This window comes from Methylobacterium sp. J-092 (assembly GCF_022829325.1).
In the GTDB taxonomy this organism is placed as follows: domain Bacteria; phylum Pseudomonadota; class Alphaproteobacteria; order Rhizobiales; family Beijerinckiaceae; genus Methylobacterium.
The window spans coordinates 57296-109888 of the sequence record NZ_JAKSXU010000200.1; the positions used below are offsets into that span (position 1 = coordinate 57296).

The 52593-nt window shown below is 70.7% G+C and carries 63 protein-coding genes and 2 tRNA genes (2 of these 65 only partly in view); 26 read left to right on the forward strand and 39 right to left on the reverse strand.

Translation table 11 applies throughout. The annotated features are described in order from the left end of the window. The 15 genes from MKK60_RS24320 to MKK60_RS24390 all read right to left on the reverse strand — a co-directional run. Positions 1-458: the start of an NADH-quinone oxidoreductase subunit M gene (locus MKK60_RS24320; RefSeq protein ID WP_147842752.1), read on the reverse strand. Its footprint begins 1063 nt before the window's first position; 458 of the gene's 1521 nt are visible here — the first part of the coding sequence; its start codon is at positions 456-458; its stop codon lies beyond the left edge, outside the window. A 47-nt stretch (positions 459-505) separates the two neighbouring features. Continuing rightward, positions 506-2617 (reverse strand): NADH-quinone oxidoreductase subunit L, encoded by a 2112-nt coding sequence (gene nuoL / locus MKK60_RS24325; RefSeq protein WP_243988874.1) that lies wholly within the window; start codon positions 2615-2617, stop codon positions 506-508. A 62-nt stretch (positions 2618-2679) separates the two neighbouring features. Further along, complete coding sequence (nuoK, locus tag MKK60_RS24330) at positions 2680-2985, reverse strand: NADH-quinone oxidoreductase subunit NuoK (RefSeq protein WP_147726106.1); 306 nt, start codon at positions 2983-2985, stop codon at positions 2680-2682. A gap of 55 nt (positions 2986-3040) precedes the next feature. After that, a complete protein-coding gene (locus MKK60_RS24335) occupies positions 3041-3661 on the reverse strand; it encodes an NADH-quinone oxidoreductase subunit J (RefSeq protein ID WP_147726107.1) in 621 nt (206 codons plus the stop codon). 143 nt (positions 3662-3804) lie between these two features. Further along, on the reverse strand, positions 3805-4293 hold the full coding sequence (gene nuoI, locus MKK60_RS24340) for an NADH-quinone oxidoreductase subunit NuoI (protein ID WP_147726108.1): 489 nt from the start codon (positions 4291-4293) through the stop codon (positions 3805-3807). A gap of 44 nt (positions 4294-4337) precedes the next feature. After that, positions 4338-5360: an NADH-quinone oxidoreductase subunit NuoH gene (gene nuoH, locus MKK60_RS24345; protein ID WP_147726109.1), complete on the reverse strand. Its 1023-nt coding sequence runs from the start codon at positions 5358-5360 to the stop codon at positions 4338-4340. 9 nt (positions 5361-5369) lie between these two features. Next, the gene (nuoG, locus tag MKK60_RS24350) at positions 5370-7442 is read right to left on the reverse strand and encodes an NADH-quinone oxidoreductase subunit NuoG (protein WP_147842754.1); all 2073 of its coding nucleotides are present in this window, start codon (positions 7440-7442) and stop codon (positions 5370-5372) included. A 9-nt stretch (positions 7443-7451) separates the two neighbouring features. Beyond that, positions 7452-7661: a hypothetical protein gene (locus MKK60_RS24355; protein ID WP_243988875.1), complete on the reverse strand. Its 210-nt coding sequence runs from the start codon at positions 7659-7661 to the stop codon at positions 7452-7454. Between the two features lie 5 nt (positions 7662-7666). Next, the gene (nuoF, locus tag MKK60_RS24360) at positions 7667-8968 is read right to left on the reverse strand and encodes an NADH-quinone oxidoreductase subunit NuoF (protein WP_147726111.1); all 1302 of its coding nucleotides are present in this window, start codon (positions 8966-8968) and stop codon (positions 7667-7669) included. Between the two features lie 19 nt (positions 8969-8987). After that, positions 8988-10022 carry an NADH-quinone oxidoreductase subunit NuoE gene (nuoE, locus tag MKK60_RS24365; protein WP_243988876.1) on the reverse strand — a complete coding sequence of 345 codons (1035 nt, stop codon included), beginning with the start codon at positions 10020-10022 and terminating at the stop codon, positions 8988-8990. A 21-nt stretch (positions 10023-10043) separates the two neighbouring features. Then, complete coding sequence (locus MKK60_RS24370; protein ID WP_147728467.1) at positions 10044-11234, reverse strand: NADH-quinone oxidoreductase subunit D; 1191 nt, start codon at positions 11232-11234, stop codon at positions 10044-10046. A 78-nt stretch (positions 11235-11312) separates the two neighbouring features. Continuing rightward, positions 11313-11642 carry a four helix bundle protein gene (locus MKK60_RS24375; RefSeq protein WP_147858865.1) on the reverse strand — a complete coding sequence of 110 codons (330 nt, stop codon included), beginning with the start codon at positions 11640-11642 and terminating at the stop codon, positions 11313-11315. A gap of 95 nt (positions 11643-11737) precedes the next feature. Then, positions 11738-12385: an NADH-quinone oxidoreductase subunit C gene (locus MKK60_RS24380; RefSeq protein ID WP_243988877.1), complete on the reverse strand. Its 648-nt coding sequence runs from the start codon at positions 12383-12385 to the stop codon at positions 11738-11740. Between the two features lie 9 nt (positions 12386-12394). Beyond that, on the reverse strand, positions 12395-12982 hold the full coding sequence (locus MKK60_RS24385) for a NuoB/complex I 20 kDa subunit family protein (protein WP_147728470.1): 588 nt from the start codon (positions 12980-12982) through the stop codon (positions 12395-12397). Positions 12983-13021: 39 nt separating this feature from the next. Continuing rightward, positions 13022-13387: an NADH-quinone oxidoreductase subunit A gene (locus MKK60_RS24390; RefSeq protein ID WP_147728471.1), complete on the reverse strand. Its 366-nt coding sequence runs from the start codon at positions 13385-13387 to the stop codon at positions 13022-13024. Between the two features lie 359 nt (positions 13388-13746). On the opposite strand from MKK60_RS24390, the gene MKK60_RS24395 reads away from it, so the two are divergent. Then, positions 13747-13823 (forward strand) — tRNA-Asp (locus MKK60_RS24395). A gap of 71 nt (positions 13824-13894) precedes the next feature. On the opposite strand, the gene MKK60_RS24400 is transcribed toward MKK60_RS24395, so the two are convergent. Both MKK60_RS24400 and MKK60_RS24405 read right to left on the reverse strand, forming a co-directional pair. Then, a complete protein-coding gene (locus MKK60_RS24400) occupies positions 13895-15262 on the reverse strand; it encodes a sensor histidine kinase (RefSeq protein WP_243932616.1) in 1368 nt (455 codons plus the stop codon). Further along, positions 15262-15927 carry a response regulator transcription factor gene (locus MKK60_RS24405; RefSeq protein WP_243988878.1) on the reverse strand — a complete coding sequence of 222 codons (666 nt, stop codon included), beginning with the start codon at positions 15925-15927 and terminating at the stop codon, positions 15262-15264. Before MKK60_RS24405 ends, MKK60_RS24400 begins: the two co-directional genes overlap by 1 nt. A 148-nt stretch (positions 15928-16075) precedes the next feature. Between MKK60_RS24405 and MKK60_RS24410 the strand changes: the two genes are divergently transcribed. The 9 genes from MKK60_RS24410 (at position 16076) to MKK60_RS24450 (ending at position 26079) form a co-directional block, all read left to right on the forward strand. Then, positions 16076-16756 (forward strand): DNA-binding protein, encoded by a 681-nt coding sequence (locus MKK60_RS24410; RefSeq protein WP_243988879.1) that lies wholly within the window; start codon positions 16076-16078, stop codon positions 16754-16756. 177 nt (positions 16757-16933) lie between these two features. Continuing rightward, positions 16934-17206, forward strand: a complete 273-nt coding sequence (locus MKK60_RS24415) for a hypothetical protein (RefSeq protein WP_313898894.1) — start codon at positions 16934-16936, stop codon at positions 17204-17206. A 195-nt stretch (positions 17207-17401) separates the two neighbouring features. Next, complete coding sequence (locus MKK60_RS24420; protein WP_243988910.1) at positions 17402-19153, forward strand: ABC transporter ATP-binding protein; 1752 nt, start codon at positions 17402-17404, stop codon at positions 19151-19153. A 43-nt stretch (positions 19154-19196) separates the two neighbouring features. Next, positions 19197-20075 carry an aldose 1-epimerase family protein gene (locus MKK60_RS24425; protein WP_243988880.1) on the forward strand — a complete coding sequence of 293 codons (879 nt, stop codon included), beginning with the start codon at positions 19197-19199 and terminating at the stop codon, positions 20073-20075. Positions 20076-20079: 4 nt separating this feature from the next. Then, positions 20080-20787 carry a uroporphyrinogen-III synthase gene (locus tag MKK60_RS24430; protein WP_243988881.1) on the forward strand — a complete coding sequence of 236 codons (708 nt, stop codon included), beginning with the start codon at positions 20080-20082 and terminating at the stop codon, positions 20785-20787. A 157-nt stretch (positions 20788-20944) separates the two neighbouring features. Beyond that, complete coding sequence (locus tag MKK60_RS24435) at positions 20945-23305, forward strand: translation initiation factor 2 (RefSeq protein ID WP_243988882.1); 2361 nt, start codon at positions 20945-20947, stop codon at positions 23303-23305. Positions 23306-23422: 117 nt separating this feature from the next. Next, positions 23423-25048 carry a heme biosynthesis protein HemY gene (locus MKK60_RS24440; protein WP_243988883.1) on the forward strand — a complete coding sequence of 542 codons (1626 nt, stop codon included), beginning with the start codon at positions 23423-23425 and terminating at the stop codon, positions 25046-25048. Positions 25049-25427: 379 nt separating this feature from the next. After that, entirely contained in the window at positions 25428-25886 is a 459-nt protein-coding gene (locus MKK60_RS24445) for an NUDIX hydrolase (protein ID WP_147729062.1), read from the forward strand. 118 nt (positions 25887-26004) lie between these two features. Then, positions 26005-26079: transfer RNA gene (locus MKK60_RS24450), tRNA-Thr, on the forward strand. 362 nt (positions 26080-26441) lie between these two features. Here the strand turns inward: MKK60_RS24450 and MKK60_RS24455 are convergent. Next, a complete protein-coding gene (locus tag MKK60_RS24455; RefSeq protein ID WP_147729057.1) occupies positions 26442-26642 on the reverse strand; it encodes a hypothetical protein in 201 nt (66 codons plus the stop codon). Between the two features lie 320 nt (positions 26643-26962). Further along, positions 26963-27175, reverse strand: a complete 213-nt coding sequence (locus MKK60_RS24460; RefSeq protein WP_147729058.1) for a hypothetical protein — start codon at positions 27173-27175, stop codon at positions 26963-26965. Between the two features lie 123 nt (positions 27176-27298). On the opposite strand from MKK60_RS24460, the gene MKK60_RS24465 reads away from it, so the two are divergent. After that, complete coding sequence (locus MKK60_RS24465; protein WP_147729059.1) at positions 27299-27550, forward strand: DUF6894 family protein; 252 nt, start codon at positions 27299-27301, stop codon at positions 27548-27550. A gap of 140 nt (positions 27551-27690) precedes the next feature. Here MKK60_RS24465 and MKK60_RS24470 read toward each other — a convergent pair whose 3' ends face one another. After that, the gene (locus MKK60_RS24470) at positions 27691-27840 is read right to left on the reverse strand and encodes a hypothetical protein (protein ID WP_243988884.1); all 150 of its coding nucleotides are present in this window, start codon (positions 27838-27840) and stop codon (positions 27691-27693) included. 121 nt (positions 27841-27961) lie between these two features. Here MKK60_RS24470 and MKK60_RS24475 point away from each other — a divergent pair, with 121 nt between their 5' ends. Further along, complete coding sequence (locus MKK60_RS24475) at positions 27962-28309, forward strand: hypothetical protein (RefSeq protein ID WP_243988885.1); 348 nt, start codon at positions 27962-27964, stop codon at positions 28307-28309. A 220-nt stretch (positions 28310-28529) separates the two neighbouring features. After that, entirely contained in the window at positions 28530-28856 is a 327-nt protein-coding gene (locus MKK60_RS24480; protein WP_243932627.1) for a hypothetical protein, read from the forward strand. 64 nt (positions 28857-28920) lie between these two features. On the opposite strand, the gene MKK60_RS24485 is transcribed toward MKK60_RS24480, so the two are convergent. Further along, positions 28921-29517 carry a MucR family transcriptional regulator gene (locus tag MKK60_RS24485; RefSeq protein WP_243988886.1) on the reverse strand — a complete coding sequence of 199 codons (597 nt, stop codon included), beginning with the start codon at positions 29515-29517 and terminating at the stop codon, positions 28921-28923. A gap of 201 nt (positions 29518-29718) precedes the next feature. On the opposite strand from MKK60_RS24485, the gene MKK60_RS24490 reads away from it, so the two are divergent. After that, positions 29719-29943: a hypothetical protein gene (locus tag MKK60_RS24490; RefSeq protein ID WP_147728717.1), complete on the forward strand. Its 225-nt coding sequence runs from the start codon at positions 29719-29721 to the stop codon at positions 29941-29943. Between the two features lie 89 nt (positions 29944-30032). Here the strand turns inward: MKK60_RS24490 and MKK60_RS24495 are convergent, their stop codons facing one another. After that, entirely contained in the window at positions 30033-30254 is a 222-nt protein-coding gene (locus tag MKK60_RS24495) for a hypothetical protein (protein WP_243988887.1), read from the reverse strand. 123 nt (positions 30255-30377) lie between these two features. Between MKK60_RS24495 and MKK60_RS24500 the strand changes: the two genes are divergently transcribed. The 3 genes from MKK60_RS24500 to MKK60_RS24510 are packed head-to-tail and all read left to right on the forward strand — an operon-like array spanning position 30378 to position 31978. Then, complete coding sequence (locus MKK60_RS24500) at positions 30378-31172, forward strand: transporter substrate-binding domain-containing protein (protein WP_243988888.1); 795 nt, start codon at positions 30378-30380, stop codon at positions 31170-31172. A 15-nt stretch (positions 31173-31187) separates the two neighbouring features. Then, positions 31188-31607 (forward strand): cupin domain-containing protein, encoded by a 420-nt coding sequence (locus MKK60_RS24505; RefSeq protein WP_243988889.1) that lies wholly within the window; start codon positions 31188-31190, stop codon positions 31605-31607. Further along, entirely contained in the window at positions 31604-31978 is a 375-nt protein-coding gene (locus MKK60_RS24510; protein ID WP_243988890.1) for a hypothetical protein, read from the forward strand. Before MKK60_RS24505 ends, MKK60_RS24510 begins: the two co-directional genes overlap by 4 nt. A gap of 150 nt (positions 31979-32128) precedes the next feature. Here the strand turns inward: MKK60_RS24510 and MKK60_RS24515 are convergent, their stop codons facing one another. After that, positions 32129-32392: a hypothetical protein gene (locus tag MKK60_RS24515; RefSeq protein WP_243934143.1), complete on the reverse strand. Its 264-nt coding sequence runs from the start codon at positions 32390-32392 to the stop codon at positions 32129-32131. A gap of 148 nt (positions 32393-32540) precedes the next feature. Further along, on the reverse strand, positions 32541-32735 hold the full coding sequence (locus MKK60_RS24520; RefSeq protein ID WP_147728722.1) for a DUF3606 domain-containing protein: 195 nt from the start codon (positions 32733-32735) through the stop codon (positions 32541-32543). Between the two features lie 159 nt (positions 32736-32894). Between MKK60_RS24520 and MKK60_RS24525 the strand changes: the two genes are divergently transcribed. Both MKK60_RS24525 and MKK60_RS24530 read left to right on the forward strand, forming a co-directional pair. After that, a complete protein-coding gene (locus tag MKK60_RS24525) occupies positions 32895-33638 on the forward strand; it encodes a hemerythrin domain-containing protein (protein ID WP_147858966.1) in 744 nt (247 codons plus the stop codon). 92 nt (positions 33639-33730) lie between these two features. Further along, on the forward strand, positions 33731-34027 hold the full coding sequence (locus MKK60_RS24530; RefSeq protein ID WP_243950806.1) for a hypothetical protein: 297 nt from the start codon (positions 33731-33733) through the stop codon (positions 34025-34027). Between the two features lie 31 nt (positions 34028-34058). On the opposite strand, the gene MKK60_RS24535 is transcribed toward MKK60_RS24530, so the two are convergent. Next, positions 34059-34238 carry a hypothetical protein gene (locus MKK60_RS24535; protein ID WP_147729004.1) on the reverse strand — a complete coding sequence of 60 codons (180 nt, stop codon included), beginning with the start codon at positions 34236-34238 and terminating at the stop codon, positions 34059-34061. Positions 34239-34254: 16 nt separating this feature from the next. Continuing rightward, positions 34255-34473 (reverse strand): hypothetical protein, encoded by a 219-nt coding sequence (locus MKK60_RS24540; RefSeq protein ID WP_147729005.1) that lies wholly within the window; start codon positions 34471-34473, stop codon positions 34255-34257. A 224-nt stretch (positions 34474-34697) separates the two neighbouring features. Here MKK60_RS24540 and MKK60_RS24545 point away from each other — a divergent pair, with 224 nt between their 5' ends. Continuing rightward, positions 34698-35387, forward strand: a complete 690-nt coding sequence (locus tag MKK60_RS24545; protein WP_243932633.1) for an SDR family NAD(P)-dependent oxidoreductase — start codon at positions 34698-34700, stop codon at positions 35385-35387. Between the two features lie 211 nt (positions 35388-35598). Here the strand turns inward: MKK60_RS24545 and MKK60_RS24550 are convergent, their stop codons facing one another. From MKK60_RS24550 to MKK60_RS24575, 6 genes are all read right to left on the reverse strand, one after another. Further along, complete coding sequence (locus MKK60_RS24550) at positions 35599-35775, reverse strand: ribosome modulation factor (RefSeq protein WP_147729007.1); 177 nt, start codon at positions 35773-35775, stop codon at positions 35599-35601. Between the two features lie 43 nt (positions 35776-35818). After that, the gene (locus tag MKK60_RS24555) at positions 35819-36703 is read right to left on the reverse strand and encodes an NAD(P)H-hydrate dehydratase (protein WP_243988891.1); all 885 of its coding nucleotides are present in this window, start codon (positions 36701-36703) and stop codon (positions 35819-35821) included. Between the two features lie 40 nt (positions 36704-36743). Beyond that, complete coding sequence (locus MKK60_RS24560; RefSeq protein WP_243988892.1) at positions 36744-37499, reverse strand: histidine phosphatase family protein; 756 nt, start codon at positions 37497-37499, stop codon at positions 36744-36746. A gap of 194 nt (positions 37500-37693) precedes the next feature. Next, positions 37694-37999: a hypothetical protein gene (locus MKK60_RS24565; protein WP_243932636.1), complete on the reverse strand. Its 306-nt coding sequence runs from the start codon at positions 37997-37999 to the stop codon at positions 37694-37696. 142 nt (positions 38000-38141) lie between these two features. Beyond that, positions 38142-38390: a hypothetical protein gene (locus tag MKK60_RS24570; RefSeq protein WP_243950813.1), complete on the reverse strand. Its 249-nt coding sequence runs from the start codon at positions 38388-38390 to the stop codon at positions 38142-38144. Positions 38391-38498: 108 nt separating this feature from the next. Next, a complete protein-coding gene (locus MKK60_RS24575; protein ID WP_187274771.1) occupies positions 38499-38669 on the reverse strand; it encodes a hypothetical protein in 171 nt (56 codons plus the stop codon). Positions 38670-38856: 187 nt separating this feature from the next. Between MKK60_RS24575 and MKK60_RS24580 the strand changes: the two genes are divergently transcribed. The 3 genes from MKK60_RS24580 to MKK60_RS24590 all read left to right on the forward strand — a co-directional run bounded on the left by MKK60_RS24580 (position 38857) and on the right by MKK60_RS24590 (position 41108). After that, positions 38857-39180 (forward strand): hypothetical protein, encoded by a 324-nt coding sequence (locus MKK60_RS24580; protein ID WP_147729602.1) that lies wholly within the window; start codon positions 38857-38859, stop codon positions 39178-39180. A 238-nt stretch (positions 39181-39418) separates the two neighbouring features. After that, a complete protein-coding gene (locus tag MKK60_RS24585) occupies positions 39419-40819 on the forward strand; it encodes an MFS transporter (RefSeq protein ID WP_243950817.1) in 1401 nt (466 codons plus the stop codon). A gap of 82 nt (positions 40820-40901) precedes the next feature. Further along, positions 40902-41108, forward strand: coding sequence for a hypothetical protein (locus MKK60_RS24590; protein ID WP_147727098.1), 207 nt, complete (start codon positions 40902-40904; stop codon positions 41106-41108). 172 nt (positions 41109-41280) lie between these two features. Here the strand turns inward: MKK60_RS24590 and MKK60_RS24595 are convergent, their stop codons facing one another. Together MKK60_RS24595 and MKK60_RS24600 are read right to left on the reverse strand one after the other, a co-directional pair. After that, complete coding sequence (locus MKK60_RS24595) at positions 41281-41859, reverse strand: TetR/AcrR family transcriptional regulator (RefSeq protein WP_187275424.1); 579 nt, start codon at positions 41857-41859, stop codon at positions 41281-41283. Positions 41860-41914: 55 nt separating this feature from the next. Beyond that, the gene (locus MKK60_RS24600; RefSeq protein WP_243988893.1) at positions 41915-42406 is read right to left on the reverse strand and encodes a hypothetical protein; all 492 of its coding nucleotides are present in this window, start codon (positions 42404-42406) and stop codon (positions 41915-41917) included. A gap of 138 nt (positions 42407-42544) precedes the next feature. On the opposite strand from MKK60_RS24600, the gene MKK60_RS24605 reads away from it, so the two are divergent. The 3 genes from MKK60_RS24605 to MKK60_RS24615 are packed head-to-tail and all read left to right on the forward strand — an operon-like array spanning position 42545 to position 46756. Further along, a complete protein-coding gene (locus tag MKK60_RS24605) occupies positions 42545-43549 on the forward strand; it encodes an HlyD family secretion protein (RefSeq protein ID WP_243988894.1) in 1005 nt (334 codons plus the stop codon). After that, the gene (locus tag MKK60_RS24610; protein WP_243988895.1) at positions 43546-45111 is read left to right on the forward strand and encodes a DHA2 family efflux MFS transporter permease subunit; all 1566 of its coding nucleotides are present in this window, start codon (positions 43546-43548) and stop codon (positions 45109-45111) included. Before MKK60_RS24605 ends, MKK60_RS24610 begins: the two co-directional genes overlap by 4 nt. Position 45112: 1 nt before the next feature. After that, a complete protein-coding gene (locus tag MKK60_RS24615) occupies positions 45113-46756 on the forward strand; it encodes an efflux transporter outer membrane subunit (RefSeq protein ID WP_243988896.1) in 1644 nt (547 codons plus the stop codon). Between the two features lie 26 nt (positions 46757-46782). On the opposite strand, the gene MKK60_RS24620 is transcribed toward MKK60_RS24615, so the two are convergent. The 5 genes from MKK60_RS24620 to gcvA form a co-directional block, all read right to left on the reverse strand. Further along, positions 46783-47817: an HD-GYP domain-containing protein gene (locus tag MKK60_RS24620; protein ID WP_243988897.1), complete on the reverse strand. Its 1035-nt coding sequence runs from the start codon at positions 47815-47817 to the stop codon at positions 46783-46785. Positions 47818-47930: 113 nt separating this feature from the next. Then, positions 47931-49409, reverse strand: coding sequence for a PAS domain S-box protein (locus MKK60_RS24625; protein WP_147727094.1), 1479 nt, complete (start codon positions 49407-49409; stop codon positions 47931-47933). A gap of 292 nt (positions 49410-49701) precedes the next feature. Next, positions 49702-50703, reverse strand: coding sequence for an AraC family transcriptional regulator (locus MKK60_RS24630; RefSeq protein WP_147841906.1), 1002 nt, complete (start codon positions 50701-50703; stop codon positions 49702-49704). A gap of 831 nt (positions 50704-51534) precedes the next feature. Then, positions 51535-51864: a hypothetical protein gene (locus tag MKK60_RS24635; protein ID WP_147729600.1), complete on the reverse strand. Its 330-nt coding sequence runs from the start codon at positions 51862-51864 to the stop codon at positions 51535-51537. Positions 51865-51974: 110 nt separating this feature from the next. Beyond that, positions 51975-52593 carry the 3' portion of a transcriptional regulator GcvA gene (gene gcvA, locus MKK60_RS24640; protein WP_243988898.1) on the reverse strand. Its footprint extends 260 nt past the window's final position, so 619 of the gene's 879 nt are visible here — the last part of the coding sequence; the start codon falls outside the window, past its right edge; it ends in the stop codon at positions 51975-51977.

Consider the following 52593-nt stretch of genomic DNA (forward strand, 5'->3'; position numbering starts at 1 on the left):
ATCAGGAACATCGGGATCAGGCCGGCCTCGAAGAACAGGTAGAACAGCACCAGGTCGAGCGCCTGGAACACGCCGATCATCGTCGTCTCGAGCACGAGGAAGGCGACGAAGTACTCCTTCACTCGCGTCTCGATGGAATGCCACGAGGCGCCGATGCAGAACGGCATCAGGAACGTCGTCAGCAGCACCAGCGGCATCGAGAAGCCGTCGACGCCGAGCTTGAACCGGATCGTCTCGGCGAGCCAGGCATGGCTCTCGACCAGCTGGAAGCTCGCCGAGGTCGCGTCGTAGCGGTTCCAGGCCACCAGCGAGAGCAGGAAGGTGACGACCGTGGTGGCGAGTGCCGCCCAGCGGGCGTTCTTTGCCACCGCCTTCTCGTCGCCCGACAAGGTCAGGATGAAGGCCGCGCCGCAGAGCGGCACGATCAGCAGCCCGGAGAGGAGCCCTAAGCCGAACATCTAGCGATCCATCCCGTTCGTGAGGGCGGCTTGCGACGCGAGGCCCATCAGTGCCCCCCCGGCTTCGGCAGGCCGGCCATCAGGTACCAGCTCAGGATGCCCGCGACGCCGATCAGCATCACGAAGGCGTAGTGGTAGACGTAGCCGGTCTGGAAGCGGACGACGCCGCGGGTCACGTCGACGACGCGGGCCGCGATCCCGTCCGGGCCGGCGCCGTCGATGGCGCGGCCGTCGACCTGCTTCCACAGGAACAGGCCAAAATCCTTGGCCGGGCGCACGAAGATCCGGTCGTAGAGCTCGTCGACGTACCACTTGTTGAGCAGGAACCGGTACAGCACCGGTTGCTGCGCGGCGAGCTCGGCCGGCAGCTTCGGCCGGCGGATGTACATCACGACGGCCAGCACGAAGCCGAGCACCAGCATGATGAACGGGGCGTAGGAGACGAGCGCCGGCACGTGGTGGATGTCGTGCATGATGTGGTTGTCGGGGCCGTGCGCCAGCGCGTGGCCCCAGAACGCCTCCATGCCCTCGCCGATGAAGCGGTCTTTGAAGATCAGGCCGGCGAAGAGCGCGCCGAAGGCGAGCACGCCGAGCGGGATCGTCATCACCAGGGGCGATTCGTGCGGCGTGTGATCGCCGTGATGGCCGTGCCCGTGATGGTCGTCGGCGACGAGGTCGCTCTTGTGCGCCGGCTCGACGTCGTGGCCGCGATCGTCGTGGGCGACGCCCTCGGTGTGGCCGGGCGCGCCGTCGGCCTCGTGGGCCGCGGACGCGTGGGCGACGGCCGGCGCCGCGTGGTCGTCGTGGTGGGCATGCGCCCCCCAGCGGGCCGGCCCCTCGAAGGTGAGGAAGAACAGGCGCCAGGAGTAGAACGAGGTGAAGAACGCCGCGATCACGGTGGCGAGGAAGGCCAGGGTGTGCCCGGGACGCGTCGAGGCGTAGGCCGCCTCGATGATCGCGTCCTTGGAATAGTAGCCGGCGGTGAAGGGGAAGCCGATGAGCGCGAGGGTGCCGATCGCCATCATCGCCGTGGTGAACGGGATGTAGCGGCGCAAGGACCCCATGTTCCGCATGTCCTGCTCGTGGTGCATCGCGTGGATGACCGAGCCGGCGCCGAGGAACAGCAGCGCCTTGAAGAAGGCGTGGGTGAACAGGTGGAAGATGCCGGCGGAATAGGCGCCGACGCCGAGCGCGACGAACATGTAGCCGAGCTGCGAGCAGGTCGAGTACGCGATCACCCGCTTGATGTCGTTCTGCACCAGGCCCACGGTGGCGGCGAAGAAGGCGGTGATGCCGCCGATGACCGTGACGAAGACCAGCGCGTCGGGCGCGAGCTCGAACAGCGGCGACAGGCGCGCCACCATGAAGACGCCGGCGGTGACCATGGTCGCGGCATGGATCAGGGCCGAGACCGGGGTCGGGCCTTCCATCGCGTCCGGCAGCCAGGTGTGGAGCAGGAACTGCGCCGACTTGCCCATCGCGCCCATGAACAGCAGCAGGCAGGTCAGGGTGAGCGCGTGCCAGTCCTGGCCGAGGAAGTGGAATTGCGCGTCCTTGAGCTCGTTCACCCGCGGGAAGATGCCGTCGAAGGCGACCGAGCCGAACAGCACGAAGACCAGGAAGATGCCGAGCGAGAAGCCGAAATCGCCGACGCGGTTGACGATGAAGGCCTTCATCGCGGCCGCGTTCGCAGAGGGCTTCTCGTACCAGAACCCGATCAGCAGGTAGGAGGCGAGGCCGACGCCCTCCCAACCGAAGAACATCTGCACGAGGTTGTCGGCCGTCACCAGCATCAGCATGGCGAAGGTGAAGAGCGACAGGTAGGCGAAGAAGCGCGGCCGGTGCGGATCCTCCTCCATGTAGCCGACGGAGTAGAGGTGCACGAGCGTCGAGACGGTGGTGACGACGACGAGCATCACCCGGGTCAGCGTGTCGATGCGGAAGGCCCAGTCGACGGTGAGGTCGCCGGCCGTGAACCAGGTCGCGACCTGCACCCGCGTGGCGTGGTCGCCCTCGATGAACACGCCCCAGGACAGGAGCGCCGAGAAGGCGAGGCAGGCGGTGGTGACGTACTCGCAGACCCGCGCGCCGAGGAAGCGCCCGAACAGCCCGGCGATCAGGGCGCCGATGAGCGGGAAGAAGACGATCGCGTGATACATCGTGCGGTCCGGCCTCGCGGGGCAGCGGGTTTCTGGCGGAAGGACGTCGCGGGGGTCCCCGCTCAGCCCTTCATCATGCTGATGTCCTCGACCGCGATGGAGCCGCGGTTGCGGAAGAACACCACGAGGATGGCGAGCCCGATCGCGGCCTCGGCCGCGGCGACGGTCAGCACGAACAGGGCGAAGACCTGGCCGGTGATGTCGTTCAGGTAGGTCGAGAACGCGACGAAGTTGATGTTGACCGCGAGCAGGATCAGCTCGATCGACATCAGGATGACGATGACGTTCTTGCGGTTGATGAAGATCCCCAGCACGCCGAGCGTGAACAGAATCGCGGCGACCGTGAGGTAGTGGCTGAGGCCGATCATCGTGCTGTCTCCGCCCAAGTCTTCAGGGTCGCCCAAGCCGTCCGAGCCGCGGCCATCAGACCTCGACGCCCTGGCGCGAGGGCACCTTCCGGGTCTCGACCGCGTCCCCTTGGGTCCGCGCGTTCTGCAGGGCGATGTTCTGCCGCTTCACGCCGGGGCGGTCGCGCAGGGTCAGCACGATGGCGCCGATCATCGCGACGAGCAGGATCAGGCCGGCGATCTGGAAGAAGTAGACGTATTCCGTGTACAGCACCCGGCCGAGGATCACCGTGTTGCTGGTGTGCTCGCCCGCCGCCACGTTGCCGAGCGGCGCCTGCACCAGGCCGGGATCGATCGTCCACGAGCCGACGACCAGCAGAAGCTCGATCAGGAACACCGCGCCGATCATCGCGCCGACCGGGAGATACTGCTGGAACCCCTGCCGGAGCTGGGCGAAATCCACGTCGAGCATCATCACGACGAACAGGAACAGCACCGCGACCGCACCGACGTAGACCACGACCAGGATCATCGCCAGGAACTCGGCGCCCATCAGCACGAACAGGCCGGCCGCGTTGACGAAGGCCAGGATCAGGAACAGCACCGAGGCGATGGGATTGCGGGACGCGATCACCATGAAGCCCGAGGCGATGGTGAGGCCCGCGAACAGGTAGAAGAAGGCGGCGGCTGCGGTCATGCGCTTGTCGGGATCGGCCGCCGGAGCGGCCCCTTCTGCCTCATGAGAAAACGGTCCGCAAAAACGGTCCGGACCCGGCCGGCCGTCTATAGAACCCGCTCCCGCGCCGCACAACCCGCGGCGCCGGCGACGGGGCGGGGATGTCAGCGGTAGGGGGCGTCCATCGCGAGGTTTCGTGCGATCTCGCGCTCCCAGCGGTCGCCGTTCAGGAGAAGCTTCTCCTTGTCGTAGAGCAGCTCCTCGCGGGTCTCGACCGAGAACTCGAAGTTCGGCCCCTCGACGATGGCGTCGACCGGGCAGGCCTCCTGGCACATGCCGCAGTAGATGCACTTCACCATGTCGATGTCGTAGCGCGTGGTGCGGCGCGTGCCGTCGTTGCGGCGCGGGCCGGCCTCGATGGTGATCGCCTGCGCCGGGCAGATCGCCTCGCACAGCTTGCACGCGATGCAGCGCTCCTCCCCGTTCGGGTAGCGGCGAAGCGCGTGCTCGCCGCGGAAGCGCGGCCCGCGATGGCCCATCTCGAAGGGGTAGTTGATCGTCGCCTTCGGCTTGAAGAAATACTTCATCGCGAGGACGAACCCCGAGACGAACTCCTTCAGCAGAAGGCCCTTGGCGACCTGATCGAGCTTCATGCCGCGATCTCCGATTCCTGGGTGAGGCTCACGCACGACGTCACTCATGCACCTGGAGCGAGGCCGGTCAGCTTGAGCACGAAGGCGACGACGACGACCGAGGCGAGCGAAAGGGGCAGGAAAACCTTCCAGCCCAGCCGCATGAGCTGGTCGTAGCGGTAGCGCGGCACCATGGCCTTCACCATGGCGATCATGAAGAACAGGAAGCTGGCCTTGAGCGCGAACCAGATCAGCCCCGGCACCCAGGTGAAGGGCGCGAACGGGATCGGCGAGAGCCAGCCGCCGAGGAACAGCACCGTGCCGAGCGCGCACATGGTCATGATCGCCACGTACTCGCCGAGCATGAACAGCAGGTACGGCGTCGAGGAGTACTCGACCATGTAGCCGGCGACGAGTTCCGATTCGGCCTCGGGCAGGTCGAAGGGCGGACGGTTGGTCTCGGCGAGCGCCGAGATGAAGAACACGACGAACATCGGGAACAGCCACAGCCAGTACCAGCCGAGGATGCCGAGCGAGGTGTCCTGCGCGATGACGATCTTCGACAGGTTGAGCGAGCCGGCGCAGAGCAGCACGCAGATGATCACGAAGCCGAGCGAGACCTCGTAGGAGATCATCTGCGCCGCCGAGCGCAGCGCACCGAGGAAGGCGTATTTCGAGTTCGAGGCCCAGCCGCCCATCAGGACGCCGTAGACGCCCAGCGACGAGATCGCGAAGATGTAGGTCATGCCGACGTTGAGGTCGGCCAGCGCCCAGCCCTCCGCGAGCGGGATCACGGCCCAGGCCGCGAGCGCCAGCGTCGCGAAGACCAGGGGCGCCAGCAGGAACAGCGCCTTGTTGGCGCCGGCGGGAATCACCGGCTCCTTCAGCACGAACTTCAAGAGGTCGGCGAAGGACTGGAACAGGCCGAACGGGCCGACCACGTTCGGCCCGCGTCGCAGCTGCACCGCCGCCCAGATCTTGCGGTCGGCAAGCAGCGCGTAGGCGATGAAGACGAGCAGGCAGGCGAGCAGCAGGAAGCTCTTCAGCGCCAGCAGCAGCACGAGGCCCACGGTTTCCCAAGGTGTCATGGCGGCCCCTTACTCGGCGGCTTCGAGGGCGCGCCCGCGGGCGAGGCTCGAACATTCGGCGAGCACGCGCGAGGCGCGCGCGATCGGATTGGTGAGGTAGAAGTCGAGCACCGGCGAGGCGAAGGTCGCCTTCGCGACCTCGCCGCCGAGGCCGGCCAGGCGATCGACCGCCGCGACCGTGTCGCCCGGCTCGACGCTGCCGATGGCGGCCATGTGGGGGTGCTCGGCGTAGAGCGCCCGGCGCAGGGCCACCAGCGAATCGAACGGCAGGCGGTGGCCGAGCACGTCCGAGAGCGCGCGCAGGATGGCCCAGTCCTCGCGGGCGTCGCCCGGCGGGAAGCCGGCGCGGTTGGCCTGCTGAACCCGGCCCTCGAGGTTGACGTAGGTCGCGCTCTTCTCGGTGTAGGCGGCGCCCGGCAGCACCACGTCGGCGCGGGAGGCGCCGCGGTCGCCGTGGGTCCCCTGGTAGATCACGAAGGCGCCGGCCCCGACCGTGCACTCGTCGGCACCGAGGTTGAACACCACGTCGAGGGCGCCGGGCGCGATCATGCCGGCGAAGTCGAGCCCGCCTTCCCCCGGCACGAAGCCGAGATCCAGCGCCCCGACGCGGGCGGCCGCGGTGTGCAGAACGCCGAAGCCGTTCCACGCCGGCGTGACGGCGCCGACGTCCTTGGCGAGCGCGGCGGCGGCGGCGAGCACCGCCGAATCGGCGAGCGCGGCGGCACCGACGATCACCAGCGGACGCTCGGCGCCCTTCAGGATCTCAAGGAAGCTGTGCTCGCCCTTGGCGAGCGCCGTCAGCGTGTCGGTGCCGGCGCCGAGATAGGTGTGGGGATAGGTGAGGTCGGTGGCCTCGCCGATCAGGCCGACCGCGAGCGGCCCCATCCGCCAGCGCTTGCGGATGCGGACGTTGAGGAGCGACGCCTCGGTCCGCGGGTTGGCGCCGACGAGCAGGATCGCGTCCGCCGCCTCGATGCCGGGGATCGTCGGGTTGAACACGTAGGCGGCGCGGCCCCAGGCCGGATCGAGCCGCTCGCCGCCCTGGCGGCAATCGCGGTTGGCGACGCCGAGCGCGGTCATCAGGCTCTTGAGCGCGTAGGTCTCCTCGACCCCAGCGAGATCGCCGACCAGCGCGCCGATGCGCTTGGGATCGGTGCCCTTCACCTTGGCCGCGATCGCGGCGAAGGCTTCGCCCCAGGAGGCGGGGCGCAGGCGGCCGTTCTCGCGCAGGTACGGCCGGTCGAGGCGCTGGACGCGCAGACCGTCGACGGGGTGGCGGGTCTTGTCCGAGATCCACTCCTCGTTGATGTCCTCGTTGACCCGAGGCTCGATCTGCATGACCTCGCGGCCGCGGGCGTCGACGCGAATCGCCGAGCCGACCGCGTCCATCACGTCGACCGATTCGGTCTTCGACAGCTCCCACGGGCGGATGTTGTAGCTCTGCGGCTTGGGCACGAGGGCGCCGACCGGACAGAGGTCGGCGACGTTGCCCTGCAGCTCCGAGCCCATCGCCTCCTCGAGGTAGCTCGTGATCTCCATGTCCTCGCCGCGGCCGATCGCGCCGAGATCCGGCACGCCGGCGACCTCGGCGAGGAAGCGGACGCAGCGGGTGCAGTGGATGCAGCGGTTCATCGCGGTCCGCACCAGCGGGCCGATGTACTTCTCCTCGACCGCGCGCTTGTTCTCGCCGTAACGGGTCGAGTCGACGCCGTAGGCCATCGCCTGGTCCTGCAGATCGCAATGGCCGCCCTGGTCGCAGATCGGGCAATCGAGCGGGTGGTTGATGAGGAGGAACTCCATCACCCCCTCGCGCGCCTTCTTCGTCGTTCCGGAGCGCGTGAGGACCTCCGGCGGCTCGCCGTTCGGGCCGGGCCGGCAATCCTTGACCGCGTAGGCGCAGGAGGCCACCGGCTTCGGCGCGCCCTTCAGCTCGACCAGGCACATCCGGCAATTGCCGGCGATCGACAGCCGCTCGTGGAAACAGAAGCGCGGGATCTCCGCGCCCGCCATCTCGCAGGCCTGCAGCAGGGTGAATTCGGCCGGAACATCGACCTCGATGCCGTCGACGAGGATTTTGGTCATGCGCGCTTCTCAGTGCGTCGTGTCGGCGAGATCGAGCCTGCGCTCGATCCGCTCGACCGGAAGTTCGAGACGGTCGATCCGGCCATGGACGCCGGCCAGATTCTCTTCGATGCCGGACATGCGCACCTTCACATCGTGCATGTCGGCACTCAGCCGATCTACCTTCTCATCGATGCGACGGAGGTACACGAGCATCAGGTTGTCGGGCTGATCGGTCATCGGCTTCACTCCGCGGCCATCGGCACCGCATCGGAATGCGGGTTGGCGCTGTAGCGGTCGATCCGCTTCTCGATCTCGGGGCGGAAATGGCGGATCAGGCCCTGGATCGGCCAGGCCGCCGCGTCGCCGAGCGCGCAGATCGTGTGACCCTCGATCTGCTTGGTGACGTCGAGCAGCATGTCGATCTCGCGCTTCTGAGCGCGGCCTTCCGCCATGCGCAGCATCACCCGCCACATCCAGCCGGTGCCCTCGCGGCAGGGCGTGCACTGCCCGCAGGACTCGTGCTTGTAGAAGTACGCGATGCGGGCGATCGCCTGGACGATGTCGGTCGAGCGGTCGAGCACGATCACCGCCGCCGTGCCGAGGCCGGAGCCGAGGTTGCGCAGGGTGTCGAAGTCCATTTTCGCGTCGATGATCTGCTCGGCGGGCACCAGCGGCACCGAGGAGCCGCCGGGGATCGAGCACAGCAGGTTGTCCCAGCCGCCGCGCATGCCGCCGCAATGCTTGTCGACGAGCTCGCGGAAGGTGATCCCGAGCTCCTCCTCGACGTTGCACGGCTTGTTGACGTGGCCGGAGACGCAGAACAGCTTGGTGCCGGTGTTGTTCTTGCCGCCCAAGCCCGCGAACCACGCGCCGCCGCGGCGCAGGATCGTGCCGGCGACCGCGATCGACTCGACATTGTTCACCGTCGTCGGGCAGCCGTAGAGGCCCATGTTGGCCGGGAACGGCGGCTTGAGGCGCGGCATCCCCTTCTTGCCTTCGAGGCTTTCCAGCAGCGCCGTCTCCTCGCCGCAGATGTAGGCCCCGGCGCCGTGGTGGACGTAGATGTCGAACGGGTAGCCGTGGACGTTGTCCTGCCCGACGAGCCGGGCGGCGTAGGCCTCGTCGACCGCCCGCTGCAGCGCGTGCTTCTCGGCGACGTACTCACCGCGGATGTAGATGTAGCAAGCATGCGCCGCCATCGCGAACGAGGCCAGCATGCAGCCCTCGATCAGGAGGTGCGGATCGTGCCGCATGATCTCCCGGTCCTTGCAGGTGCCGGGCTCGGACTCGTCGGCATTGACCACGAGGTAGTGCGGCCGCCCGTCCGACTTCTTGGGCATGAACGACCACTTGAGGCCCGTCGGGAAGCCGGCGCCGCCGCGGCCGCGCAGGCCCGAGGCCTTCATCTCGTCGATGATCCAGTCGCGGCCCATCTCGAGAAGGAATTTGGTGCCGTCCCACGCGCCGCGCTTCTGCGCGGCCTCGAGGCCCGGCGAGTGCAACCCGTACAGGTTGGTGAAGATGCGATCCTGATCGGCCAGCATGGCTTTGGCTTTCCGTGTCTCAGGTGGCCGGGTCGGTCTTGGACGGCGCCGCGTCGGGCTTCGATGGCTCCGCGGCGGGCGCGGCCCCGCTCGCGCCCGAGGCTTCCGGCTGCGGCGGCACCGCGTCGCGCGGCAGGTCGGACTGCGCGCCCGCCTCGGCGCCGGCGGGCTCGCCCTCGACGACGCGCTTGGCCGGCGAATCCAGGACGTCGGCGTCGGCCTTGTCGTCGGCCTTGGTCGGCACATCGCCGTCCGCGGCGCGCTGGGCCGGGGCGTCGGCGGCCGGGCGCTCGACGGCCCGGCCGGCATCGGGCTTGGCGATCTTCGGCTCGCTCGCCGCGCGCGCCTCGGTCGAGGCGGCTTCGTCCTTGCCCCGGGCCTCCTCGCCCTCGGCCTTGCTCTTGTCCTCGAAGCGCTGTCGCCAGGCACCGACGCGCGACCCGTCGAACAGCGTCGCGTCGGTCAGCGTCGCGGCGCCGCCCTGCGGCTCCGACGAGACGCGGCCGGTCTGCGAGCCGACCTTGACCGGACGGCCGGCGGCGAGGTCGTCCATCAGCCGGCCGAGGCTCTCGGGCGTCAGGTCCTCGTAGTAGTCCTGGTTGATCTGCACCATCGGCGCGTTGCAGCAGGCACCGAGGCACTCGACCTCGAGCCAGGAGAAGTTGCCGTCGGCGGACACGTGCCCCGGCGCGCCGAGGCGGGCGTGCAGCATGTCCTTCAGCTCGCGCGCGCCGCAGGAATCGCACGGCACCGTGCCGCAGAGCTGGATCCAGAACCGGCCCACCGGCTCCAGCGCGAACATCGTGTAGAAGGTCGCGACCTCGAGCACGCGGATGTGCGGCATGCCGAGCTCGTCGGCCACCGCCTCGATCGCGCGGCGCGGCAGCCAGCCGCCGTTCTGCTCCTGCGCCTTCCATAGCAGCGGGATCACGGCGGAGGCTTGGCGGCCCTCCGGGTACTTCTCGATCTGGCCCCTGGCCCAGTCCGCGTTCTCCGGCGTGAACGCGAAGCTCTCGGGCTGCTCGGCGGCGGGGGCGAGCCTGCGGTTCGACATATCAGTTCTGGCCCTTCCAGCTCACCGGTCCACCTCGCCGAAGACGATGTCGAGCGTGCCGAGCACGCAGGACACGTCGGCGAGCAGGTGCCCGCGGCACATCCAGTCCATCGCCTGGAGGTGGGCGAAGCCCGGAGCGCGAATCTTGCAGCGATACGGCTTGTTGGTGCCGTCGGAAACGAGGTAGACGCCGAACTCGCCCTTGGGCGCCTCGACCGCGGCGTAGACCTCGCCGGCGGGCACGTGGAACCCTTCCGTGTAGAGCTTGAAGTGGTGGATGAGCGCTTCCATCGAGCGCTTCATCTCCCGGCGCGGCGGCGGCGCGAACTTGCCGTCGATCGAGGCGATCGGCCCCTGCCCCGCCGGCTCGCGCAGCTTGACGCAGCATTGCCGCATGATCTTCACGGATTCCCGCATCTCCTCCATGCGGATCACCTGGCGATCGTAGGTGTCGCCGTTCTTCCCCACGGGGATGTCGAACTCCATCTCCTCGTAGCACTCGTAGGGCTGCGACTTGCGCAGATCCCACGGGATGCCGGAGCCGCGCACCATCGGGCCGGAGAAGCCCCAGGCCATCGCCTCGTCCACCGAGACGATGCCGATGTCGACGTTGCGCTGCTTGAAGATGCGGTTGGACATGACGAGGTCGTCGAGGTCCTGCACCACCTGCAGGAACGGGTCGCAGAACGCCTCGATGTCGTCGATCAGCGCGGGCGGCAGGTCCTGGTGTACGCCGCCGGGACGGAAGTAGTTGGCGTGGAGCCGGGCGCCCGAGGCCCGCTCGTAGAAGATCATCAGCTTCTCGCGCTCCTCGAAGCCCCAGAGCGGGGGCGTCAGCGCGCCGACATCCATCGCCTGCGTCGTGACGTTCAGGAGGTGGGAGAGCAGCCGGCCGATCTCGCAGAACAGGGTGCGGATGAGCTGGGCCCGCCGCGGAACCTCGATGCCCGCGAGCTTCTCGATCGCCAGGCAGAAGGCGTGCTCCTGGTTCATCGGCGAGACGTAGTCGAGCCGGTCGAAATACGGCGTGACCTGGAGGTAGGTCTTGTACTCGATCAGCTTCTCGGTGCCGCGATGGAGCAGGCCGATATGCGGATCGACGCGCTCGACCACCTCGCCGTCGAGCTCCAGCACGAGGCGCAGCACGCCGTGCGCCGCCGGATGCTGCGGCCCGAAATTGATCGCGAAGTTGCGGATGTTATGCTCGGTCATGCCTGAACTCCGGCGCTGCCGAAGGGCGAATAGCGAATAGCCAATAGCGAATAGGGGTTCGTCGTCATGATTAGGGCCCTACCTGCCGTCCGGCGATTTCTGAAGGGAGCGGATCAGCGCACGCACCATTTTGCCGAGGTCGTCGCAGCGCGCGAGCAGACCGGCGGCGGATGGCGCCTTCATGTGACCGACGCGGCTCGAGAGTATCACGTGGGTCTCGAGTTCCTTCAGCGAACCCTGTGCCACGCGCAGGAACTGGACGAACGCCCCCGGGGTCTCGCGGCCATGCCCTTCGGCGATGTTGGCCGCGATGGATGCAGCAGCGCGACGGATCTGTGACGTCAGGCCGAATGTCTCCTCACGCGGGAACGACCGCGTCTCACCGTAGCATGCTTCAGCCAGCGTCATTGCGTCCTGCCAAACCTTCAGATCCCGATAGGAGTTGATCGTCGCACGGTCCACGACCCACCCCCTATTCGCCACTCCCTATTCGCTATTCGCGCTCAAGCCGTCTTCTTCTCGTCGCCGGGAAGCACGTATTCGGTGCCCTCCCACGGCGACAGGAAGTCGAAGTTCCGGAATTCCTGGGTCAGCTTCACCGGCTCGTAGACCACCCGCGCCTCGTCCTGGTCGTAGCGGACCTCGACGAAGCCGGTGAGCGGGAAGTCCTTGCGCAGGGGGTGGCCCTCGAAGCCGTAATCGGTGAGCAGCCGGCGCAGGTCCGGGTGGCCCGAGAACAGGATGCCGTAGAGGTCGTAGGTCTCGCGCTCGTACCAGTTGGCCGCCGGGAACACCTCGATCACGGAAGGGACCGGCGTGACCTCGTCGGTGCGCACCTTGACCCGGATGCGGCAATTGTGGCGCAGGCTGAGCAGGTGGTAGACCACGTCGAAGCGCTCGGCGCGGCTCGGATAGTCGGCGCCGCAAATGTCGATGAAGTTCCGGAAGGCGCAGGCCGGGTCGTCGCGCAGGAACGTCAGCGCGAAGACGATGTCCGAGGCCTGGACGATCAGCGTCAGCTCGCCGAGCGCGATGGTGCGCTCGACCACCGCCGGGCCGAGCGCCCCGGCGACGTGGTCCGACAGCGCCTGCAGCGCCACGTCGCCGGAGACCGGCTGGGTGTGGGCGAGGATCGAGATGCCGTTGGTCATCGCGTCACCTCAGCGCTCGATCGTGCCGGTGCGGCGGATCTTCTTCTGCAGGAGCAGCACGCCGTAGAGCAGCGCTTCCGCCGTCGGCGGGCAGCCCGGAACGTAGATGTCCACCGGCACGACCCGGTCACAGCCGCGCACCACCGAATACGAATAGTGGTAGTAGCCGCCGCCGTTGGCGCAGGACCCCATCGAGATCACGTAGCGCGGCTCCGGCATCTGGTCGTAGACCTTGCGCAGCGCCGGGGCCATCTTGTTGGTCAGCGTGCCGGCGACGATCATCACGTCGGACTGGCGGGGCGAACCGCGCGGGGCGAAGCCGAAGCGCTCGCAATCGTAGCGCGGCATCGACATCTGCATCATCTCGACGGCGCAGCAGGCCAGCCCGAACGTCATCCACATCAGCGAGCCGGTGCGGGCCCAGTTGATCAGGTCGTCGGTGGAGGTGATCAGGAACCCGCGGTCGGCGAGCTCGGCGCTGATCGTCAGAAAGGTCGGGTCGTCCGCGCCGATCGGACGTCCGGTGTTCGGGTCGACGAGCCCCTTGGCCTGCGGCGCGATCGCCGGGGCGCGGGACAGTTCGGGAGTGAAGGCCATGGATGCCTCAGGAGCGGACGGGCGGGGCGACGACGCGGACTAATCCCATTCGAGGGCGCCCTTGCGCCACTCGTAGACGAAGCCGACGGTGAGGACCCCGAGGAAGGCCATCATCGACCACATGCCGAACCAGCCGAGATCCCCGAACGTGATGGCCCAGGGGAACAGGAAGGCGACTTCGAGGTCGAAGATGATGAACAGGATGGCGACGAGGTAGAACCGCACGTCGAACTTCATGCGGGCGTCGTCGAAGGCGTTGAAGCCGCACTCGTAGGCCGAGAGCTTTTCCGGATCCGGGCTCGAATAGGCCACCAGGAACGGGGCCACCAGGAGAGCCGCCGCGATGAACAGCGATACGCCGAGGAACACGATGAGCGGCAGGTAATCCGCCAGGAGACCGGTCATGCGACACCTCTCACGCGCTGGACTGCGCCGCCCTGAATTTCACCGAACGGCGATATGGAATTGCTCCAATGCCAGAGTGCGCGCGGGCCGAGGCTTAGTCGAGCCGACCCGGTGAAACAAGCCGTTTGCGCGTCGCACAATCGCGGCTTGAGACAGACAGGTGGCGCTGTGTCAGGCCTTCGCCAACACGGCAGATCGGCGCAGGCCCGGCGAGGTCCGAGCCGGCCCGGCGGCACCGGGATCGGGCCATGCGGACAATCGCGCTCCGCATGGCAAGCTCGCGCTTGACACTCCCTGCCCCCCCACATAAACCCCCGCTCGTCGCCGAGGCCCACCGGGCCTTCGAGCGGATGCGCCGTGCGGGCGTAGCTCAGTTGGTTAGAGTGCCGGCCTGTCACGCCGGAGGTCGCGGGTTCGAGTCCCGTCGCCCGCGCCACGTTTCCTCCCCCCATCCAGACCGAATCAGCCCTCCGGCTTCGCGCCGTCGAGGGCTTTCCGCGTTCGGCTCTAGCCCGGCAGAACGAGGGTCGCCCGCAGGCCGCCGAGGCCGGACCGGTCGAGCGTCAGGCCGCCGCCGTAGAGCTCGGCCAGCTCCAGGGTGATCGACAGGCCGAAGCCGTTGCCCGGCACGCTCTCGTCAAGCCGCTGCCCGCGGCGCAGGACGGACGCCGCCTCGGCCGGATCGAGGCCCGGCCCGTCGTCCTCGACGCGAATCGCCACCGCCCCCTCGGCCGGGGCCGCCGAGACGCGGACCTCGCCGCGGCACCACTGGCAGGCATTGTCCATCAGGTTCCCGAGCATCTCGTCAAGGTCCTGCGCCTCGCATCCCACGGCCAACCCCTCGGCGAGGTTTGCCTGGATCCGCACGCCCTTGGCCGCATGCAGCCGCCCCAGCGTCGCGGCGAGGTCCCCGACAGGGCTCGCGAGGTCGATCCGGCCGCGGGCCGTGCCTTCCAGCGCCGCGGCGCGCGCCCGGCGCAGGTGGTGGCGGACCTGCCGGTCCATCGAGCCGACGAGGTCGCTCAAGGTGCCGTCGGCGTCGCGGGCCGGGTCGGCGAGCGCCAGGGTCAGGGTGGCGAGCGGCGTCTTGAGGCCGTGGGCGAGGTTCGCGACATGGGTGCGGGCCCGCTCGAGGTTGGCCGCGTTCTGGTCCAGCAGCGCGTTGAGCTCGGCGACCAGCGGCCGGATCTCCGTCGGCTGCGCCACCGGCACCCGCTCGCGCCGCCCGGCACGCACCTCGGCGAGGTCCGCGCGCAGGCGCTGCAGCGGCGCGAGGCCGAGGCGCACCTGCGCCAGCACCCCGCCGATCAGGCAGAGGCCGAGCACCGCGAGCGCCAGCGCCAGCGTGGTCAGGGCCTCGCGCAGCGGCCCGCGCAACGCCGCGGCGGGCGCGGAGGCGGCGATCACGGTCGCCGCGCCGCCGTCCTCCGCCGGCAGCGTCAGGACGCGCAGGATCAGGCCGCGTCCGTTCGCATCGGTCGCGTCGGCGGGCTGCGGCCGCTCCGACCCGTCGTCGGGACGGGGGCCGGCCGGCACGGGCAGCACGTCGCTGCCGAGCGAGGCGGAGCGCAGGCGCGTCCCGCCGCGCCGCACCTGCCAGGCCCAGCCCGAGCCCGCGCGGTCGAAGGGCGGCGCGTCGAAGTCGCGGGCGAGGCGCGGACCGTCGGGGCCCTGCTCCAGCCCGGAGCGGATCGCCACAATCTGCGCGTCGAGCCGGCCGTCGATCTGCCCCCGCACAAAACGGTGTAGGATGAAGCCGATCGCGATGCCCGCCACGACCAGCGCGACGGTGACGAGGACGAAGGCGGCGGCGAGCAGGCGGCGCGCCAGCGAGCCCGTGCGCGGTGCGCGTTCCAGCCGGGATGCGTGCGCCATCACGCGGCGTCCGCGTGCAGGCGCCAGCCGTGGCCGCGCACCGCCTCGATCTGCGCCGGGGCGATCTTGCGGCGCAGGCGCGTGATGATGACCTCGACCGAGTTCGAGTCGACGTCGGCGTCGCCGTCATAGACCCGCTCGATCAGTTGCAGGCGGGGCACCACCGCGTCCTTGCGCAGCATCAGGCAGGACAGCACCCGCCATTCGAGCCCGGTGAGCTTCAGGGGCAGGCCGTCGCGCTCGAAGGCGCCCAGCCCGGGGTCGAAGCTCAGCGGCCCGCAGACGAGCCGGCTCGCGCCGCTGGCCTGGGCGCGGCGCACCAGCGCCCGCAGGCGGATCACCAGCTCCTCGGTGCGGAACGGCTTGACGAGATAGTCGTCGGCGCCGGCCTTGAAGCCCGCGACCTTGTCGCTCCAGCCGTCGCGGGCGGTGAGGATCAGCACCGGGAGCGTGCGCCCCGCGGCGCGCCACGCCTGCAGCACGGAGACGCCGTCGCGCTTGGGCAGGCCGAGGTCGAGCACCACCGCGTCGTAATCCTCGGTCTCGCCGAGATGCTGCGCGTCCTCGCCGTCGTGCGCGTGGTCGAGGGCGAAGCTTTCCGCGCGCAGGGCCTTCGCGATCTCGGCGCCGAGCGCGGCATCGTCCTCGACCAACAGGACTTTCATGGTTCTCGGCACCTTTGGGGAACGGGCGTCGGGGGTTAGGCCGGCTGGTTTAACCGGGGCTGAACCGCGCGGTTCAGGGTGGATTGGCGGGCCTCTCCTAGAACGCCGTCAACCCGAAAGGGCCCAACCGAACAGGACACGTTTCATCATGAGCAACGAACAGGTCATCGACGGCACCGCCACCGAGGTTCGCCAGGCCGCCGCCGAGGGAGCCGCATCGAAACCCGCACGCCGCCTGCCCCGCCGCACCCTCGTCGTCGGGGCGATCGCCGCGCCGCTGGCGCTCGGCGCCGTCGGCCTCTCCCTGGCGCAGAACGGCGCGCCCTCGACCACGCCGATCGCCCCGGTGGCGATCTCGGCGCTGGTGCCGTCGGGCGGCATCGCCGCCAAGGGCGAGGTCGCCGAGATCTTCGGCAACAAGTTCGTGCTGCAGGACGGCACCGGGCGGGCGCAGGTCGAGACCGGGCGCCAGGGCGAAGACGGCAAGCTCGTCGCCAAGGGCGAGACCGTCACCGTGCAGGGGCGCTTCGAGAACGGGTTCCTGCACGCGGCGGCGCTGACCCACGGCGACGGCAACCGCGTGCTGCTCGGCCCGGCCGGCGGCCCGCCCCCCGGCACCCTCGACTGGGCGAAGGACAAGGTCGGGCTCGGGCCCAACCCCGACGTGCCGGCGCTGACCGCCTCGGTGCAGGCGGCCGGCTACTCGGACGTCCGCGTCACCGGCCGCGGCCCGCGCCACCTCGAGGTCGCCGCCAAGGGCCAGGACGGGCGCGAGCGCCAGCTCCATGTCGGCTTCGACGGTCAGATCCGCGAGAAGCGCGTGTTCTGAGGTCGTCGGCCGCGCCGCCGATCCGGCGGCGCGGCACGATCCTCGCCTCGACGGGCCCGGCGCGATGCAACCGATCCCGCCCTGCCGCGTCTTGGCGAGAGACGGACCGCACGCGAGACCCCCGCAAGGAGCCCGCCCCAGATGGAACCGATGAAGCCGATGGAACCGATGAAGCCCATGGAACCCATGAAGCCGATGAAGGGCATGGAGCCCTGGTGGCCGGAGGACCTCGGCCAGCCCTCGACCAGCGGGGCGCAGAACGGGATGAAGTACGCCTTCTTCCCCGAGAAGCACCGCCTGCTGATCGAGCAGGACGGCAAGACCACGACCTACGACAGCGGCGACCACAAGATCGGCGGCGTCTCGCAGCAGGACGGCGGATCCAAGTCGCTGACCTTCACCAGCCAGAACGGCGACGTCGACCTCGGCTCGCTCAAGAAGGTCGATTGATCGCGGGCGGGCGGGCTTCGGCCCGCCCGCGTGGACAGCCCGGCGCCGGGCCTCTATGCGCTCGGCCCACATGAACGTGCGCTTCACAGAGAGAACCGCGCCGGGCGCCTTTCCCTGCCCCCCTGCTCCGCAGGGTACCCTTCCCCGCAAAGGGGAGAAGGAGAGGTGCGTTCCGCCGATCCCGAGGACACCCCGTTGCGCACGCTGATCGATCTCGTGCGCGCGATGCGGACCCGCGACCGGCGCCGGCTCGCGCTGATCGCCCTGGGGCTGGCCGGCGCAGGGCTGCTCGAGGTGGTCGGCGTCGCCTCGGTGATCCCGTTCCTGACGCTGGTCGGCGATCCCGCGGCCGCCACCCGCCTGCCCTACCTCGCGCAGATCCGCGACACGCTCGGGCTGTCGGACGACCGCAGCTTCCTGATCGCGGCCGGGATGGCGGCGCTGCTCGCGATCCTCGTGACCGCGGTGGTCAACGCCGCGCTGACCTACGCGCAGCTCTTGTTCACCCATCTCACCGGCTACGGCTTCGCCCGGCGGCTGCTGTTCCGCTACCTCGCCCGCGAAAAGCTGTTCTTCACCCAGGGCAACAGCGCGGAGCTTGCCAAGAACGTGCTCTCGGAGACCGACCGCCTGGTCGTCGGCGTGCTGACGCCGGCCACCGTCGTCGCTTCCCGCGCGATCTCGGCCCTCGCGGTGATCGGCTTCCTGCTGGTCTACGCGCCGCGCCTGGCGCTGATCCTCGGCGGCGGCTTCGGCGGGCTCTACGTCGGCATCTACCTGGTGATGCGCGCGCGCCTCGCCTCGCTCGGCGCCCGCTCGGTCGCCGACAACGCGCAGCGCTACCGCGTGGTGCAGGAGACCCTGGGCGCGCTCACCGAACTCAAGCTCTACGGCCGGGCGGACGCCTTCGCCAGCAAATTCGACGCCCCCGCCCGCGCCTATGCCAAGGCCACCGCCGAGAGCCTGCTGACGGGGCAGATGCCGCGCTTCGTCATCGAGGCCCTGGCCTTCGGCGGCGTCATCGTGGTGGTGCTGTTCGCCCTTGCCCAGGGGCTCGACACCGCCGGCATCCTGCCGCTGCTCGGGCTGTTCGCCTTCGCCGGATACCGGATGCTGCCGGCCTTCCAGAACATCTTCAACTCGCTGGCTCTGCTGCGCTTCTACCTGCCGGCGGTGCGGGTGATCGTCGACGACCTCGACGGCGAGGCCGAGAGTTCGCCGCGGACCGACGCACGGCTGCCGTTCCGCGATGCGATCCGCCTGGAGCGGGTCGGCTTCGCCTACGCGCCCGGGCGGGCGGCGCTCGCGGACGTGAGCCTGACGATCCGGGCCAACACCACCGTCGGCCTCGTCGGGCGCACCGGCTCGGGCAAGTCGACCCTGGTCGGCCTGATGCTCGGCATCCTGACGCCGGATGCCGGCCGCATCACCGTCGACGGCACGCCCTTGGATTCACAGGCCCTGCCGGCCTGGCAGAACCGGATCGGCTACGTCCCGCAGGACGTGTTCCTCGTGGACGGGACGGTGGCCGAGAACATCGCGCTGGGCCTCGAGCCGGTCGACCGCGCGGCGGTGGAGCGGGCGGCGCGGCTCGCCGGCGCGCACGACTTCGTCGCCGCCCTGCCCGAGGGCTACGACGCCCGCGTCGGCGAGCGCGGCGCGCGCCTCTCCGGCGGCCAGCGCCAGCGCATCGGCATCGCCCGCGCGCTCTACCACGACCCCGACGTGATCGTGTTCGACGAGGCGACCTCGGCGCTGGACGGCGAGACCGAGGGCGCGGTGATGGCCGCGCTCGACGCGCTCGCCGGCCAGCGCACGCTGATCATGATCGCCCACCGCCTCACCAGCCTGGAAGCCGCCGACACGGTCCACGTGCTCGACGGCGGCCGCCTCGTGGCGTCGGGCCCGCTTCACGCGGTGACGCAGCATGTCGGGGCGGCCGCGTGAGCCGGGCGCCGACGAACCCACCCCGATCCGGAGCCGATGCCCCATGCCCGATCCGATCCACCTGAAGGCCGCCGACGGCACCACCGCGACCCTGACGCTCGCCGGCGCCGAGCCGGTGTCGTGGCGGGTGGGCGGCACCGAATACCTCTGGAGCGGCGATCCCGAGCACTGGAACCGGCACGCGCCCTGGCTCTTCCCGGTGGTCGGCGCCTCCGCCGGCGGGATGGTCCGGGTCGACGGCCGGACCTATCCGATGGCGCAGCACGGCTTCGCCCGCGACCTGCCCTTCGCGGTGGTGGAGCGGACGGACGAGGCCGTCACCCTGCGCCTGACCGAAACGGCCGAGACGCTGGCGCACTATCCCTTCCGCTTCCGCCTCGACATCACCGCGCGGGTGCGCCCCGCCGGGCTCGATTTCGCCATCGCGGTCCACAATCCGGGCGAGGCCGCCCTGCCCTACGGGCTCGGCTTCCACCCGGCCTTCCCCTGGCCGTTCGCGGGCGGGACGCGCGCGGCCGGCGGCGGCTACGCGGTCGCGTTCGAGCGGGCCGAGCGCGCCAGCGTCCCCGAGGTCGGTCCCGGCGGCCTGCTGCTGCGCGAGGAGCGCCCGATCCGCCTCGAGGGCAACGTCCTGCCCCTCGATCCGGCGCTCTTCACCGAGGCGCTGGTGTTCCGCGACGCGCTGAGCCGCACGATGCGCTTCACCGGGCCGGGCGGGCGGGCGATCCGGATGGCGGTCGAGGATTTTCCGCACCTCGCCGTGTGGACGAAGCCGACCGCGCCGTTCCTGTCGCTCGAAGCCTGGACCGGGCATGCCGACTGGGCCGGATTCTCGGGCGAGCTCGCCGAACGCGATGCGCAGCGCCTGCTGGCGCCCGGCGCCACCGCCGATCACGGCATCCGCCTCACCCTGGAGGGGTGAGGCCGTGCGGGTCTGGGTGGCGCGGCCGGAGCCCGGCGCCGCACGCACCGGCGAACGCCTGGCGGCGCTCGGCCACCTGCCCCTGGTGGCGCCGGTGCTGGTGGTGCGCCCCACCGGCGCAGCCCTGCCGCCGGGCCCGTTCGACGGGCTGATCCTCACCAGCGCGAACGCCCTCGACGCGCTGCTCGCGACGACCGAGGCGGCCACCCTGCGCGGAATCCCGGTCTTCGCCGTCGGCCCGCGGACGGCGGCGCTCGCCGAAGCGCGGCTCGGCGCGGTGACGGCCGGGACGGGCGACGCCGCCGCGCTCGCAGCGATCGTGCAGGGATCCGTCGCGCCGGGGGCATCCCTGCTCCACGTGGCCGGCGCGGAGCGCAAGGCGGAACCCGCCGCCCGGCTGACGGCCGCCGGCTACCGGATCGCGACGCACGTCGCCTACGCGGCCGAGGCCGTGGCGCACCTGCCGGACCCGGTCTTCGCGGCCTTCGCCGCTGTCCCCGGAGGCCTCGACGCCGCCCTGCACTATTCCCGCCGCAGCGCGCGCGTGGCGCATCGATTGTCGGAAGCGGCCGGACACGGCGGAGCTTTCCGCGCGTTGAGGCATTACTGCCTGTCGGACGACGTGGCCGCAGCCCTGGACCAAGCCGGGGTCGCGGCCCATTTCGTCGCTATGCGACCGCGCGAGGACGACCTCCTCGCGGGCCTGTCCTGACATCGCCGCGCCGCCGTCAGATCGGGTCTCGCCCGGGCGGAAGCGGCGGTGATAGGTAGGCGCCGCCCGCACCGGCGCGGGTCGTGAGGAACGTTAGGATCGGGGCGCGCGGCACAGCCGCCGCGCCCGGGACGTCGAGACGGGAGAGACAACGGCCGTGAAGCCACCATCCAACGACGCCGACCGTCCGAATTCCGGCTCCCAGGCTCCGGGTGCCGCGAAGAACGGTGCCCCAAGCTCGACCGCCCCCCAGACCCAGGGCGGCAAGCCCGGAACGGTGTCGACGCCGCAGGGCCGTCCGCCCGAGACCCTGCCGCCGGGCGTCCACGTCAAGTCGGAGCCGGCCAAATCCGAGACCGGCAAGCCCGATACGGCCAAGTCTGATACGGCCAAGCCCGATACCATCAAGCCCGATACGGCCAAGCCCGCCGTTCCGTCGTCCTCGGCCCAGGCGCCGAAGCCGGAGGCCGGCCGCGCCGATCCTCCGATCACCGCCGGGCCGACGAAGGCCGAGCCCGGCCGCCCGGCCCAGCCCCCCGCCGATCCGGCGAAGCTTGACGCCAGGCCTGCCGGCGGGGCGGGCGCCGCCTCTGCAGCGTTCCCGAGCAAGCCCGCGACAGAGGCGGCCAAGCCCGGGATCGCCGGCGCGCCGGGCGGCCCGTCCGCGGCGAAGGAGGTGGGGAAAGCCGAGCCGGGCAAGCCGGACCCGGCGAAGCCCGAGTTCGGCCGGTCCGGGGCCGGTACCGCCGCCGAGCCGCCGAAATCCGCCGGCGGCGCCACGGCGGGCGGGCCGCGGCCCTCCGGCGCCCTCACCGATAGACCGATCATCGACCTCAAGGCCAAGCGCGTCGAGGACGCCGGGGCGAACAAGGGCGACGTCCGCGGCGACGCCAAGGCCGCCGCGGCGGGAGCCGCGGGCGTCGCGGCCGGCATGGCGGCGTCCGGTCCCAAGCCTGCTTCCGACATCAAGCCTGCTTCCGACGGCAAGGCAGCGTCCGACGCCAAGGCCGGCGCCAAGCCGGCGGGCTCCGGCAGCGCCCCGCCGCGGGTCGGCCCGGCCGAGGCGCCTGCCGCCCGCGGGCCGGGCTTCGGCTCGGTGGCGACCGCCGGCCTTCTCGGCGGCGTGATCGGCGCCGGCCTGCTCTTCGCGGTGGAGCGCGCCGGCATCCTCGGCAATGCCGGCGACGACGCCCGCCTGAACGCCCTCGACCAGCGCATCTCCGGCCAGCTCACCGGCTTCGACCAGCGCATGGCATCGTTGAGCCCGCGCGACGCGGTCGCCGCCCTCGACAAGCGCGTCGCCGCCAACGAGGCGACGCTGAAGCCGCTGCCCGACGCGGTGAAGGCGGCGGAGGCCGCGGCCAGGCAGGCGCTGGACCGTGCCTCCGGCGCAACGGCCGCGTCCGCCGAGGGCCAGGGCACGACCCCGGCGGCGGCCGCCCAGGCCGCTCTTCCGGCCGACATCGCCGCCCGGCTCGACAGCCTGGACCAGCGCGTCTCCGCCCTGCAGGAGGAGCCGGGCCGCGACCAGGCTGGCGATTCCCGCCTCGGGGTGGCCCAGGCCGGCGGCGACCCCAAGCAGATCGCCGCCCTCGACGGGCGCGTGAAGGCGCTCGAGGACAAGGCGCCCGACAAGGCGGCGCGCGCCCCGGCCGTCGACCTCGCGCCGAAGCTCGCCACGCTCCAGGGCGAGGTGGAGGCGCGCACCAAGGCGAATGCCGAGGCCGACCAGGCCCTAGGCCAGCGCCTCGATGCCCTGCAGAAGACCCTCGACGAGCGGGTGAAGGCCGCGACCGAGGCGGTGCAGACGGCGACGCAGGCGAGCCGCGAGGCGGCGGAGGCCGGCAGGAGCACGGCCGAGTCGGCGACCAAGGCCCTCGACCGGCGCCTGCAGGATCAGGCCGACAAGATCGCAACCCTCGACAAGGCGGTGGCGCTTCGGGCCGAGGCCAGCACCGTCCAGGCCGCGTTGAAGGTCGTCACCGCCGACCGGATCGCCGCCGCGCTGGAGGCCGGCGTCCCCTATGCCGAGCCGCTGGCGACCCTGCGCAAGCTCGAGACCGGCGACGCCAGCCGCGTCGACGCCCTGGCGCCGTTCGCCGACAAGGGCGCGCCGACCGCGGATCAGCTCGCCGCCGCGTTCCGCCCGATCGCCGACAAGGTCGCCGCCGCGCGCAAGGCCGCCGCCGCCAAGGAGGTCGCCGCCAACGGCGACCTCAAGAGCCGCTTCCTCAGCATCGCGGACTCGATCGTGCAGGTCCGCAAGGTCGATGCGCCGCCGGCCGCCGAGGAGGCTGCCGCCAGCGATCCGACGGCGAAGGTGCAGGCGGCCCTAGACCGCGGCGCGTTGATCGAGGCGTCGCAGGCCTACGAGGCGATGCCGCAGGATCTGAAGGCGCAGGCCGGCGATTTCGGCGCGACGCTGAAGGCGCGGGCCCAGGCGGCCCAGGCGGCCCAGGCGCTGCTCTCCGACGCGTTCAAGGGCCTGCCGACGACCGCGCCGACCCCCAAGCCGTGATCGCCCCCCAGAGGTGATCGCAGAGACACGCCATCCTGCGGGGGCGGCCATCGCCCCCGCCCACATCCTCGTCGCGACGCGACGCCGTCCTCGCGGCTGACAGGAGTACCCGACCTCATGTGGCGCGCTCTCGCCTTCCTGGCCCTGCTTGCCGTCGCCGCCTTCGGGGCGGTGTGGATCGCCGACCGACCCGGGTCGGTCACCATCGTGTGGAACGGCTACGAGGTGGCCACGAGCCTCGCCATCGCCCTCATCGGCGTCGGCATCGCGGCGATCGCGCTCGGCCTCGTCTGGGCCGTGGTCCGCGGCATCATCACCCTGCCGGACACCCTGGTGAACGGCTCGCGCGAGCGCCGCCGGGCCAAGGGCTTCACCGCCCTGTCGCGCGGCATGGTCGCGGTCGGGTCGGGCGATCCCCTCGCCGCCCGCCGCCATGCGGGCGACGCCGAGCGCCTGCTCGGCGCGGAACCGCTGACCCTGCTGCTCAAGGCTCAGGCGGCGCAGATCTCCGGCGATCGGCAGGCGGCCGAGAGCGCGTTCCAGCGCATGGTCGACGACCCCGAGACGCGGGTGCTCGGCCTGCGCGGCCTGTTCGTCGAAGCGCGCCGCCGCGAGGACGACGTCTCCGCCCGCGCCTACGCGGCGGAGGCCGCGCGCCTCGCCCCCAGCGTCACCTGGGCGAACGACGCCGTGCTGGAGGCGCAATGCGCCGACGGCGACTGGGGCGGCGCGCTCGAGATCGTCGAGCGCCGCGGCTCCCTCGGGCTGATCGACAAGGCTGAGGCGCGGCGCCAGCGTGCCGTCCTGCTCACCGCGATGGCGCAGGTGCGCGAGGCCGGCGAGCCGGAGGCGGCGACCGAGCGCGCGCTCCAGGCGGTCAAGCTCGCGCCCGATCTCGTTCCCGCCGCCAGCATCGCCGGGCGCCTGCTCGCCCGCCGCGGCGATCTGAAGAAGGCGGCCAAGATCGTCGAGGCCGCGTGGAAGGCCAATCCGCACCCGGACCTCGCCAAGGTCTACCTCAACCTGCGCACCGGCGATTCCGTGCGGGACCGCCTGGCGCGGGCCGAGACGCTGGCCAAGCTCTCGTCCTGGGCCCCCGAGGCGCGCCTCGCCCTGGCGCAGGCCGCGTTCGACGCCCGCGACTTCGAGAAGGCCCGCGAGGCGATCCGGCCCCTGCTCGACGACGGCCCGAGCGTGCGCACCTGCCTGATGATGGCGCGGATCGAGGAGACCGAGCACGGCGCCGGCTCGGGCCGCGCCCGCGAATGGCTCGCCCGCGCCGCGCATGCCCCGCGCGATCCCGTCTGGATCGCCGACGGCGTCGCCTCGCCGACCTGGGAGCCGATCTCGCCGGTCTCCGGCCGCATCGACGCCTTCGTCTGGCAGGCGCCGCCGAACCTGCTCGCCGGCCAGGAGCCGTTCGAGACGCCGGCGCCGGACACCGACACGGTCGCCCTCGCGGCGCCCCACGCCGCCGCGCCTGCGGCCGCGAGCACGATGGCGCCCGCTCCCGCCGCCGGGCCCAAGCCGACGACCACCATCTCGGCCGGCATCACGCCGGCGAGCGTTGCGCGGGCGCCGGCCGAGGCCGACAAGCCTGCCGTCGCCGAACCCGGGCCGATGCCGGCCGGCGCTGCGAGCCCCGTGGTGCTGCCGCAGCCGCGTCCCGCCGGTCCGCCTGCAACCGGTTCGCCCGCAACGGCACGCGAGGACGCCGAGGCCAAGGCCCGTCGCTTCGGCTGATCGTTCCCGCGCCGCCCGGCCCCGCCGGGCGGCCGGCGGGTGCGACATGGGCATGGCGTCGGGCTTCATCGAACGGCCATATCGCCACGGCAAGATACATCCTGTGGTAGGCTCCGACGCGCGGCACCGTTCTGCGCTCCGGTGCGTTTGACCCACGAAACGACCAACCTTTGGTGGTGAAGACGGCTGCAATCGGCGGTACGCCCGCTTCCCAGGGCAGGTCCGATTGATTATTTGCCGGATAACTTTTCCTCCGAGAGGCCCCACCACTGTTCCAGTTCCGTTCCGGCCCAGCACACCGCATCGTTCCCTCCGCGATCGGGCCGCACGCCTTGGAGCGCTGGAACCGCATCGGAGCGCCCGCATGGCGCCGACGCGCATGACGACGATGCCGCTCGACGACGAGCGCGAGGCGCGGCCGCAGGTCGGCGCGCTGCCGTTCCGGCGCGAGCCCGACGGCAGCTACAGCGTGCTCCTCGTCACCTCCCGCGAGAGCCGGCGCTGGGTGATCCCGAAGGGGTGGCCGATGAAGGGGCGCAAGCCCTTCGAGGCGGCGGCCCGCGAGGCCTACGAGGAGGCCGGCGTGATCGGCCAGATCGGCAAGCGGCCGCTCGGCTTCTACCTCTACCAGAAGCGCCTGAAGAACCGTGACGCGGTGCTGTGCCAGGTGAAGGTGTTTCCGCTCGAGGTGCGCAAGCACCGCAAGACCTGGCCGGAGCAGCACCAGCGCGAGCAGCGCTGGTTCACCCCCGCGGACGCCGCCGAGGCGGTGACCGAGCCGGGCTTGGCCGCGATCATCCGCGCGGCGCTGAAGCGCGACGGCCGCCCCAAAACGTGATCCACCCGGTCGATTGCGCCCTCGGGACCGCCAAGCGCGATTGCCAAGCCGCCGTCGATCCCTTAAAGCCCCTCTCGGTCGGACGGAGACGCCCCCTCGCGGGCCCCGGATCGCCGTTGCTGCGGTAGCTCAGTGGTAGAGCACCTCATTGGTAATGAGGAGGTCGTGGGTTCGATCCCCCCTCGCAGCACCATCAATCCACGCCTCCGATGAGCACTGAGATCGACCGGTAGGGCGTTGTCCCCCGGGCGCGCTTTCTCGCATGGGCGGCACGCGGGCGAGCCAAGCTCCCCTGCCCGATCGACGCACTCGAACATTACCTTGTCGGGACCGTCTCGTTCCCGGTCGGCTTGGGTGCCGGCTTGGGCCGCGGCGGAGGCGACGGATCGCTCTCGGCAGCGTGGTCATGGACCGGTGCGCCCCCGCTCGCGGATCGGGCGCGGATCGGCCCATGCCGGTCGTGCCATCGCCCCTGCCGCCGGCCGGGAAATCGGCGCGGATGCGCGGGCGGTCAGGGGCGGGGCGCACGTGTTGCGCCCCGCGAACGCAAGACCCTTACTTGTTGGTCCGGCCCTGGTGGTTCGGATCGATCCCGCCGTCGAGCTTCGTCTCGTTGGCCGTGTCGCCCTCCACCGTCGAGTCCGCCTCGATGTCCTCGATGTCGTGACCCGTCAGGCCTCGGGACTGGCCGATCCCCGGATTGCCCTTCAGATCGGCATCGGTCGGCGTATCGGTCTTCGGGTGCTTGTTCGACATGGGTGCTCCAATCGGTCGGCCGGCGCGAAGCCTGCGCCGCAGCCTCGGGACATGGGGAGCAAACCCCGGGTCGAAACGGCCGTTCCGATCGCCCGGCGCAGAGCGACCCTCGGCCGCGCCGCACGGTGCGCGGGTGTCGGCTCGCGTACGCCGACCGTGCTCCCGAGAAAGCCGCCGATCGATCGCCAGCGGGCGGGAGAAGGGATCGCCGTCGGCCTCATCGCGGGGCGAAGGAAAGCCCGCACGGCCGAGACGTGCCGTCCGGCCCGCCCACGGCCGCCTGATGATCCGGCGCCCGCGATGGCCGTGGCCGCGCTCCGTCAGAGCTGCCCGCGGACGTAGCCACGCGAGACGAGCCGGTCCCGCCGCAGCGACCGGCGCTCGGCCTCGGCCAGGTCTGCGAGCGCGTCCTCGACCACCTGCACCAGCGCGATCCAAGCATCGCCGCGGGCGGCCCTCCGGTAGGCCAGCGCGATCGTCTCCGCCTCGGTGAGCCGGATCTCCACAGGCGGTTGGTGGGGCTGGGGGTGCATCGCGGCTCCGAGTTGTCCAAGAACATACAAGGAACAAATAGCAAGCGGGCCGACGGTTCAACCATGGCGAGCACGGTGGGCCACGGAACGGTGAGATGCTGTGGAGGGCGGGGTAGAAGGCCAATGCCGACACCGCTTTACCGTTTCCACTGCACGAACGGCTTCGACCTCGTGGCCGATCTCCAGGGCAGGCGGCTGCCGACCTGGGCGCTCATGCGCCTCCACGCCGAGCGGGTCGCGATCGACCTGATGCTCGGCAGCGCGCGGCGCGATTGGTCGGCCTGGACGGTCGAGATCTACGATGCGGCGGGCCGGCACGTGATCTCGAAGCCGTTCGTGGACATTCTCGAAAGCCGATCGGAACGGAAGAAATAGTTTCTGTTTTTCGCTGCCGAACGGTCTCGAACCAGCGACAGCGCAGAAGATTGACTTGTCATGGAGGCAGCCATGACAGCAACGCGCATGACCCTATCCACCCTTATGCTGTGTATCCTTCCCGCGGCGACGGCGACCGCTCAGACCGGCGACATCAGGACCGGTGCGATCCCGCCCGCCAACGAGAAGGCGGTGACCACGACCGCCGTCGGGCAGACCAAACCGCCGAGCCGTGATGCGGGCTCGGTATCGGACCGATCGAGATCACCCGGCGACGTCGGGGCCGGCATGATCCGGAACATCTGTATCGGGTGCGAGCCGGATCGCAGCACGCTCGACACGGTGACGACGAACGTTCCCCCCAGGGCCGGGGGCGAAACCTGGAATACGAAGCTCGAGCGGCTTCGCAAGTTGCCCGAACCCAGCAAGCAGGGCGACCTCGATACCTTCTCTCTCGCTTCGGCCCATCGCGAGCGAGCGGAATCGGTGCAGGAGAAGACCAACGGCCTGTGGCAATCGTGGCTGGTCTCCGTGTGCGAGGGCTGCGGAGACCAGAAGCCGGCCAAGGCCTGGAACCTGCAGGATCGGCCCTCCTTCCGGCTCGGATCGGTCACGCCGGATCGTCCGGAGGGCGATGCGTCGTCCGAGAAGATGCGCCCGGCCGAGCCGAGGCAGGTCGCCGTCCACCATCACGGCGCCTTCGAGGCGGACCTCTCCCCCGAGAACGTCGGCTCGATCAGGCGCATGCCGCAACGCTGATCCGATCGGCTCCTTCTCTCGTCCGCAGCCACTTGGTCCCAGTGCGGACCATCCGCTCGCCCGTCCTCGCGACGGTCGCAGCCTGCACGCGCTCGTCCCCCTGGGCCGGCGGCCGATGTCCAGAGCGGACGACGCGGCTCGGCGTTTCGTCGCACGCGGCGGCGGCGCCCGAACCGTGATCGATGCGGGCGGTTGCCGCGTGACCACGAGAGAGGATGTGATGATGTCGAACCCAGCCAAGGGTCGGTCCGGCGACGGTCAGCAGCACGAGACGACGAGCGCGCAGGCCGAGCGGGCGGCCGAGGTGCAGCGGGCCGGAAGCGCCGAGGCGGGGGCCGGCCACCCCGAGGTTCTCGAAGGCGGCAAGGCGGAGGCGCCGACGGAGGGCAAGGGGCAGCCGAAATCCGCGGCCTCGAACGCGCCGGCCGGTGCGACGAGCGACGCCGCCACCAGCTCGGCGACGGTCGGGAAGGCCGAGAAGGAGGCTGCAGCCGCGGCCGGCGCCGGCAAGGCGCAGCACGGGCGCGGGCACCGCAAGGCGGAGTAGCACGCTCTCGCCGGGCGATCCGGCCCCGTCCCGATCCACTCACGGGACGGGGCGTCGAACGGCGTCAGGCCGGCTCGGCGACCGTCTTGGCGTTGCCTTTGCGGCCACGCGTCTTCGGAGCCGGCGTCGGCGCTCCTTCGGCCTGGGACGCCTCTACGGTCTTGGTCGACTCGGCGGCTTTGGGCTTGCGTCCGCGCGCCTTCGGAGCCTCGGCGGTCGCCTCGACCGCTGCGGCGGCCGCGGGCTGCTTCCGCCGCTGCTGACCGAGGCCGAGCGAGCGCGCCAACGCCGAGCGCGTGGCGGAGTAGTTCGCCGAGGTCGACGGGTAGTCCGCCGGCAGGCCGTAGCGGGTCCTGTACTCCTCGAACGACAGGCCGTTCCCGTTCAGATGGCGCTTCAGCGTCTTGTAGGGCTTGCCGTCGAGGAAGGAGACCAGCGCGTCCGGCGTGACCGACTTGCGGATCTGAGCCGCCGTCGGCTTCTCCGGGCCCGCGGGCTCGGCCGGCTTGCCGTTGCGAAGTTCGGACAGCATCGCGTGCACGTTGGCGATCAGCGTCGGCAGCTCGGCCACCTGGACATGATTGCCAGAGACATAGGCCGCGACGATGTCGGCCGTGAGACCGACGGGGGTATTGGGCTGATATTCGAGCTGATCTTCCAAGGCGGCACTCCTTTTCCGGAAAAGCTATGGCTCTGCGGGCTCGCCTATCTCGTCAAGTGCCGTTCGAACGAAACGCGTGGGTATCGGATGTAATATTGCAGAAACCGAGCGATCCCGACGTGCGACGATCCTATCTCTGGAACCAGGACTGCCGATCCCTGTTCTGACGTCACGGCGCAGCGCCGTGTAAGGCTCTACAGAATGAACAAGCTCATCCTCGGCGCAACGGTGGCGCTCGGCCTCCTGCTCGGAGCCAACACCGCCGGCATGGCGTCACCGGGCGATGGCCTCGATCGCAACGCGGCGGCGACCGGCAACGGTCGCATGGGCGGAATGCACGCCGGCGCGCGCACCGGCGGGATGATGCGCCCCCGCATGGGCGGGATGCGGATGATGCGGCGCCATCACCGGCGTCACCACCGCTGAGCGACCGGCCCTCTCGATCGGCGCACGACGCAGGAACCCCGGGACGCTCGCGCGATCCGGGGTTCCTGCGTCGGCGAGCGCCGGTCGCCCTAGGGACGCTCCGGATTAGGCCAAGTGTCGATCACGGCCTCGCCCGATCGCAGCTCGACCCGGTGGGCATGCGCATCGTCCCGCGTCTCGCACAGGTCGACCGCCGATGCGAAGCGCAGGCGGGCAGCCACCTCGGTGGCGGCATCCTCCTCGACGACGACGTGCCCGTCCCGGTAGGTGAGCACCACGAAGGGCGGGTTCTTCAGATCGCTGACTTCCATGGGCTCGCTCCGACCGCGTGTCATGGCGCAACGTTCGTCGGCGGTTCCCGCTCCGCCCGCATGGGACCCGCTTCGACGACGGTGTACAGCGGATGGCAAGAAACCACTCCGGGAACGCCACCCATGCCGCCCGCCCAGGGATTGCCGGCCGCGCTCGCCATCCTCGCCGCCATGACGCTTCCCGGGCTTGCGCAGGAGACCGCCGCGAAGGCCGCGCTGGCGCCGACCGGCACGCTCCGGGTCGGCCTCGTCGAGACGCCGTCCGCCGGCCTCGTCTTCGTCGCCCGCTCGCCGGACGGGACGCCCGAGGGCGTCACCGCGGATCTCGGCGCAGACCTTGCGCGACAGGTAGGCCTGCCGCTGGCCGTGCTCCTCTTCCCGAACTCGGGCGCTGCGGCAGCGGCCCTCCAGGCCGAGACGATCGACGTGAGCTTCATGCCCGTCGATGCGGCGCGCCGGCAGGTGCTCGATTTCGGGCCGGGCTACTACGACCTCGAGAGCACCTACCTGGTGACCGGCGCGTCGGGCATCGTCGACGTCGCGCAGGTCGACCGGCCGGATCTCAAGGTGGTGGCGATCGACGGGACCACGACGATCCGCGCCTCGGCCCGCACGCTGACGCGGACCCGGCCGGTGGCCGTCCCTTCCGTGGCCGAGGCGATCGAGCGGATGCGAACCGGAGCGGCCGACGCCTTCGCCCTGTCGCGAGACACGCTGCAGCCGATCGTGGCGCAGGTACCCGGCTCGCGGATAGTCACCGGCGGCTTCCAGCGGACGCAGGTCGCCGTCGCGGTGCCGAAGGGCCGGCCGGCGGCGCTCGCCTCGGTGACGGCGTGGCTTGCGGAGGCGAAGCGGTCGGGCCTCGTGCGCCGGATCTTCGACGCCCACGGCTTCGATGGGGATGCGGTGGCACCGTAGGAACGGAGCGAGACGATGACGCGATGGTACGCAAGCGGCGGGCTCGCGCTGGCCTGCACGGCCGGTGGATTCGGTTTCGGGGGCTCGGCGATGGCGCAGGAGACGGTGGTGCACGAGATCATGCGGACCGAGCTCGGCCGCGCGCCGGTCTCCGGCGACGACACGCGCGAGATCATCATGCAGCTGGTGGAGTTTCCGCCGGGTGCGACCTCGCCCCGCCACGTCCACCACGGCGAGGAGTCGTTCTACGTGATCGAGGGCGGCACGGTGCAGGTGTCCGGCAAGGAACCGAAGCAACGGCCGGCCGGCGAGCGCGGGATCAACCCGCGCGGCGTGCCGCACGCGGGCTACACGGTGGTCGGCGACAGGACGATCAAGGTCCTGTCGGTCTACGTGGTCGACAAGGGCAAGCCCTTGCAGGAGCCGTCCCCGTGACCGCGGGCCTGCCGAAGCTGCACCCAACGAAGCGGGCGACGCGCGAAACAGCGTCTTCCGAGCACCCCGACGCGAAAGGCTTTTCTGGAATGAGCGAAACGCCCGATCCCGACCGCGCGGCCCGCGCCATCGCGGAGAACGTCTACGCGGCTTACTGCCGCCAGGCGACCATGCCGGCTCACCCTTTGGAGGAGCAGACGATCGTCACCCGGCTGGTCGAGGCGATCCGCCTGCAGATCGGCGGCTCCCCGGGCGCGATCGTCGAGGCCGTCAACGCCGCCCTGTCGGCCTGGGAACAGCGTGATCCGGACATTCGCGGCCCGCGCGTCGCAACGATCGACCGGAGCGACGGCGCGATCACCCTGGGGTGAGCGCGGCCTCGGGGTGCGGTCCGGATCGGCGCACGCTTGCCGCCGGAAGGCCGAGCGACGAGAGCCGGATCCCGCCTCGCGGAGCTCCATGCCTACCGCCGGGCGGGAACCGCCCGCGCGACGCGGCTCGGGGCGCCGGTGGGGCGGGCCTCAACCCTTCTTCTTGTAGGCCTCGATCGCATTGCGGCACCCGGGCGAGAGCTTCGACATGTTCCTGTTGAAGCAGGCGCGCGTCTCGGGGCCGTCCTCGAGCGGCAGGCCGGTGCAGAAGGTCGCGAAGTCGCCGGCGCAGAGCAGCTGCATCGCGGCCTTGTCTTCCTGCGACACCGGAGCGGCGATCGCTGCGGTCGCCGCAAACGTCGCGAGCGCAAAGCCGACTCCAAAACGTACCAACATCGTCTTCTCCTGAGGCACCCGGTTGACCCGGGTCCGGTGCCAGAACGTTGCGGAATGCGTCCGGGTTGCGCCGCCCGGCCCACGTCGTCGCGCGGCGTGTCCCGACGGGCACGGTCGGAACGGTGCTCGATCGCCCACCGGCCCGGTGGGCCGGCGAAGCGTCGCGTCAGACGATGCCGCTGGCCTCGTACGGCCAGGGAAGGCCGAGATGCGCCGCGACCTTCTCGGCGTCGTGGCCGACGGCCTCCACAGCCGCCCCCAGCGTCTCCACCGGCACCTGGAGCTTGCGCGCCCAGTAGGCGGCCGCGTCCGGCGTCGAGAGGTTGACGGTCTGAGGCTCGTGCGTGTCGTCGATCGGCATGGGGTGCTCCTGCCTCCCCCAATGCGGCAGTGCAGCGGCGGTTCATTCACGCGGCCCGCCCCGGCGATTCGTTGCGCACGCTGCGCCCCGCGCGCGGGCGGATGGAGGAACGGCTGGTGGACGGGGCGGTTAGCAGGGACAACGGTAAGGAGTACCATCATGGATGTCTGGCAGCTCATCGGGCGCGACCACGCGAACATCGAGCAACTCATCCACGATGCGCCGAAGGCATCGCAGGGGCCGGGTGCCGTGCGGAGCCGCGAGCGCCTTCTCGGCGAGCTCATCGATCGCCTCGAAGCGCATGCCGAGGCGGTCTCCGTCAGCCTCTACGCCCCCCTCGGCCGGCGCGCGCAGACGCGGACGCTGGTCGATGCGCTGGACGAGCAGCACCGGGCGTTCATGAGCCAGCTCGCGGACCTGGCGCGACAGCGTCGGACGGGCTCCGAGGGGTGGCTGGATGCCTTCGAGGACGCGACCTTCCTCGTCGACCAGTACCTTCACCGCCACAAGCACGAGTTGATCCCGGCAGCGCGGGCGTTGCTGTCCGAGGGCGAGGTCCGCGATGCGGGCCAGACGTTCGTTCAAGCCAAGCGCTGGATGCTGCAGGGCCGCGACCGTCCGGCACCGGCACCGCGGAGCGAGTTCGACCTCCGGGTCATCGTCTGCACCCTGGCGGTCGGCCTCGGCTACCTTCTGTGGCAGGCGGGCTTCCTCGGTCGAGCCGGTGGCCGCCGCGGCGCGACCGGCGGCGCGAGCCGGGGCGTAAACCCGGCGACGGCCTCGATCCCGGCCGGACGCAACGGGGTGGACGGCCCGGCGCAGCGCCGGGAGCGGCTGCTCGACGAAGGGCTCGAGGAGACCTTCCCCGCCAGCGACCCGATCTCGGCGCAGCGTTTCACCTAGCGGGCCGCGCGGGCGACCGCCGGCGGCACGGTTGTCGCTCCGGACGCGGAATGCGGCGACGGAGAGCTGGAAGCAGGCTCGGGGAGGCGGCGATGTCGGACCTGGACACGAAGCGGGAGGAGATCGCGGCCCTCGTCGCCCGCGATCTCGGGTTCGACGGGCTCGCCGGGCTGAGCCCATCCGATCGGGCTGCCGTCGACCGGAGGACGGCGGAGCTCGTCGACCGCTGCGATACGACCTCGCCGGTGCCGGCCGACGCCCCTGCCGCCGACCGGGAGATGCGTCGCCTGCTCGCGGAGTACCGCGGGCTGCTGCATCTCCCGACCGACGCGGCCAACGTCCGCCTGGCGGAGGTCGGCGAGGTCTTCGCCCCGGAAGACGACGCCTGACGCCGTCCTTTCGACCGGAGCAGCGCACGTTCTAGCCGCCCTTCGCGACCAGGAAGAACGCGACGCCGACGACAAGGAGGCTTCGCGCGACCCGGCCGCACGTTATCGCGCCGACGCCGTCGTCGAGGGAACGCAGGTGGGCGATCTGGGCGAACATCGCCGCCCAGTAGGCCGACCACAGGCCGAGGATCGAGGCCATCGCAGGCGACATGGCCGGGCTGCCGGACCTAGCCCGGCGGCCGCCGCTCGTGGCGCCAGGACGCCACCGCGGCACGCCGCGCCTCGTAGGCACGCCGGACGGGCGAGCCGTCGGCGCCGCGCCCTTCCGGGCCGTAGCCGAAACGGAGGACGCCCTCGGGACCGTAGAGGCGGCTCACCTCGGTTCGCCACACCCGATCGGTCTGGGCGAGAGTCGCCTCGGTCTCCGCGAGTCGTGTCGCATGCATCGTGGCTGTCCTGAAGGGCGGGGTCGTGGGGTCAACGCGGGCCGGCGCCATCCGCTCCGGATCGCACGCGACAAACCGGTTTCTCGACGGGCCGCCCGCGGGGGCTATCTTGAGGCGATGCCCCTGTCCCGCCCCGCCCGTCCCGGTGCCCGCGCAAGCGACGGGCCAAGCCCCGCTTCGCCGTGCCCGGCGACGTCCTTCCGGGGCGCCCGGGCAGGCGCGCGATGAGTGCGCGCCGCGCGCTGATCGTCGGCGCCTCCCGCGGGCTCGGCCTCGGTCTCGTCGCCCGGTTCCTCGAGCGCGGCTGGGCGGTGACGGCCACCGTGCGCCGGCCGTCGGCCGCCCTGTCCGAGCTCGCGAGCGCCGGCACGCTGCGGATCGAGACGGGCGTGGACATCGACGACGATGCGGCGGTGACCGCCCTGCGCACGCGGCTGGCGGAGGCTCCGGCCTTCGATCTCGTCTTCGTGGTCGCGGGCGTCGCGACGCAGGCCGGCACGCCGGCCGCGGCGATGCCGCGCGCGGTCGCGACGGCGGTGTTCGAGACGAACGCCCTCAGCCCGATCCGTTTCGCGGAGGCCTTCCACAAGCGCGTCGCACCGGGCGGTCTCGTCGTCCTGATGACGTCGAAGCTCGGCTCGGTGTCGCTGAACCGCGGCGGCGGCTGGAGCAGCTACCGGGCGAGCAAGGCGGCGCTCAACACCCTGGCCCGCTCCTTCGCCGGGCAGCACGCCAAGGCCGATTGGGGCGTCGTGCTGATGCATCCGGGCTGGGTCCGCACGGATCTCGGCGGCCGGCGGGCGACTCTCGACGTCGAGACCAGCGCGCGGGGCATGGTGGCCGTCCTGGAAGGTCGCCTCGGGGGATCCGGCTGCGTCTTCCTCGACCATACCGGGGAGGTCGTGCCCTGGTAGCCCCTCGAACTCGACGCCGCCGGATCGAGGTCCGTCTTCGGCGTCGCGGCGCGATTGCAACGCCGGACAGGCCATCCCTCCGGCTTCGAACGATTTCCGCCGGAGCCGTGCCCCGGTCGGAGGCGATCGTTCGGATCGATGCCCTGCGTCGAGACGCTTCGGGCCCGAAAAGCAAACCGCCGCCCGAACTACGGCGATCCGTTCAGGCGCGTCACGCGGGACGATCGTCCAGCCTGTCGCCGCGGACCGCCGCGTCGTACCCGGCCAGCCATTGGTCGTGGGCCGCCATGCCCTCGGCATAGGGGCAGTCTTCGCGGCGGAGGTTCTTGCCCGGCGCGTAGAAGCCGAGCGCGTAGTGGTCCAGGTTGTCGTCCGGCGGCTCCGACATCGATGGTTCTCCCGTATGCGTGGGGCGGCGGCGGTGCCGCGGCTTAAGTCATCACCTCGGCGAGGATGCACGGCACCTCCGCCGGAAGCTCGCGGGCGAGGAAGCCGATCCCGCCGTAGCGGCGCGCCAGCCGGCGGCCCGCCTCGCCGTGGGCGTAGACGCTCCACAGGGCCGCGGCTTCGGGCTCGGTTCCGCGCGCGAGCAGGCCGACGATGAGGCCCGCCAGCGTGTCGCCCGATCCCGAGATCGCCAGCCCGACATGTCCCATCTCGTAGCACCAGGCGCGGCCGTCGGGGGAGACGACCTGCGTCCGGCCGCCCTTCATCACCGTGATCGTCCCGAAGCGCTCGGTGGCCCGGCGGGCCGCCGCCAGCGGGTCGGCCTCGACGGCCTCCCGGTCGATGTCCAGCAGCTTGGCCATCTCGCCGGCGTGCGGGGTGATGATCGCCGGCTTGGGCAGGCGGCGCGTCAGGTCCGGATCGGCGCGCAACGCGGCGAGCGCCCCGGCATCCAGGACGATGGCTGCCGTGTCCGCCCCACGGACGAGCGCGGCGACCACGGCTTCCGTGTCCGCGTCCTCGCTCATCCCCGGCCCGCACAGGATCGCGTCGCTCGCGCCGGCCCGCTGCGCGAGATCGTCGGCGCAGGCGCGCCCGATGCCGCCGGCCTCGGTCTGTGCCAGGCCGATCACCAGGGCTTCCGGCACGGCGATCCCGATCGGGATCGCGAGGTCGCGGCAGACGCCGATCTGCAGCTTTCCCGCCCCGACGCGCATCGCCGCGTTGGCGCCGAGCAGGACGGCGCCCGGCAGCGCCGTGCAGCCCGCCACGATCAGCACGCAGCCGCGCCCATCCTTGCTGTCGCCGTCCGGATCGGGAGGGGCCATGCCGCGGAGCACGTGCTCGGTCAGCGGTGTGACGGCGCTCATGGCTTCCCTCCGGTCCTTGCCCCAAGGGTCTGACGGTCGCTCAGCTCTTGGTGTCGGGTTCGGAGGTAACGGTGGCGCCCTGTGCCTCAAGGGGTGCGACGAAGTTGTAGCGGATCAGGTCGAGGGCACCACCGGGTGTGGCGCGCGCCGAGGGGACGTACTCGGTGACCCCGCAATTGGCGATGTCGCCCTCGGCGTCGATCGCCAGGATCTCCCCCTCGGTCATGTTCTCCAGGAGGTAGCGCAGGCACAGGACGACCACCTGGTGGGCGACGAGGAGGATGCGCTGGCCTTCGTAGTGCAGGGCCATCGTGTCGAGCGCGCCGCGCAGGCGCAGGATGACGTCGCACCAGCTCTCGCCGCCGGGCGGCCGGTGGTAGAACTTGCCGAGATCGCTGCGCAGCGCCGCCTGCTCCGGGTGCAGCTGCTCGATCCCGGCGCGCGTGAGCCGGTCGAGGATCCCGAACTCCTTCTCGCGCAGGCGCTCGTCGACGAGGAGCGGCGGGGTGTCCGCGGCCAGCGCACCGGCGGCGCGGATCCCCTCGGCGGTCTCGACCGCGCGGCGGTAGGGCGAGGCCAGGACGAGGTTCGGACGCTGGTCCTCGGGCAGGCTGGCGAACCAACGGCCGAGCGCCTCGGCCTGCCGGTGGCCGAGCGGGCTCAGCGGCACGTCCACGTCGCGTTCGGGGATGTCGATCCGCGCCGCGCCCGAGGCCTGCGCCGCATCGCGGGCGACGTTGCCGGCGCTCTCGCCGTGGCGCACGATCCAGAGGTGAAGCGGCTGTCTGTGCGGCACGGGGATCTCCAGCGCGTCCACCGGTCCGGTCGGCGCAGGTCTCGTCAAACGGCGCCGTCGCGCGCGAGACACGGCGGCGACGCGGGATCGCATCGCCCCGCCCTTGGGCGCGATGCCGGCAGGGCGGGCGAGCGCACGAAGAAGCCCGCCGCGGCGAACCGGGCGGGCTGAACGACGTGCCGTCGTCGCGAAGCCTACTTCGCGGTCGGGGCGCTGCCGCTGTTGACGGTGCCGCCCGCGCTCGGGCCCGCACCGTTGCCGGCGGCACCGGGCGCGACGGGCGCCGTGGTGGCGCTCGGCGCGGTGGTGCCTGCGTTCGGGACGGTGCCGGTGGTGGTGGACGACCGGCCCGCGGCCGACCCCTCACTGATCGTGCCGCCGGCCGACGGCCCCGCGCCCGGGCTGCCGGGGCCGCCGTCGGAGGCTCCGCCCTGGGCGAAGGCGGCGGTGCCCATGGTCAGGACGAACGCGGACGCGAGCGTGATCGACTTGAAAGACAATGTGTTTCCTCCGGTGAATTACCAAACTCTGCTGAAGAACCAGCTTGCGCCGTCTCCGTTCCACACGAGAAAGCCGGCCTGGATCTCCCCGGCCGGGCCCCTCGATCGTCGGGCTTCGATCGGCGCGTCTTCAAAGGCGCCTTCAGCGCGTCCTGGCACCGAGCTTGGTGCTGATCGTCCGTCCGCCGCCACGGCGCATCATGTGGCGCCGCATGGTGTGGTGGCGCATCATCGAGCGGCGCGTCATCCGCACCTGCACGGTCGGGGCCTCGGGCTGGACGAGGCTCGGCGCGGGCGCCGGCGTCGCGGCGGAGACGGCGCCGGCCGACATCAGGACGGCGCCGAAGGCCGCGGCCGCGATCGCAGAGGCTGTGAGACGGGTCTTGGTCATCGGTGCCGGGTCCTTGCTGCCGCACCGGGTCGGTGCCACGGCGTGAAACCACGGCCACGATCCGATCGTTCCTCGCCTTCCGGTTGAGAAGGTGCCAGCCGACCCGCCTCAGCCGATCAGGAAGTGCACCAGGATCAGCGCCAGCGCCGCGCCGCCGATCGCGAGGCCCATCAGGACGACGCTGCTGAGCTGGTCGACGCCGTCCACGTCCTGGCCGATGCGATGCTCGACGCTGTTGGCGCCGTGGCCCGGCCTGTCGGGAAAGGTGGGTTGTGCCATGTCGATCTTCCTCGCGATCCGAAGGGGTGATGCGGGGGCAACGCGACATCGGACCGGTCGGTCCTCGACGTTCGGCAGGCGATGCAACATGCCGCGGGTCGTGAAGTCCCGGGCGCAGCGCGCTCCGAGCCGATGTGAACCAAAGCCTTCGCACGCCGTTGCAAGTGCCAGCGACGGGAGTGGATCGATGAAGACGCTTTGCACGGTGATGGTGGTGGGCCTGACGATCGCCGGATCGGTCGCGCCGGCCTTGTCCCAGCCCTACGGCGGCCGGGACTACGGCTACGGCGAGCGCGAATCCGGGTATGGCGGCCGCGACGACCGCTACCGCGATCGCGACCGGGGCTACGACGACCGCGGCCGCGGCGGCGGCCGCTTCGGGTTCGACGAGGCCGAGTACCTTCGCTGCAACCCCGACGTTCGCCGCGCGGTGAGCCGCGGGCAGGTGGATTCGGGCGCGGCGCATTACCGGGTGTTCGGCCGGCGCGAAGGCCGGCGGTTGAGCTGCTGAGCCTCCGACGACGCGGTCGGCCGGCACGACGGCCGGGCGGAGGCGATCTCGCCAAGCCCGGCCGGAGAGCCGTGTAGGGTCGATGGCGGCCGCCGGTTCGCCGACGGCGCGGTCGGCCCGATGCAGATATGCACCTGGAGCGTAGCAACACCGTGTGGTTGCGCTTGCCGGCGCACTTGCCAGCATCCCCGCCATGGCCGCATGCAGCACGCGTTGCCGCCGCGAGCCCCAGCCCACGATGTCCCCTCCGCCCGCACCGTCGAGCACGCCGACCCATCACGGCCTGCCTCCGGCCCAGCGCGGGCGGGCGATGGTGGCGGTGCTCACCGGCGTCGCGCTGGCGACGCTCGACACCGCCATCGCCAACACCGCGCTGCCGACCATCGCCGCCGATCTCGGGGTCGATCCCGGCGCCTCGGTGTGGATCGTCAACGCGTACCAGCTCGCGGTGGTGGCGACGCTGCTGCCGATCGCGGCGCTGGGCGAGATCGTCGGCCAGCAGCGGATCTACGTCGGCGGGCTGATCCTGTTCACCGGCGCCTCGCTCGTCTGCGCGCTGGCCTGGTCGCTGCCGACGCTCGTCGCGGCCCGCGTGCTCCAGGGCGTCGGCGCGAGCGCCCTGATGGCGGTCAACATCGCCCTCATCCGCTTCATCTATCCGGCCCACCAGCTCGGGCGCGGCGTCGGCCTCAACGCCTTCGTGGTCGGCGTCGGCTTCGCGGTCGGCCCGACCGTCGCCTCGCTGATTCTCGTCGCGGCGCCGTGGCCGTGGCTCTTCGCCGTCAACGTGCCGATCGGGCTCGCCGCCCTGGTGCTGGCCTGGACCGCGCTGCCGGAGACCGGCCGCTCCGGCCACCGCTTCGATGGGGTCGGCTCGCTGCTCAACGCGTCCGCCTTCGCCCTGCTCGTGCTCGGCCTCGGCGAGGCCGCGCACGAGGGGCCGCTCTGGCGCATCCTGGCGGAGGCCGCCGGCTCGGTCGCCTGCTTCCTGCTGCTGCTGCGGCGGCAGGCAGGGCATCCTGCGCCGATGCTGGCCGCCGACCTCCTCCGGCGCCCGCTGTTCGCCCTCTCCGCCACGACCTCGGTGTGCTCGTTCGCGGCGCAGGGGCTCGCCTTCGTCTCGCTGCCCTTCCTGTTCCAGCACACGCTCGGGCGCACGCAGGTCGAGACCGGCTTCCTAATGACGCCGTGGCCCGTCGTGGTCGCGCTGATGGCCCCCCTGGCCGGGCGCCTCTCGGACCGCTACCCGCCGGGCCTGCTCGGCGGGATCGGGCTCGCCGGACTCGCCGTCGGCATGGGGCTGCTCGCCGCCCTGCCGGCGAGCCCGACCGTCCTCGACATCGGCTGGCGCATGGCGATCTGCGGCGCGGGCTTCGGCTTCTTCCAGGCGCCGAACCTGCGCGCCATCATGACGAGCGCGCCGCCGGCGCGATCGGGCGGGGCGAGCGGCATCGTCGCCACCTCCCGTCTCCTCGGCCAGACCATGGGCGCCGCGCTCGTCGCCGCCTGCTTCGCGATCGCGGATGCGCACGGGCCGGCGCTCGCCCTGGGGCTCGGTGGCGCCTTCGCCGCCGTCGCGAGCGTCGTCAGCTTCCTCCGGCTCGCCGTCGCCCCCGAGGACACGGCGAGACCGGCGTGAGGCTGCGGGGCCGGACCTCGGCGCCGCGTTAACGCTTCATCAACCACGCGCCGGCCACGGTGTCCCGAGGAGAGACACCGCCATGAAGCGACGCCCCAGCCGCGACTTCGATGCCCTGAGCCAGGCGCAGATCGCCGCCGGCCGGACCGACACCCGGCGCGTAGATGCCGGCCGCCTGATGCCCGCCTCGGCGCCGAAGCGGATGGCGGACCTCCTCGACGCGATCCAGCACGTGACCGAGGCGGCGACGGGGGAGCGCAGCTTCCTCCACGTCCGGCCGCGCCCGTGACGCCGGCGCGCTTCTCCGGCACCCGCGCTCGTCCGGCGACGGTCTTGCGATGATCACGCTGGGCTTCGTGGTGATGCTCGCGGCCGCCCTCGGCCCGGCGGCGATCCTCGTCGCCGCCCCGGCGCGCCGTCGGTTCCTGCGCTGAGCGCGGGGCCTACGAAGCCGGCCCACGTCACGCTGCGGGGCGCGCCGCCTGATACACGGCGAGGAAGATGCGGACGGCCTCGTCCACGTGCCGTTCCATGTCGGCGCGACTGCCGTCGTCCTTGTGGGGGATGAACAGGCACACCGGAACCACCTTGCCGATGATCAACCCGATGAACATGGTCGCGGCGAGCAACGGGTCGTCGCCGATGAACGCGCCGTCGCGCCGGGCCGCCTCGAGGTAGTCGGTCAGGTGCCGCTGCGTGCGGCCCGGCGCCATCGCGTAGAACGCCTCGCCGAGGGCCGGGTTGCGCTGGACCTCGGCGACGATGATGCGGGCGAGCGCCGTCATCTCGGGCATGATCATCGCGCCGTAGAGGTTCGTGCCGAAGGCCCGGAGCACCGCCGGGAGCGGGCCCTTGCTCCCGAGATCGGTCTCGATCCGCTGCCTGAGATCGCGCGTCCGGTTGCTCACGACCTCGATGAACAGGTCGTCCTTCGAGCCGAAATGGCGATAGAGCGTCTCGGTCGAGGCCCCGGCCTCGTTCGCCACCATCTTCATCGTGGTGTCCGAGAACCCGTGCTGAAGGAACACGCGCTCTGCCACAGCGGCGATCTCCTCGCGACGGCGCGATCCGCGCGGCACACGAATCCGAGAGCCATCAGCCGAACCGTTCGTTTCGCTTGACATCACCATCCAGATTGAGGGTAGAAACGAAACGTTCGGTTCGGATAATTCGCCGCACCGTACGGACGATCGCCCACGCCGTCTCGCTGAACGTGCGGTGGGACGAAAGGTTTGCATTCATTCCATGCGTGACGTCGATGCAAGCACCTCGTCCGGCCTGTCCAGGCCGTCGCGGAGTCGACGCGACCTGCTCGACGTCGGCTCGCCGCCCCGGCAGGGCGGGCCAGCCCGCGATGCCGACGACCGCCGTCGCCCCGCCCGCGATGCGTTGCGCGTCGTCCGGGATCGGCCCCGCGACGGCAGGGACGAGGAGCCGTACGCGGACGAGCGGGATCACGGAGATCCCCGTCGCAGCCGCGACGCGCGCGACCACCGCTCCGAGGGCTGGCAGGCCCGCGAGCGGCAAGGCGACGACGATCGGCACGGCGACGACGATCGGCAAGACCACGATGGGCGAGACGACCATCGGCAGGACGACGATGATCGGAAGGGCGGCGACGCGAAGGACCGGGACGACCGCGGCGGCAAGAAATCGGACGGAGACGACAAGGGAGCGGACGAGCGCGCGCGCAGGAAGCGGCGGCCTTGGGTCATCGGGATCGCCGTGGTGGTCCTGCTGCTGCTCGCCGGGGGCGGCGTGACCTACTGGCTCGCGACCCGCGGGACGATCAGCACCGACGACGCCTACACCGACGGCAACATCGTCACGATCGCGCCGCAGGTGGCCGGGCAGGTGATCGCGCTCGAGGTGACGGACAACCAGTTCGTGCACAAGGGCGACACGCTGTTCCGCATCGACCAGCGCCAGTTCGTCTACAGCCGCGAGCAGGCCCAGGGCCAGTTCGCCGCGAGCAACGCGCAGATGGCCAGCCAGCGGCTCGGCGTTGAGATCGCCAAGAAGAACTTCCCCGCGGCCCTCCAGCTCGCGCAGGCGAACCTCGACTCGGCCAAGGCCAACCTCGTCCTGCAGCAGGCCAACTACGACCGGCAGAGGAGCCTGCCCAAGCTGGCCACGACGCAGCAGGAAGTCGAGACCAACGCGTCCAACTACCAGCAGGCCAAGGCGCAGGTCGAGCAGGCCCAGGCACGCCTCGTCCAGGCGATGCCGGTCCAGCAGAACATCGGCCAGTCCGAGCAGCAGGTCGACCAGATCAAGGGCCAGGCCGAGCAGGCCAGGGCGCAGGTCGAGCAGGCCAACCTGAACATCGAATGGAGCGTGGTGCGGGCGCCGCAGGACGGCTGGGTGACGAAGCGCAACGTCAACGCTGGCGACTACCTCACCGCCGGCCAGCAGGTCATGTCGCTGGTCACCACCGACGTCTGGGTGACGGCCAACTACAAGGAGACCGAGCTCGACGGCATGCGGACCGGGCAGCGGGTGCGGATCGCGATCGACGCCTATCCCGACCTCGACCTGCAGGGGCACGTCGAGTCGATCCAGCGCGGGTCGGGCTCGAAATTCTCCGCCTTCCCGGCCGAGAACGCCACCGGCAACTTCATCAAGATCGTCCAGCGCGTGCCGGTGAAGATCGTGATCGATTCCGGCCTGAGGAAGGAGGAGCCGCTGCCGCTCGGCATCAGCGTGGTGCCGACGGTGATGCTGAAGTGAGCGGGGCCTCGGACGGCTGGAAACCCGCCCACAACCCCTGGCTCATCGCCATCGCGGTGACGCTGGCGGCGTTCATGGAAGTGCTCGACACCACCATCGTCAACGTGGCCCTGCCCTACATCGCGGGCTCGCTCGCCGCTTCGAACGACGAGGCGACCTACACGCTCACCGCCTACCTCGTCGCCAACGGCATCGTGCTGACCATCGCCGGCTGGTTCTCCGACACGATCGGCCGGAAGCGCTACTTCCTGATCTGCATCGGCATGTTCACGGTGGCCTCGTTCCTGTGCGGGCTGTCGCAGAGCCTCGGGCAGATCATCCTGTTCCGCCTGATGCAGGGCTTCTTCGGGGGCGGCCTGCAGCCGAGCCAGCAGGCGATCATCCTGGACACCTTCCCGCCGGCCAAGCGCGGGGCGGCCTTCGGGGTCACGGCGGTGGCGACGGTGGTCGCGCCCGTCCTCGGGCCGACGCTCGGCGGCTACCTCGTCGAGCACGCGACCTGGCGCTGGATCTTCTTCATCAACGTGCCGGTCGGCATCGTCACGCTGTTCGTCAACGCCTACCTGGTCCAGGACCCGCCGGCCGCGGCCGAGAAGCGCGCGCGCGGGCTCGACTACGTCGGCCTGGCCCTGATCGTCGTCGGCATCGGCTGCATGCAGATCATGATCGACCGCGGCGAGGTCAACGCCTGGTTCAGCTCGTCCTTCATCCGGATCATGGCCGTCGTCGCCTTCCTCGGGATCTTCGGCGCCATCTGCTGGCTGCTGACGGCCAAGGCGCCGGTGGTCGACCTGATGGTGTTCCGGGACCGGAACTTCGCCGTCGGCTGCCTGCTCATCGGCGCGGTCGGCGCCCTGCTCTACGCGGGCTCGGTCCTGATCCCGCAATTCGCGCAGCAGGTGCTGGGCTACACTGCGCTCGATTCCGGCTTCATCCTGTCGCCGGGCGGCGTGGCGGTGATCGTGCTGATCCCGCTCGTCGGCCTGATGATGAAGGTCGTGCAGACCCGCTACCTGATCATGTTCGGGTTCGCCTTCATGGGCGCGGCGATGTTCTATTCGAGCCGGATCGCGCCCGACATCGACTTCCGGACCCTGGTCTGGATGCGCACGCTCCAGACGGCGGCGCTCGCCTTCCTGTTCGTGCCGATCTCCACCGTCGCCTACCTGACGCTGCCCCAGAAGTACCGCAGCGACGCGTCGGCGCTGTTCTCGATGTTCCGCAACGTGTTCGGCTCGGTCGGGATCTCGCTCTCGACCGCCGCGGTCACGGAGCGGACGCAGGCCGACCAGGCCCACCTCTCGACGTTCATGACGCCGCTGCGACAGGGCTACGCCACGCTGATCCAGGAGACCGAGCAGACGCTGCGCTCGCTCGGGCGTGCCGCCTCGGTGGTGCACCAGCAGGCCGTCGCGCAGACCTACCAGACCTACACGAAGCAGGCTCAGATCCTGGCCTACAGCAACGTGTACCAATACGTGGCGCTGCTGGCGTTCCTCGTCGTGCCGCTCTGCTTCCTGATATCGGCCCGGACCGCCAAGGCCGAGGGCGGAGGACACTGACATGACATCCCGCCGAATGTTCGAAGGCCGGTCCCGCGCGAAGGCCTCGGCTGCGCTGTCGGGCCGGGCCTCCCTCCTCGCGCTCGCCGCGATGCTCGGCCTGGCCGGCTGCACGGTCGGCCCCGACTTCTCCGTTCCGTCGACGCCGCTCGCCGACGCGAGCGACTACCTCGACACCGGCGTCCCGGCCCGGGCGGCACGGCGCCTGACGGCGCGCACCAGCCAGGCCGAGCCGGACATCGCCTGGTGGCAGGCCTTCCGCGATCCGATCCTGACCCGGCTCGAGGAGCGCGTGGCCGCGCAGAACCTCGACGTGAAGACCGCGACCGCGCGCCTGTTCGAGAGCCGGGCCCAGCTCACCACCGCGAACGCCGCGACGCTGCCGACGATCGGCGGCACCGGCAACGCCTACCGCATGCAGTACAGCCAGAACGGGACGATCGGCCTCCTGTCCGGCTCCCTCGGCGGCCTGACCGGCGGCGGGGCGGGGGGCGCCAACCCGACCGCACCGCTGACCAACGGGTTCGAGAGCTACACCCTCGGGCTCGACGCATCGTGGGAGCTCGATCTCTGGGGCCGGGTCCGCCGCTCGGTCGAGGCCGCGGAGGCCCAGGCCGACGCGTCCGCGGATCAGCGCCGCGACATCCTGGTCTCGAGCCAGTCCGACCTCGCCCGCAACTACGTGCAGCTGCGCGGCACCCAGGAGCAGATGCGGATCAACCTCGCCAACATCCGCGTCAACGAGCAGATCCTCGACGTGGTGCGGGTGCGCCAGCAGAAGGGCCTCGTCACCGGCCTCGACATCGCCAGCGCGGCGCAGCAGGTCGAGGCGATCAAGGCGCAGCTGCCCGGGCTGCAGCAGCAGGAGATCCAGCAGATCAACGCGATCTCGCTCCTGCTCGGCGAGGCGCCGCTCGCCCTGTCGCAGGAGCTGGTCACCGCCCGGGCGATCCCGCCGGTGCCGCCGCGGGTGCCGGTCGGCATCCCGTCGACCCTCGTCCTGCGCCGTCCCGACATCCGCGCCGCGGAAGCCAACCTGCACGCCGCCGTGGCCGAGATCGGGGTCGCCGAGGCGCAGTTCTTCCCGACCGTGACCTTGAGCGCCAGCCCGACTGGCAACGCGGTCGATCCCGGCAAGATCTTCCGGGTCTCGTCGCTGCAGTACATGAACGTCGGCCCGTCGATCTCGATTCCGCTCTTCGACGGCGGCCGGCTCAAGGCGAACCTCGTGCTCCAGCGCGCCCGGCAGCAGGAGGCGGCGATCGCCTACCAGAAGGCTGTGCTCCAGGGCTGGCACGACATCGTCAACGCGCTCGCCGCGTTGCGCGCCGACGAGGGCCGGCGGGCGCGCCTGTCCAGGCAGGTCGGCGATGCGCGCCAGGCGCTGTCGCTGTCGCGGTCGCGCTACGAGCAGGGCGTCGACACCTTCACCACGGTCCTGCAGGCGTCGCAGACCGTGCTCCAGGCGGAGGTCAACCTGGCTCAGGCCACCGCCGCGATCTCGACCGACTTCGTCTCCCTGTCGCGGGCGCTCGGCGGCGGGTGGGAGACGACGTTCCCGAGCGGCCGGACGCCGCCCCTGTCCCTGGCGAAGGTCGGCGTCCCGCTCGCCGACCTCGTCCACGACGCGCCCGCCGCACATTGAGCGGGCGCGCGACCGGGCGCGCGGCGTCAGAACGCGTTCGCGACCGGCCTGAAGGCGCGGACGAGGTCGGTGTCGAGCCGTCCGCCCAACCCGACCAGGATGTCGTAGGCCTTCGCGTTCGGCATCGGCGCGCGATAGGGGCGGCGCTCGATCAGCGCGCCGAAGATGTCGCAGATCGTGACGAGGCGGACGAGATCCGGGATCGCGCGGCCGGCGAGCCCGTCAGGATAGCCCGAGCCGTCGAGCATCTCGTGATGCGAGCGCACGACCGCGAGCAGGGTGTCGTCGAACCCGCGCCCCACCAGCATGGCGTATCCCAGCGCGGCGTGGGTGCGCATCACGGCCATCTCCCCGTCGTCGAGCCTGCCCGGCTTGTTCAGGATGGCGGGGTCGATCTCCATCTTGCCGACGTCGTGCAGCAGGGCCGCCTTGACGAGGTGATGGCGGTCGGCCGCTTTCAGGCCGAGGATGCCGCCGAATGCCGCCGACAGCCCGGCCACGAGCATGCAGTGCCGGTGGGTGGCGTCGTCGAAGCGCCGGACGGCGCGCACCCAGGAGCGGATGTCGACCTCCTCCACCGCGCTCGCCACGAGCTTCGTTCCGGCCTCGATCTCGGCCGGCGTGACCGAGCGGCCGGGCACGAAGGTCTTGCGCAGGAACTGCTCGGCCATCTCGCCGTAGCGTTGCATCGCCGCCGGTATCGGCGCCGCCCGCTCCAGCAGGCCCGTCAGGGTATCGACCAGGGCACCCGCGCCGGCGGCGGCGCTCAGCAGGCTGGAGGCGCCCAGGAGGTCGGCGTACGCGCGCGTGCGGCCGCCGTCGTCGTGCAGCAGGCAGACGTAGGGCACGTGCTGGCCGCGAACCCGCTCGAGCACCTGGCGCAGGCGCTGAAGCGCCTCGGAGGTCAGCGCCTTCACGTCGCTGACGATCAGTCGCGGCGGCCCCGGATACGGCTCGTCGTCGTAGAGGTCGTAGATGGTCGAGCCCTCGAAGTTTCGCAGGTCGCGTGCCAGCCGTGCCGTGCGGGCCGGGTCGTCGCTGATCAGAAGAAGCTCGGCCATGACGGCGGTCCATGTTGGATTTTCGTTGTCGCGCTCATCTTGGACAGATTACAGATAGACCTCCCCCATCATCTCGAGGTCTGGCGCCGGGAGCGGCAGATCCATGCTCGAGATCATCCCAGCGCCCGCGACGCTTCGCGGACCTGCCGCGTCGCGTGATCCACCCGCTCGCTAGCCTGGGCGATCATGTCCATGCCCGACGCAATCACCGACACGCCGCGCGAGGCGGTCTGCATGCTGCCCGAGATCTCCTGCGTCACCGCGGACTGCTCCTCGACCGCCGCCGCGATCGCGTTCGACACGTCGTTGAGCGTCTGGATCGTGGTCTGGATCGAGGCGATCGCGTCGACGGCATCGCGGGTGGCGTTCTGCGTCGCGACGATCTGGCCCCGGATCTGATCCGTGGCCTTGCCGGTCTGCTCGGCCAGCGCCTTCACTTCGGCCGCCACCACGGCGAAGCCCTTGCCCGCCGCCCCGGCGCGGGCCGCCTCGATCGTGGCGTTCAGCGCGAGCAGGTTGGTCTGGGCGGCGATGCCCTGGATCAGGGCGACGACGTCGCCGATCTGGGCGGCCTGGCTGCTCAGGCCGGCGACGATGTTGCCCGTGCGCTCGGTCTGATGGACGGCCTGGCCGGCGATCTGAGCGGCGTGGCTGACCTGCTGGCTGATCTCGCCGACCGAGGCCGAGAGCTCCTCCGCGCCCGAGGCCACGCTCTGGATGTCGCCGGAAACGCGCGCCACCGTGGTGGCCGCCTCCGAGGTCTGCCGCATGACGTCCTCGGTCGCCGCGCCGATCGCATCGAGATCCGTGCCGATCGCCCGCTGCGCTTCGACGCGGCGCTGCCGCTCGCGCACCTGCTCGGTGATGTCGGTCGCGAACTTGACGACCTTGACCGTGCGCCCCTCCGCATCGGTGACGGGGTTGTAGGTCGCCTGGATCCAGACCTCGCGTCCGCCCTTGCCGATCCGAAGGTACTCGGCGGACTGGTATTCCCCGCGGGCGAGCGCCTTCCAGAACTCCTGGTAGGCGGCCGTGGCGCGATCCGCCTCGGTGACGAACATGCTGTGGTGCTGGCCCTTCACCTCGTCGAGCCGGTAGCCGACGGCATCGAGGAAGTTCGCGTTGGCGGTGAGGATCGTGCCGTCGGGCTCGAAGGCGATCACGGCCTGCGACCGGTGCAGGGCGGCGATCTGGCCCTCGAGCTCCAGCGCTTCCTGCTTGTGGGCGGTGACGTCGGTCGCGAACTTCACGATCCTGACGGTCTTGCCGGCGCGGTCGAGCACGGGGTTGTAGGAGGCCTGGACCCAGACCTCGCGGCCTCCCTTGGCGATGCGCCTGAAGGCGGCCTGTTGCGACTTGCCCTGCGCCAGATCCGCCCAGAACTGCCGATACGCCTCGCTGGTCGCGTATGACGGCGGGACGAACAGGCTGTGATGCCGCCCCTGGATCTCGTCGAGGCCGTATCCCATCACCGCGAGGAAGTTGGCGTTGGCGGTGAGGATCTTGCCGCCGGGGTCGAACTCGATCACGGCCTGCGATTTGTCCAGCAGATCCGCCGCGATCGAGGCGCGATGATTTCGAAATGTCAACATGCCGTCCCCCCGTCCAATCATCGGCTTCCCAGCGTGCTCGTCCTTCGAGGCGAGAATTCGTACGGGCAGGCGATGAATTCCAGGCACAACCTAGACTATAAATAGTTAAGACCGGCTTATACTCCTGTCAGAATTGACGTCGACATGACGATCCGCCGACGAGATCACGTTTATGATACTACGCATCGCAAAATTGATACTTTCCGCGACTTTCCATACCTCTGGTTGAACATTGGGTGATCCTGGGTCCCACCGCGGCATCCCCGCCTCGTCCGCGACGGGATGTCGGTGGTCAGGGGCGACCGGATGCTTCGCGACGGGTCTGGGTCGGTGCACACCCGTACATGCGGCGATAGCGCTGCCCGAAATCGCTCATGTGGACGAAGCCCCACCGTCTTGCGATGTCTCCGACGGAGAGATTCATGTTCGAAGTCGCGACGAGATCTTCGTGGACGCGCATCAGGCGCTGCTGGATGATGTATTGGAACGGCGTCTGGTCGACCGACCGGCGGAAGTTGTCCTGCAACCCGCGGACGCTCAGCCCGGCGGCCGCGGCGATGTCGCTCAACGCCAGGGGCGTGGCGAGATACGTCTGAATATAGTCCTTCGCGAGGCTCAGGCGCGACGGCCGGGCCTGCCGCCGGACGTCGGCGATCGCCTCCGCCCGCCTCGGCCAGGCCGAAAGCAGTTGATACCCCAGGATCTCCTGCATCAGCGCCAGGGTGTGATCGCCCGAAGGCTCGACCTCGAGGCATCGGCGATAGATCTGCCGCATCGCGCAGTACAAGGCTCTGATGCCGGGCGCCCCCATGTCGGCGCCCCGGGCGAAGGGCGGGAAACCGGTCGCTTCGCCGCCGGTCAGAGCCGCGTTGATGGTCGTCAACGCCTGTTTCGAGATCGAGCAGCCGAACAGGTGGAACCCGTCCGACGATTGCGCATCGCTCAGATCCTGATGATCGGCGAGGATCGCGGTCGTCGGCGCCCCCATGGCACGACCGTCCTGGAAAACGTAGTTCGTATGCCCGCCCAACGTGAAGTTGATCGTCACGATGTCGTAAGCGGATTTCGGCCTTCTGCTGTAGGGGCCGACGGACCTCACGTCCCAGAAACTGAGCAGATCGCTCTGGCTGCCGACGAGCTCGATCTTGATCTCGGACGACCGCCCGATCTCGAACTGCACCGGGACCATGTCCCGATCGTTGAAATCCCGGACGTTCGTCGCGGAGCCGATCGACTCGGCTATGCGTCCCCTGGGTCGCCAGATCCCCGACCTCGAATTCGCCTTGCCCTTCATCGTGCCCTGTTCTTGCCCTGGCCTATCTCCCGACCGCACCGACGATCATTCCGCGAAGGACGTGAGGATCGGGATCTCCGAGCCGCGATCTCTTCGGCTGCATGCAACGCCTGTCGAAAGACCTGCGGCGGCCCCCGTCGCGAGGCGCTTCGAGGACACGGATCGAGCTGATCCAAGATCCCCGACGTTTCGATCCGCGACCCTCGGCGTATCCGCGCGAGGGGATGCCGAACGTTACTGAATCGTGCCACATCTCATGAAACAATCGTAAGTTGGTTGTAGCTTCCGACTTTTCTACCGCTGCAACGATCGACTTTTATCTATGCAAAAGGAGCTATCTGTTTTGCCCGAATCCCGCGACGATGGCAGGCATCACTTTTCCGCGATCGTCGGACCCGACGAATATCGCCGACGATCGTCCGAATAGTTTCGTGATGCGGCACTCAGAATAGCAGTATATTCTGAGACAGAATTTCGATTTATCAAATATAGATAATACAGAAAAAGTGTTTCAAGGCGATTGTCTCGGCTGAGATCGTCCGTGACGCGCACTTCCGCAGGTCGGGGGAACGTCATCGGCGAGACGCGATGTTCCGTCGGCGCGCTGCTGCTGAATGGGGGCGCTCGTTCGCCGCGCGATGGACCCGGCCGGGGCTTGAGGGCCGGCGGCGCCGCGCGCTGCGGCGATCGTGCCGGCTGTGCCGGGTCGCGATACGCTGGCGGGAAGCCGCTTCGTCGGCGGCGTCGGCCGTGATCGGGACCGCACGCAACGTGGCCGTCGGCATCCTCGCCGACGCCGATCCGGAGGCGCCGCGGCCGGTCCGGAACCGGTCAGGCGCCGGAGGTCGCCGCGCCGCCGTCCCGCATCGCTTCGGCGACGCTCTCGAAGGCGGCCACCACCGCCTGCGCATTCGCCTGACGGATGGCGTCGAGGTCGGGACCGCCGGCGCCGGGGATCTCGATGTCCGACATCTCGGCGCTGAGGCTGCGCCCGAGCGCGCGCACCCGGTCCGGCGGCAGGCCGCTCTGCTCGAACACCAGCACCGCGACCGTCTGGACGAGCACCCGCAGGGCGGAGGCTTCCGCGAGCCGCTCGACTGCTTCCTGATTGATCGCCATCGCCACCCCGCCGCCCGGCTCCGCCCCCGGAGGCCGGCTCATCGTCGTCGCCCCGCCATGCCCGAGGCCGCGTCCGGATGGCAACCGCTAATGCGCGTCGTCGGTATCCAGCGTCAGTCCGGTTGCATGCGGCGGGCTTCCGTCGGCGAGGCTCAGGCGGCCTTCGGAAGCCAGTCGCAGAAGGCGCGCACGGCCGGGTCCTCGGCGCGGGCCTCCGGGACGTAGGCGTGGTAGCTGCGCGCCGGCAGCGCCGGGCCGTCGAAGGGCAGCGTCAGCCGGCCGGCCGCCACGTCGTCGGCGATCAACCGCTCCGGCCCCATCGCCACGCCCAGCCCGTCGAGGGCGGCTTGCAGCGTGAGGTAGAAGTGCTCCAGCGTCACCGAGCGCGCCGGGCCGAGGTTCGGCACGCCGGCGGCCTGCAGCCAGTGCGGCCACACCTCGGGCAGCGTCGCCGCGTGCAGCAGCGTGTGGCGCTCCAGGTCCGCCGGCGTGCGGAGCGGCAGGCGCTGCAGCAGCGCCGGGCTGCAGACGGGGATGCGCCGCTCGGTCAGGAAACGCTGACGGACATAGCCGGGGCACGTGTCCGGCCCGCCGCGGATCGCGACGTCGAACGGCTCGACGATGTGGGCGAGCGGCACGTTCGAGGTGGTCAGCCGGACCTCGATCGCCGGGTTGCCGCGCTGGAAGGCCGAGAGGCGCGGGATCAGCCAGCGCAGCGTGAAGGTCGCGAGCGCGTTCACGTGCAGCACGCGCGCCTGCCCCCGCTCCATC

What these genes read in the sequence shown, in the direction of transcription:
- nuoL (WP_243988874.1), bottom strand. Translation starts at nt 2,617, where the DNA reads ATGTATCACGCGATCGTCTTCTTCCCGCTCATCGGCGCCCTGATCGCC.
- nuoK (WP_147726106.1), bottom strand. Translation starts at nt 2,985, where the DNA reads ATGATCGGCCTCAGCCACTACCTCACGGTCGCCGCGATTCTGTTCACG.
- MKK60_RS24335 (WP_147726107.1), bottom strand. Translation starts at nt 3,661, where the DNA reads ATGACCGCAGCCGCCGCCTTCTTCTACCTGTTCGCGGGCCTCACCATC.
- nuoI (WP_147726108.1), bottom strand. Translation starts at nt 4,293, where the DNA reads ATGAAGCTCGATCAGGTCGCCAAGGGCCTTCTGCTGAAGGAGTTCGTC.
- nuoH (WP_147726109.1), bottom strand. Translation starts at nt 5,360, where the DNA reads ATGACACCTTGGGAAACCGTGGGCCTCGTGCTGCTGCTGGCGCTGAAG.
- nuoG (WP_147842754.1), bottom strand. Translation starts at nt 7,442, where the DNA reads ATGACCAAAATCCTCGTCGACGGCATCGAGGTCGATGTTCCGGCCGAA.
- MKK60_RS24355 (WP_243988875.1), bottom strand. Translation starts at nt 7,661, where the DNA reads ATGACCGATCAGCCCGACAACCTGATGCTCGTGTACCTCCGTCGCATC.
- nuoF (WP_147726111.1), bottom strand. Translation starts at nt 8,968, where the DNA reads ATGCTGGCCGATCAGGATCGCATCTTCACCAACCTGTACGGGTTGCAC.
- nuoE (WP_243988876.1), bottom strand. Translation starts at nt 10,022, where the DNA reads ATGTCGAACCGCAGGCTCGCCCCCGCCGCCGAGCAGCCCGAGAGCTTC.
- MKK60_RS24370 (WP_147728467.1), bottom strand. Translation starts at nt 11,234, where the DNA reads ATGACCGAGCATAACATCCGCAACTTCGCGATCAATTTCGGGCCGCAG.
- MKK60_RS24375 (WP_147858865.1), bottom strand. Translation starts at nt 11,642, where the DNA reads ATGACGCTGGCTGAAGCATGCTACGGTGAGACGCGGTCGTTCCCGCGT.
- MKK60_RS24380 (WP_243988877.1), bottom strand. Translation starts at nt 12,385, where the DNA reads ATGACCAACGGCATCTCGATCCTCGCCCACACCCAGCCGGTCTCCGGC.
- MKK60_RS24385 (WP_147728470.1), bottom strand. Translation starts at nt 12,982, where the DNA reads ATGGCCTTCACTCCCGAACTGTCCCGCGCCCCGGCGATCGCGCCGCAG.
- MKK60_RS24390 (WP_147728471.1), bottom strand. Translation starts at nt 13,387, where the DNA reads ATGACCGGTCTCCTGGCGGATTACCTGCCGCTCATCGTGTTCCTCGGC.
- MKK60_RS24400 (WP_243932616.1), bottom strand. Translation starts at nt 15,262, where the DNA reads ATGGCGCACGCATCCCGGCTGGAACGCGCACCGCGCACGGGCTCGCTG.
- MKK60_RS24405 (WP_243988878.1), bottom strand. Translation starts at nt 15,927, where the DNA reads ATGAAAGTCCTGTTGGTCGAGGACGATGCCGCGCTCGGCGCCGAGATC.
- MKK60_RS24410 (WP_243988879.1), top strand. Translation starts at nt 16,076, where the DNA reads ATGAGCAACGAACAGGTCATCGACGGCACCGCCACCGAGGTTCGCCAG.
- MKK60_RS24415 (WP_313898894.1), top strand. Translation starts at nt 16,934, where the DNA reads ATGGAACCCATGAAGCCGATGAAGGGCATGGAGCCCTGGTGGCCGGAG.
- MKK60_RS24425 (WP_243988880.1), top strand. Translation starts at nt 19,197, where the DNA reads ATGCCCGATCCGATCCACCTGAAGGCCGCCGACGGCACCACCGCGACC.
- MKK60_RS24440 (WP_243988883.1), top strand. Translation starts at nt 23,423, where the DNA reads ATGTGGCGCGCTCTCGCCTTCCTGGCCCTGCTTGCCGTCGCCGCCTTC.
- MKK60_RS24445 (WP_147729062.1), top strand. Translation starts at nt 25,428, where the DNA reads ATGACGACGATGCCGCTCGACGACGAGCGCGAGGCGCGGCCGCAGGTC.
- MKK60_RS24455 (WP_147729057.1), bottom strand. Translation starts at nt 26,642, where the DNA reads ATGTCGAACAAGCACCCGAAGACCGATACGCCGACCGATGCCGATCTG.
- MKK60_RS24460 (WP_147729058.1), bottom strand. Translation starts at nt 27,175, where the DNA reads ATGCACCCCCAGCCCCACCAACCGCCTGTGGAGATCCGGCTCACCGAG.
- MKK60_RS24465 (WP_147729059.1), top strand. Translation starts at nt 27,299, where the DNA reads ATGCCGACACCGCTTTACCGTTTCCACTGCACGAACGGCTTCGACCTC.
- MKK60_RS24470 (WP_243988884.1), bottom strand. Translation starts at nt 27,840, where the DNA reads ATGCCGGCCCCGACGTCGCCGGGTGATCTCGATCGGTCCGATACCGAG.
- MKK60_RS24480 (WP_243932627.1), top strand. Translation starts at nt 28,530, where the DNA reads ATGATGTCGAACCCAGCCAAGGGTCGGTCCGGCGACGGTCAGCAGCAC.
- MKK60_RS24490 (WP_147728717.1), top strand. Translation starts at nt 29,719, where the DNA reads ATGAACAAGCTCATCCTCGGCGCAACGGTGGCGCTCGGCCTCCTGCTC.
- MKK60_RS24495 (WP_243988887.1), bottom strand. Translation starts at nt 30,254, where the DNA reads ATGGAAGTCAGCGATCTGAAGAACCCGCCCTTCGTGGTGCTCACCTAC.
- MKK60_RS24500 (WP_243988888.1), top strand. Translation starts at nt 30,378, where the DNA reads ATGCCGCCCGCCCAGGGATTGCCGGCCGCGCTCGCCATCCTCGCCGCC.
- MKK60_RS24505 (WP_243988889.1), top strand. Translation starts at nt 31,188, where the DNA reads ATGACGCGATGGTACGCAAGCGGCGGGCTCGCGCTGGCCTGCACGGCC.
- MKK60_RS24520 (WP_147728722.1), bottom strand. Translation starts at nt 32,735, where the DNA reads ATGCCGATCGACGACACGCACGAGCCTCAGACCGTCAACCTCTCGACG.
- MKK60_RS24525 (WP_147858966.1), top strand. Translation starts at nt 32,895, where the DNA reads ATGGATGTCTGGCAGCTCATCGGGCGCGACCACGCGAACATCGAGCAA.
- MKK60_RS24530 (WP_243950806.1), top strand. Translation starts at nt 33,731, where the DNA reads ATGTCGGACCTGGACACGAAGCGGGAGGAGATCGCGGCCCTCGTCGCC.
- MKK60_RS24535 (WP_147729004.1), bottom strand. Translation starts at nt 34,238, where the DNA reads ATGTCGCCTGCGATGGCCTCGATCCTCGGCCTGTGGTCGGCCTACTGG.
- MKK60_RS24540 (WP_147729005.1), bottom strand. Translation starts at nt 34,473, where the DNA reads ATGCATGCGACACGACTCGCGGAGACCGAGGCGACTCTCGCCCAGACC.
- MKK60_RS24545 (WP_243932633.1), top strand. Translation starts at nt 34,698, where the DNA reads ATGAGTGCGCGCCGCGCGCTGATCGTCGGCGCCTCCCGCGGGCTCGGC.
- MKK60_RS24550 (WP_147729007.1), bottom strand. Translation starts at nt 35,775, where the DNA reads ATGTCGGAGCCGCCGGACGACAACCTGGACCACTACGCGCTCGGCTTC.
- MKK60_RS24555 (WP_243988891.1), bottom strand. Translation starts at nt 36,703, where the DNA reads ATGAGCGCCGTCACACCGCTGACCGAGCACGTGCTCCGCGGCATGGCC.
- MKK60_RS24570 (WP_243950813.1), bottom strand. Translation starts at nt 38,390, where the DNA reads ATGACCAAGACCCGTCTCACAGCCTCTGCGATCGCGGCCGCGGCCTTC.
- MKK60_RS24575 (WP_187274771.1), bottom strand. Translation starts at nt 38,669, where the DNA reads ATGGCACAACCCACCTTTCCCGACAGGCCGGGCCACGGCGCCAACAGC.
- MKK60_RS24580 (WP_147729602.1), top strand. Translation starts at nt 38,857, where the DNA reads ATGAAGACGCTTTGCACGGTGATGGTGGTGGGCCTGACGATCGCCGGA.
- MKK60_RS24585 (WP_243950817.1), top strand. Translation starts at nt 39,419, where the DNA reads ATGTCCCCTCCGCCCGCACCGTCGAGCACGCCGACCCATCACGGCCTG.
- MKK60_RS24590 (WP_147727098.1), top strand. Translation starts at nt 40,902, where the DNA reads ATGAAGCGACGCCCCAGCCGCGACTTCGATGCCCTGAGCCAGGCGCAG.
- MKK60_RS24600 (WP_243988893.1), bottom strand. Translation starts at nt 42,406, where the DNA reads ATGGTCGTCTCGCCCATCGTGGTCTTGCCGATCGTCGTCGCCGTGCCG.
- MKK60_RS24615 (WP_243988896.1), top strand. Translation starts at nt 45,113, where the DNA reads ATGACATCCCGCCGAATGTTCGAAGGCCGGTCCCGCGCGAAGGCCTCG.
- MKK60_RS24620 (WP_243988897.1), bottom strand. Translation starts at nt 47,817, where the DNA reads ATGGCCGAGCTTCTTCTGATCAGCGACGACCCGGCCCGCACGGCACGG.
- MKK60_RS24625 (WP_147727094.1), bottom strand. Translation starts at nt 49,409, where the DNA reads ATGTTGACATTTCGAAATCATCGCGCCTCGATCGCGGCGGATCTGCTG.
- MKK60_RS24630 (WP_147841906.1), bottom strand. Translation starts at nt 50,703, where the DNA reads ATGAAGGGCAAGGCGAATTCGAGGTCGGGGATCTGGCGACCCAGGGGA.
- MKK60_RS24635 (WP_147729600.1), bottom strand. Translation starts at nt 51,864, where the DNA reads ATGAGCCGGCCTCCGGGGGCGGAGCCGGGCGGCGGGGTGGCGATGGCG.